Annotated in this window: 38 protein-coding genes (1 of these 38 running past the window's edge); 6 read left to right on the top strand and 32 right to left on the bottom strand. The window is 58.2% G+C overall.

Features of this window, described 5'->3' with window-relative positions:
• On the top strand, nt 1–284 hold a 284-nt coding region (locus AF71_RS16005; protein ID WP_210258282.1), incomplete at its 5' end, for a transposase.
• Here AF71_RS16005 and AF71_RS16000 read toward each other — a convergent pair.
• Nucleotides 281–2188: a beta-mannanase gene (locus AF71_RS16000; RefSeq protein ID WP_169682066.1), complete on the bottom strand. Its 1908-nt coding sequence runs from the start codon at nt 2186–2188 to the stop codon at nt 281–283. The genes AF71_RS16005 and AF71_RS16000 overlap by 4 nt on opposite strands.
• Nucleotides 2189–2417: 229 nt before the next feature.
• Here AF71_RS16000 and AF71_RS15995 point away from each other — a divergent pair, with 229 nt between their 5' ends.
• On the top strand, nt 2418–3446 hold the full coding sequence (locus AF71_RS15995) for a LacI family transcriptional regulator (protein WP_169682065.1): 1029 nt from the start codon (nt 2418–2420) through the stop codon (nt 3444–3446).
• 103 nt (nt 3447–3549) lie between these two features.
• Here AF71_RS15995 and AF71_RS15990 read toward each other — a convergent pair whose 3' ends face one another.
• Genes AF71_RS15990 through AF71_RS15955 form a run of 8 tightly spaced genes read right to left on the bottom strand, consistent with a single transcriptional unit; the run spans nt 3550 to nt 11060 of the window.
• Entirely contained in the window at nt 3550–4698 is a 1149-nt protein-coding gene (locus AF71_RS15990; protein WP_169682064.1) for a fumarylacetoacetate hydrolase family protein, read from the bottom strand.
• Complete coding sequence (locus tag AF71_RS15985) at nt 4689–5585, bottom strand: aldose 1-epimerase (RefSeq protein ID WP_169682063.1); 897 nt, start codon at nt 5583–5585, stop codon at nt 4689–4691. The genes AF71_RS15990 and AF71_RS15985 overlap by 10 nt, the downstream gene beginning before the upstream one ends.
• A complete protein-coding gene (locus AF71_RS15980; RefSeq protein WP_169682062.1) occupies nt 5586–6329 on the bottom strand; it encodes an SDR family oxidoreductase in 744 nt (247 codons plus the stop codon).
• 10 nt (nt 6330–6339) lie between these two features.
• Nucleotides 6340–7071, bottom strand: coding sequence for an ATP-binding cassette domain-containing protein (locus AF71_RS15975; RefSeq protein WP_169682061.1), 732 nt, complete (start codon nt 7069–7071; stop codon nt 6340–6342).
• 3 nt (nt 7072–7074) lie between these two features.
• Nucleotides 7075–8052: an ABC transporter permease gene (locus AF71_RS15970; protein WP_169682060.1), complete on the bottom strand. Its 978-nt coding sequence runs from the start codon at nt 8050–8052 to the stop codon at nt 7075–7077.
• Nucleotides 8053–8107: 55 nt separating this feature from the next.
• Nucleotides 8108–9085, bottom strand: a complete 978-nt coding sequence (locus tag AF71_RS15965) for a sugar ABC transporter substrate-binding protein (RefSeq protein ID WP_169682059.1) — start codon at nt 9083–9085, stop codon at nt 8108–8110.
• A 41-nt stretch (nt 9086–9126) separates the two neighbouring features.
• Complete coding sequence (locus tag AF71_RS15960) at nt 9127–10335, bottom strand: mandelate racemase/muconate lactonizing enzyme family protein (RefSeq protein WP_169682058.1); 1209 nt, start codon at nt 10333–10335, stop codon at nt 9127–9129.
• Nucleotides 10336–10346: 11 nt separating this feature from the next.
• Nucleotides 10347–11060 (bottom strand): FadR/GntR family transcriptional regulator, encoded by a 714-nt coding sequence (locus AF71_RS15955; RefSeq protein ID WP_169682057.1) that lies wholly within the window; start codon nt 11058–11060, stop codon nt 10347–10349.
• 108 nt (nt 11061–11168) lie between these two features.
• On the opposite strand from AF71_RS15955, the gene AF71_RS15950 reads away from it, so the two are divergent.
• Nucleotides 11169–12059, top strand: a complete 891-nt coding sequence (locus AF71_RS15950) for an SMP-30/gluconolactonase/LRE family protein (RefSeq protein WP_312867263.1) — start codon at nt 11169–11171, stop codon at nt 12057–12059.
• Nucleotides 12060–12505: 446 nt separating this feature from the next.
• Here the strand turns inward: AF71_RS15950 and ligD are convergent, their stop codons facing one another.
• The 5 genes from ligD to AF71_RS15925 form a co-directional block, all read right to left on the bottom strand.
• Nucleotides 12506–13555 (bottom strand): non-homologous end-joining DNA ligase, encoded by a 1050-nt coding sequence (ligD, locus tag AF71_RS15945; protein ID WP_169682056.1) that lies wholly within the window; start codon nt 13553–13555, stop codon nt 12506–12508.
• Nucleotides 13555–13842, bottom strand: coding sequence for a DUF982 domain-containing protein (locus AF71_RS15940; protein WP_018856289.1), 288 nt, complete (start codon nt 13840–13842; stop codon nt 13555–13557). Before AF71_RS15940 ends, ligD begins: the two co-directional genes overlap by 1 nt.
• Before the next feature lie 661 nt (nt 13843–14503).
• Nucleotides 14504–15259 carry an ImuA family protein gene (locus tag AF71_RS15935; RefSeq protein WP_169682055.1) on the bottom strand — a complete coding sequence of 252 codons (756 nt, stop codon included), beginning with the start codon at nt 15257–15259 and terminating at the stop codon, nt 14504–14506.
• A gap of 321 nt (nt 15260–15580) precedes the next feature.
• Nucleotides 15581–16078 carry an NUDIX domain-containing protein gene (locus AF71_RS15930; RefSeq protein WP_169682054.1) on the bottom strand — a complete coding sequence of 166 codons (498 nt, stop codon included), beginning with the start codon at nt 16076–16078 and terminating at the stop codon, nt 15581–15583.
• Between the two features lie 72 nt (nt 16079–16150).
• Nucleotides 16151–16837, bottom strand: a complete 687-nt coding sequence (locus AF71_RS15925) for a VOC family protein (RefSeq protein ID WP_169682053.1) — start codon at nt 16835–16837, stop codon at nt 16151–16153.
• 284 nt (nt 16838–17121) lie between these two features.
• Here AF71_RS15925 and AF71_RS15920 point away from each other — a divergent pair, with 284 nt between their 5' ends.
• Nucleotides 17122–17397 carry an AAA family ATPase gene (locus tag AF71_RS15920; RefSeq protein WP_246733677.1) on the top strand — a complete coding sequence of 92 codons (276 nt, stop codon included), beginning with the start codon at nt 17122–17124 and terminating at the stop codon, nt 17395–17397.
• 53 nt (nt 17398–17450) lie between these two features.
• On the opposite strand, the gene AF71_RS15915 is transcribed toward AF71_RS15920, so the two are convergent.
• From AF71_RS15915 to AF71_RS15860, 12 genes are all read right to left on the bottom strand, one after another.
• Nucleotides 17451–20537, bottom strand: coding sequence for an efflux RND transporter permease subunit (locus AF71_RS15915; RefSeq protein WP_169682052.1), 3087 nt, complete (start codon nt 20535–20537; stop codon nt 17451–17453).
• Nucleotides 20534–21634 carry an efflux RND transporter periplasmic adaptor subunit gene (locus AF71_RS15910; protein WP_169682051.1) on the bottom strand — a complete coding sequence of 367 codons (1101 nt, stop codon included), beginning with the start codon at nt 21632–21634 and terminating at the stop codon, nt 20534–20536. Before AF71_RS15910 ends, AF71_RS15915 begins: the two co-directional genes overlap by 4 nt.
• Nucleotides 21635–21729: 95 nt before the next feature.
• On the bottom strand, nt 21730–22974 hold the full coding sequence (gene arcA, locus AF71_RS15905; RefSeq protein ID WP_018856278.1) for an arginine deiminase: 1245 nt from the start codon (nt 22972–22974) through the stop codon (nt 21730–21732).
• A gap of 19 nt (nt 22975–22993) precedes the next feature.
• Nucleotides 22994–24427, bottom strand: coding sequence for a basic amino acid/polyamine antiporter (locus AF71_RS15900; protein ID WP_018856277.1), 1434 nt, complete (start codon nt 24425–24427; stop codon nt 22994–22996).
• A 188-nt stretch (nt 24428–24615) separates the two neighbouring features.
• The gene (locus AF71_RS15895; protein WP_169682050.1) at nt 24616–26046 is read right to left on the bottom strand and encodes a basic amino acid/polyamine antiporter; all 1431 of its coding nucleotides are present in this window, start codon (nt 26044–26046) and stop codon (nt 24616–24618) included.
• Between the two features lie 138 nt (nt 26047–26184).
• Complete coding sequence (locus tag AF71_RS15890) at nt 26185–29271, bottom strand: proton-conducting transporter membrane subunit (RefSeq protein ID WP_169682049.1); 3087 nt, start codon at nt 29269–29271, stop codon at nt 26185–26187.
• Nucleotides 29265–29633 carry a cation:proton antiporter subunit C gene (locus tag AF71_RS15885; protein ID WP_169682048.1) on the bottom strand — a complete coding sequence of 123 codons (369 nt, stop codon included), beginning with the start codon at nt 29631–29633 and terminating at the stop codon, nt 29265–29267. The genes AF71_RS15890 and AF71_RS15885 overlap by 7 nt, the downstream gene beginning before the upstream one ends.
• A gap of 10 nt (nt 29634–29643) precedes the next feature.
• Complete coding sequence (gene mbhE, locus AF71_RS15880; protein ID WP_169682047.1) at nt 29644–30327, bottom strand: hydrogen gas-evolving membrane-bound hydrogenase subunit E; 684 nt, start codon at nt 30325–30327, stop codon at nt 29644–29646.
• Nucleotides 30324–30665, bottom strand: a complete 342-nt coding sequence (gene mnhG / locus AF71_RS15875) for a monovalent cation/H(+) antiporter subunit G (RefSeq protein ID WP_169682046.1) — start codon at nt 30663–30665, stop codon at nt 30324–30326. Before mnhG ends, mbhE begins: the two co-directional genes overlap by 4 nt.
• A 3-nt stretch (nt 30666–30668) precedes the next feature.
• Nucleotides 30669–30926: a hydrogenase subunit MbhD domain-containing protein gene (locus AF71_RS15870; protein WP_169682045.1), complete on the bottom strand. Its 258-nt coding sequence runs from the start codon at nt 30924–30926 to the stop codon at nt 30669–30671.
• Nucleotides 30927–30930: 4 nt separating this feature from the next.
• The gene (locus tag AF71_RS15865) at nt 30931–31191 is read right to left on the bottom strand and encodes a monovalent cation/H+ antiporter complex subunit F (RefSeq protein ID WP_018856270.1); all 261 of its coding nucleotides are present in this window, start codon (nt 31189–31191) and stop codon (nt 30931–30933) included.
• Entirely contained in the window at nt 31184–31750 is a 567-nt protein-coding gene (locus tag AF71_RS15860) for a Na+/H+ antiporter subunit E (protein WP_246733676.1), read from the bottom strand. Before AF71_RS15860 ends, AF71_RS15865 begins: the two co-directional genes overlap by 8 nt.
• A 435-nt stretch (nt 31751–32185) precedes the next feature.
• On the opposite strand from AF71_RS15860, the gene AF71_RS15855 reads away from it, so the two are divergent.
• Nucleotides 32186–32674 carry a YqhA family protein gene (locus AF71_RS15855; protein ID WP_198011807.1) on the top strand — a complete coding sequence of 163 codons (489 nt, stop codon included), beginning with the start codon at nt 32186–32188 and terminating at the stop codon, nt 32672–32674.
• Nucleotides 32675–32794: 120 nt separating this feature from the next.
• On the opposite strand, the gene AF71_RS15850 is transcribed toward AF71_RS15855, so the two are convergent.
• The 4 genes from AF71_RS15850 to AF71_RS15835 all read right to left on the bottom strand — a co-directional run bounded on the left by AF71_RS15850 (nt 32795) and on the right by AF71_RS15835 (nt 39535).
• Nucleotides 32795–34309 (bottom strand): peptide MFS transporter, encoded by a 1515-nt coding sequence (locus AF71_RS15850; RefSeq protein WP_169682044.1) that lies wholly within the window; start codon nt 34307–34309, stop codon nt 32795–32797.
• A gap of 1019 nt (nt 34310–35328) precedes the next feature.
• A complete protein-coding gene (locus AF71_RS15845) occupies nt 35329–37416 on the bottom strand; it encodes a peptidase domain-containing ABC transporter (RefSeq protein WP_169682043.1) in 2088 nt (695 codons plus the stop codon).
• Nucleotides 37413–38753 (bottom strand): efflux RND transporter periplasmic adaptor subunit, encoded by a 1341-nt coding sequence (locus AF71_RS15840; protein ID WP_169682042.1) that lies wholly within the window; start codon nt 38751–38753, stop codon nt 37413–37415. The genes AF71_RS15845 and AF71_RS15840 overlap by 4 nt, the downstream gene beginning before the upstream one ends.
• A gap of 131 nt (nt 38754–38884) precedes the next feature.
• Complete coding sequence (locus tag AF71_RS15835; protein ID WP_281412459.1) at nt 38885–39535, bottom strand: DsbA family protein; 651 nt, start codon at nt 39533–39535, stop codon at nt 38885–38887.
• 450 nt (nt 39536–39985) lie between these two features.
• On the opposite strand from AF71_RS15835, the gene AF71_RS15830 reads away from it, so the two are divergent.
• Nucleotides 39986–40564 (top strand): hypothetical protein, encoded by a 579-nt coding sequence (locus AF71_RS15830; RefSeq protein ID WP_169682040.1) that lies wholly within the window; start codon nt 39986–39988, stop codon nt 40562–40564.
• Nucleotides 40565–40638: 74 nt separating this feature from the next.
• Here AF71_RS15830 and AF71_RS15825 read toward each other — a convergent pair whose 3' ends face one another.
• Complete coding sequence (locus tag AF71_RS15825) at nt 40639–41475, bottom strand: alpha/beta hydrolase (RefSeq protein ID WP_192240516.1); 837 nt, start codon at nt 41473–41475, stop codon at nt 40639–40641.
• A gap of 304 nt (nt 41476–41779) precedes the next feature.
• Nucleotides 41780–42054 carry the 3' end of an MFS transporter gene (locus tag AF71_RS15820; RefSeq protein WP_169682038.1) on the bottom strand. Its footprint extends 1324 nt past the window's final position, so only the last 275 of its 1599 coding nucleotides appear in the window; the start codon falls outside the window, past its right edge — the gene reads right to left on this strand; it ends in the stop codon at nt 41780–41782.

Genomic DNA, 42054 nt, shown 5'->3' with positions numbered 1-42054 from the left:
TATCCAAGGGCGACGTCGTGATTGCCGACAATGTTCGCTTCCACAAAAGCGAAAAGGCCGAAAATCTCATCAGACAAAAAGGTGCCTGGCTGCTCTTTCTACCTGCGTACTCGCCCGATCTGAATCCGATCGAAATGGCCTTCTCGAAACTCAAGACGCTCCTACGAAAGAAAGCCGCAAGGAGTTTCGACGCAATATCAAATGCCCTGAGCGACATCTGTGCACTGTTCCCCGTCGAAGAATGTCGAAACTACTTCAGGGCCGCAGGGTATGAGGCGATTTAGACGCGACAAGCTTTAGGACGTCGAGCTACAGCCCCGCCAACGGTCAAGCAGTGCTTCGGCCGCACTCGAAGCATGACAGCATCCAGACCCGGCACCTCGATCCCCGTCCGACCGTCGACGCGTTCTTCATCCTTGCAGATATCTGTGACTTCCCATTCGTCTGGTACCGAGAACTCAATCGATCGAACTTCGCGGCTATGATTGATCAGGACGACAAACCGAAGTTCGGGCGAGAACGCGTGCTCCGTTACGGCAATTGCCGGATCGGCAACCTCTATCAAGCGCGACTTCCTGTTCGCCTTCGAGAACTGCGCATAGAGCCGCCAATAGGGATTGTCCTCACTAAACAAGGTTCCGGCAAATTCGACCTCAACTGGAAAAGCCAAAGCGTAAACATTACCCTTGCCGAGGCGATTGCTCCAGAAGACGGGATCGCCAGTATCGTCCCTCGTTGCAATGGCTTCGCCTGACGTCAATTTCACCCGTGTCTCGCCAGCTCCGAGTATTTCGATCTGATGGCCACCATCCAGGATCGTTGCGGACGCCGCCATCGGTGATTTAGACCGCGATACTATCTCGGCACCAAACGTTTCCACGAAATGGGGCACGATGCCGTCCTTGAAGGACACGTAAAGCGTCGCCCCTTCCCTGGCCCGCCGCAGCAGTTCGAGCCATACGCGCTTCGGTATGCAGTTGGGACCAGTCATCGAAGGCAGGATGTAGATGCCAGCTTCGGGAATCTCTTGATGAACGTGACAATAGGCGAGCTGCAACTTTGCTTGCTTGGCAAGGACAAACGATCCATAGGCGGCCGCCCAATCGTCCTGATTGTCCGACAGGATGCAGACAGCATCGATCGCTGCAGCAGGTAGCGTGCCATTTGGAACATGCCCCATCACCTTCTGGAATTTTGCGAACTCCTCCAAGACAGGTTTCGCCGTGTGGTCGGTCTTCACCAATCCGAGCTCGGTTTCGACGGCGAACCAATCATAGGGCGCATGACCGAGACCGGTTTGATCGTAGGCACACCACCATCCAAAGGCTCGGCAATCGTTCGCCCACAAGGACCACATGTTGACCCGAGCGAACTTCGCCGAAACTTCATCGCTGGCAATCATCGGACCCATTGTCCCGACTTCCTCGACGATACAGGGCTTGCCGCTGATATCGCGATAGAAGCTGGTTTCTGCGGTCGCGTGGAATGTCGTTCGGAAGTCATCGACGTGGCCGAGTTCGGCGTGGCGAACCCAGTACGGGTACGGATGCGTCGTCAGGATATCGGTCAACTCACCCTGATCTTCGATCAGCCACGGGTTCTTATGGCCTTTCAACCGCGAAGAAAGGGTATGCATGCCGGAGACGACCGACCGCGAAGGATCGGCGCGCTTGATGGCACTCGAAATGGCCGCGGTCCATGTATAGGCGACGTCCGGATTATCTGCGACGCCCATGCAATTGCATTCGTTTCCGAGATCCCATACCGCGATCGAACCCTCGTCCTTCAGGGCACTCACGAATTCTCGGACAAATCGTATCTGCCAGGCAATGCTCCTCGCGTCACTGATAGGATCCATGCCCTCCAGTGCCGGCGGAACAAACAGGCGGCCGCTCATCCATCCGGTAATCACACCGACAACGAGTTTGAGATCGTGCTTTTCGGCGAGAGCGCACATTTCCCGAAACCGGCCGATCATTGTCGAGGACAGTCCGGCCCGGCCAAGGGCATCGGTTCCAAGAGGCTCTTCGCGTAGCCGATATTCATAAGGGGCGGCGGAATGTGTTCGAAGCAGCTTGATCGGCTGAAAGTCGGGCCACAATGGGAAGACCCGCAACCAACGGACCCCATGCTTAACCAGGGCAGCCATGTCGGCATCAACGACGGACGGCTGCCAATCCTGCCACATGTTCGTCCCCGCATGGGATGCCCAGTAGTTGCATCCGAGTGCCAAGCCCCCCTGAGGAAAGAGCTTGATTGAATCATTCGCCAAACCGACCAAAACACATCTCCGAAATCGATTACGTAAGCGAATACACAAAATATCAAGACCCCACAAGTGCTGTAAAATCAGATATGTTTGACACTGTTCGTCGAGAGAATTAGGGGTAATCTCTATATCGTTTTCGGAGAGTTCCATGAGGAGCAATCGTGGTCGCGTTGATCGCCAGCCAAAACCAACGCTCAAAACGATCGCGCAGCTCACTGGGCTGACCCCTGCGACCGTCTCCCGTGCGCTCAACGATGCCGACGACATAAGCTCATCGACGAAAGAGCGCGTGAGGCTCGCGGCACGCCAGATAGGCTATCGCCCGGACCGCGCAGGGTTCAGACTTCGTACGGGCAAGTCACGCGTTATTGCCCTGGTGCTGAACATGGAAGATGAAATCCTTGGCATAGCCGGGCCGCTTGTAAACGGCGTCGCCGAGGTGCTCTCCCGTTCAGGCTATGGCATGGTGGTGGTGCCGGATAGCCCGCATGAGGACCCGTTGAAGGCCGTCGGAGAGGTTCTCGACAGCGGCATGGCCGATGGACTGATCATCACCCGTACCCAACCGATGGATCAGCGCGTTATCTTTTTGACGAACGAAGAGTTTCCGTTCGTCACCTTCGGTCGAACGCAGCTACGGAGTGTTCACGCCTCCGTCGATTTCGACAATGAGACCTTCGCTTATGAGAGCGTTCGACGGCTTGCGGACAACGGGCGGCGAAATATCGCGCTCCTGGCGCCACCGTCGCATCTGATGTTCTGCAAGCACATGTCGGACGGATTCCGCCGAGGCATCCGTGACTTTGGATGCGTGGAAGTACCGTTTGGCAACGTCGATCTCGACAGCCCCCTGGAGGATATTTTCAAGGAGGGGACACGCTGGCCATTCGAGAGCGGCTTGGTTGACGGCTTTGTCGCCGGCAGCGCAAGTACTGGTGTCGCTCTCCTTGCTGGACTCGAAAGCGTCGGAGCCCGGATCAAGGTCGATTTTGACATGGTTGCGAAAGAGCCGACGCGTTTCACCGAGTGGATCAGGCCCGAGATTATCGCCATAAACGAGGATATTCGTGCGGCCGGAAACGAATTGGCCCGCACTATCATTTCCGTAGCCAATGGCGTGGAACTGCCGAACCTGCAGTCACTCATTGCTCCGAAATTTCGTGACGCGTCGGTTTGATCCGACACCTTCGCTCCGGCCAATCCCTCTAGCCGGAGCCTATCTATGTGGGCTATTGCGCGCTCGGCGCCACCATCGGCGTTGGCCGATGAATTGTCATGCCCTAGTTGCCAAGCAGGCCGCGCGTGGCAAGGTTGCGCATGAGCGCGGCCGTCCCGAAGGTCCAGGGCGGGCATTCGGTCGACAAGGCCACCGTGTTGATCAAGCTGCCCAACTCAGCGTTCGAAATTGCTACCCTGTCGCCTATCTTGTGCGTAAAGCCCTGGCCGGGTGTATCGCGATCCTCGACCGGCGCAAAAAGGGTTCCCATGAACAGCATGAGCCCATCAGGATATTGATGGTGGCGACCAATCGTCTGGGCGACGAGATCGAGCGGATCGCGACTGATCTCCTTCATCGAACTGCTGCCATCAAGGACGAAACCGTCCCTGCCCTCGATCCGTAGTTCCAGTTCGGCGTTGCGCACGTCCGCGATCGAGTAAGTCTCGTCAAACAGGCGGATAAACGGCCCGATGGAGCAAGAGGCGTTGTTGTCCTTTGCCTTGCCGAGAAGAAGCGCCGAACGACCCTCGATATCGCGCAGGTTGACATCGTTGCCGAGTGTCGCCCCCTTCACGCGCCCCCGGCTGTCGACGGCCAGCACGATCTCGGGCTCGGGATTGTTCCAGTTCGACACCGGATGAAGTCCAACGGAGGCGCCCCAGCCGACGGAGGACAGCACCTGCGCCTTGGTAAAGACCTCTGCGTCTGGTCCGATACCCACTTCCAGATATTGCGACCAGAGGCCGACCTCGATCAATGCCTCCTTGACCTTTGCTGCTTCCTCCGATCCGGCACGCAGGTCGCGCAAGCTATCCCCGATAACCGCCGTCACGCGTTCGCGTATCGAGCGCGCCATGTCCGGGTTTCCGGCAGCTCTTTCTTCGATCACCCGCTCGAGCATCGATCTCGCGAAGGTGACACCGCACGCCTTCACCGCCTGCAGGTCACAGGGTGCAAGCATCGAAAATGGGGCATGGTCGGGTAGATCCGGGTCCATGATCGCTCCCAGCGACGCGACGATTTCGCCGGGCTGCGCGCGAACGAACGAGACCGGATCGTCTTTCTCCAGCAGGTCGCGCATCGTCGGCGCCTCGGCACAGGTGATATCGAACACCATTCCGTCGCGCACGACGACCACGGACGGACCGCCAAACTCGGAGCGGAATATCCGGCCAGCAAACGTGCCGCATTCGAACGAATTCAGTGCCATGAGGAACTCCAGTCCAAAGTCATCGAACTTGTGAGGGTTTTGCCGGGCTGAAGAACCGTCAGCCCGGGCATACCGGGAAGATTGTGCGCATCCACCGGATGAGAAACAGGCTCGAAACAGAAGAAATCCGCATCCGACCCGGGCGAATAGACGACAGTAACGTCGAGATTGTCAGATGCGCTCAAGCGAAAGGAGACGGCATCAGGGCCTTGTTCGACATCGCAGGAGCCCAGCCAGCCAGTGAACGCATTGTTGATCCACTCGGCCGGCAAAGGGGTCGGCGCCGAGAAATCCCAACAACCGTCCGCATCAATATCGACCAATGTCAGCGGCAGATGTCTTTCATTCTCCAGCCAGACTTTGTTCGCTGAAAACCGAACTGTTGTTCGTGCGCTTCGCGGAAACCAGGGATGAAACCCGATGCCGAAAGGCAAGGCCGTCGGTGATGTCGATGTCACCTCCAAACGCACGACAAGCCGGGTTTGCGACAAGACGAGCGTCTGCTTTGCATCATATCGGAACGGACCAATACTACCGTGAGGACAATGCAGCGTGATCGTCGATGTATCCCGCCCGGCGATCAGCCACTCCCGCATGAACGCATCTCCGTGAATCGGAAGCTCTTGACCGCCCAAATTGGGACTGACGGCGTGGAAGTGCTCGCCGAATACAAACCCTCCCTGCGATATCCGGTTGGAGAAGGGAACCAGAACATTACAGCCCAGAGCGAAAGGACCATCAGTGATCCGCCCGCTCCACGGCCGCAGGAGAGGCCGATACCTCCCCTCGGCGTCGCGAACATCAAGCCGCGCCAGACCGCCACCCAAGCTGGGAACAACGGCGACGCGGGCTTTGTCGTTCTCCAGAACGATCTCCTGCGGATGCAATTACCAGCCTCCGTCGATGGCAAAATTCTGGCCCGAGATCATATCGGACGCCGGCGACACCAGAAAGAGAACGAGGCTCGCGACATGGTCGGGCTCGATGCGCTTCTTCAGGCACTGACGGTCCAGAACCCAGTCGCTATATTGCTGCAGCCGATCCCCGAACACGCGCTCTTCTGCTTCGGAAACCACCGCGCCCGGCGAGACGGCATTGACGTTGATGCCATACGGACCGAGTTCACGGGCGAGCCCCTTGGTCAGACCGAGCATCGCGCCTTTCGACGCCACATAAGGCACATAGCCGTCCCACTGCCCGTTCATGGTGATTGACGTGAAATTGAGGATCTTTCCGCTTCGCTTCGGTTTCATGAACGGCGCGACTGCCCGCACCACCGCAAAAGCGGCGGATGAGTTGACCCGGATTTGATCCTCATATTCCTCCAGGCTAAACGCCTCGAACGGCCTGTTGATGATCAAGGCGGCGTTGTTTATAAGGATGTCGATGCCACCTAGGGCTTTGGCTTCCTCGCTGACAATTTCCTCCGTGACCTGCAGCTGGTTGAGATCGCAACCGAGGAACCGAACGCCGGCTCCAAGTTCTGCCGCTTTCTGCGCGCCGTCTTCGATGTCTGGCCGATCAAGAACGATCACGGAAGCGCCTTCGGCATGAAGCCGTAGCACCTGAGCCCTTCCCAGAGTTCCGAGGCCTCCTGTTATCAGGGCCGTCTTTCCTTCTAGCATTCCCATTGGCTTTTCCTCAGAGCACCGACTGAACTTCTTCGATCGTCGTGTCGCCGATCCGCTTGTCGAGCACGACTTGGCCACGGGCCATGGCGACAACCCGATCACAGCATTCGAAGACATGGTGCATGTTGTGACTGATGAAGATGCCGGTTACGTTCTGCTCTTTCAGGGAACGAACGAAACCGATGACCTTGTTGGTTTCCTTGACCGAAAGGTGATTGGTCGGCTCATCAAGGATCATCACCTTCGATTTGAAGTGCATGGCACGCGCAATGGCGACGCCCTGCCGCTGCCCGCCAGACAGCTCGCCGACAAGGGCATCCGGCGATCTCAGATGCAAATCCACATTGCTGATGGCCTTGACGCTCTCCTCACGCATCCTGCCCATGTCCATGACACCGACGCCTGCAATCGAAAACCGCATGGGCTCCCGACCGATGAAGAGGTTGCGCGCGATCGACATGGTCGGGACCATGGAGTTGTATTGATAGATGGTCTCGATGCCGAGCCGCATCGAGTCGCGAGGGCCAGAAATGGCGACCTTTTGGCCCTCCACGAAGATCTCGCCCTCGTCCTGTCGCTGGACGCCTGACAAGATGTTGATCAGGGTGGACTTTCCAGCACCGTTGTCGCCAATCAGCCCGACAGCTTCGTTCCGCGCGAAATCGATCGAAACACCTTTGACGGCATGAACACCCGAATACCATTTGTGCAGGTTTTTAACCGAAACGATGGGTTCGTTCATGGCTCACACCTCCACCTTGATTGCCTTGGCGCGCTTGCGCAGCCAAGAGTTTGCAATAACCGCGAAGATCGTCAGCGATCCGATAGCGAACTTGAACCAGTTGGCGTCGACCTGGCTAAGGATGAGGCCATTGTCGATGACGCGGATTAGCGCCACACCGATAATCCCTCCGAGAACAGCGCCGATGCCGCCTGTCAATGCAGTTCCGCCAATGACCGCAGCCGCGACAGCCTGCAATTCCATGCCTTCCCCGATGGATGGCAAGGGAGAGCCGAGGCGCAAGACCTGGATCAACCCAGCAAATCCACTCAGAACCGAGCATAGGATGAAGCAGGCAATTTTGACGCGCGCCGTGGGGATGCCCATCGCATTTGCTGCGGGAAGAAAGCCGCCAGTCGCACGCACCCAATTGCCGAAATTCGTGCGGCTCAGCAGCAAGGACACGAGGATTGCGACAGCGACGAACCAGATAAAGGACATACGGAAGAGCTCACCCGGTCCGACGAAACTGACAAATAGCCAGGTCGGTAGATCCGCCGACAGCAACGGCGGAAACCCACCGGAGACCACCACCGTTAGCGAGCGCGCCACAAACATCATTCCGAGCGTCGTGATAAAGCTCGGGATGGCGAACTGGATCGTGAGAAAGCCGTTCAGGAAGCCGATTGCGACGCACACTAGCAATCCCGCCGCCAGCGCCACGGAAAAGGGGACATCATGGGTCATTAGGACCGCGACCGTCATCGGCATCAACGCGAACACCGCGCCAACCGAGAGGTCGAACTCGCCACATATCATCAAGACGGTCACGCCGATGGCGACCAAGGCCATCTCGGGCAAGATTCCGAACACGCCTCGCAGGTTGCCAGCGGTAATGAATAGTCCTCCTGACCGGCTCTGAAACAGGAAGATCAAAACGACCAGCAGAAGGAGAGCGGCAAGCTCTGGCTTCTCCATATAAATCTTCAGAAGTCTTTTCATTAAGCAATCTCCAGAGTGGAAGGGGCTCATGAGTGATCCCCTTCCTGCCTTTGACTTAGCGCAGGCCCTTAGCGGACAGATCCATGATCATGCCTGCATCCGCCGGGCGCACGATGCCTTGGCCCGTATCGATGTTCGACGGCGCAAGACCCAGCTTCTTGGCGAGGTAAACTTCCATCACCGGCATGAAACCTTGCATGTATGGCTGCTGGTCGACCTCGGCCTGCACATAGCCGGCCTGCATCTGCTGGACCACTTCAGGAACGAGGTCGAAACCGCCGAGCAGAACCTTGCCGGGCGCAATGCCGCGATCCTTCAGAACTCGTGCGACCGATGCATGCCAGAAACCCGTGTCGAGATAGGCGGTGGTTTCGGGATGCGCGTTGAGGTAGGCGCCGACACGGTCTGCGGTCACAGCAAGGTCAGTTCCGCTGTCGATGCGGTCCCAAGAAATATCCCGCGCGGGGTTGGCAGCCTTATATTCTTCAAGAAAATCAATGACACCCCGCCCGCGCGCCTCCGACCAGTTCTGCCCAGGCGCGGAGACGCCAACCAGAACCTTGACCGGCCCATCCTTCGGAAAACTCTCGGAGATCGCCTTGCCGAGCGAATGACCGGCCGGCCGGAAGCCCTGGCCGACGAACGCCGCGCGTTTGTTACCGTCGGCCCCCTTACTGTCATCAACGTTGACGCCAATCACAACAACGCCGTCTTTGACCGCGCGATCAATCACGTCGTCGAGCGCCTTGTCGTCAACGATCGAGGTCAAGAGCGCGTCAGGCTTGCGAGCAAGTGCTGCTTCAATGTTCGACAGCTGCTGCTCGACCGATCCTTCGGTTTGCGTGAAGACCATCTGGCAGTTCGCGCCGATCTTCTCGCAGGCGTCGTCGAAGCCCTTCTTGACCGCCTGCCAGAAGGTATTTGATGCCGACGAATGGTGCGCAAAAACGATGTTCAGCGGTTCGGCCTGTGCGATGCTCGTAGTGGCTAAAAGGGCAAGCCCCCATGCACCGCAGATAATGCTCTTTCTCATGCCTTTTCCTCCCAGGTTTGCGTGTTACTTCAGTTACAAAGTCAGATGCTTACGGAGTTCGATATGCGGCGAGACACCGTGAATGCCTTATCGAGATCGGGATGCAGTTCCATGCCCAATCCGGCACCAGGCGGCACGGTGATCATTCCGTTTTTCACCTCGGGCAATGCCGTGACGAGATCGCGATACCAGGTTTTGTAGAAGGCCCGCACACTCTCCTGGACAAGCGCATTGGGCGCGTTGAGCGAAAGATGCGTCGAGGCGCAAAGCACGACGGGCCCGGTACAATCATGAGGCGCGACCGGCAGATGCCAGGCTTCCGCCATCGCAGCTATCTTCCTTGCTTCCGACAGTCCCCCGCACCAGCTGATGTCGAGCATCACAACGCCAGCCGCCCCGGTCTCCAACAGATCGCGGAAGGCCCAGCGCGAACCCAGCGTTTCCGATGCCGAAATCGGTGCGGGCGACACGGCCGCGTAGCGTCCGAGACTGGAGAGACTGTCCATCTTGATCGGATCTTCGTGCCAGAATGTCTGGTAGGGCGTCAGCGCCTTTGCGATCTGCATGGCAGGCAGCAGTTGCCACATCGAATGGAACTCGACCATGATGTCCATCCTGTCGCCCACGGCCGAACGAATTTTCTCGAACGGCTCCAGCGCCCGCCTGAGATCCGGTGAGGAAATGTACTGGCCGCGGGCCTTCTCCGCCGCGATATCGAAGGGCCATATCTTCATGGCCGTTATCCCTTCTTCAAGCAGGGAGTGGGCGAGTTCGTCGGCGTGAAGAAGGAAGCCATTCAGATCGTCGTAAGCGTTGGTCGCAGATGTCGCCAGATCGTAGTTAGCCGTCGTTTGGCCGGTTGCCTTCTTGATGTATTCCGTACCGGCGCAGGTATTGTAAGTGCGGATTTCGCGACGGCTGAATCCGCCCAACAGCTGTGCAATCGGCTGTCCGGTTGCCTTGCCAAAGATGTCCCACAGTGCAATGTCAAATGCCGAGTTGCCCCGCACCTCAGCCCCTGACGACCGAAATCCGAGATAACCGACGAGATCTGCGGCCAGGAGATCGATCTGCAGCGGGTCGCGTCCAATAACGCGTGGCGCTACGTATTCGTGAATGTAGGCTTCCACGGTCTCTGCACCGAAGAAAGTCTCCCCGAGACCGGTAATTCCTTCATCCGTATGGACCAGTACCCAGAGCAGGTTCTGGCGTTCCGCGACACGCACGGTCTCTAGTTTCGTGATTTTCATAAGATGCTTCCCTATGCGACGCCGGCTGCCAGCAACGCCTTCACGCTCTCTTCAAAATGCTGGGCCATCAATTGGCTTGCAGCCTGGGGGTCACCCGCAACAATCGCCTCGGCGATCGCGACATGCAGGTCGTTCATGGCATGCCGCTCATTGTCAGATGATCGACTGCGCCATCCGATTGGCCATGTCTGTCTCGAGACACCCTGAAATGCGCCGACAATCATCGCGAAGATCGGGTTCTTGGAGGCGCGAGCAATCTCAAGATGAAATGCCAGGTCGCTCTCCATGACCCGTTCCGCCGCATCGAAATTTGTACGCATCGCCTCGGCATGCTCAAGAATCGCACGGGCTTCATCATTGGAGCGGCGCAGCGCCGCGAGTGTTGCCGTCCGCACTTCAATGGTCCGGCGCACGTCATAGATTTGCTGGACATTGATTTGTGCGGTGTCAATGCCATGCTCGATCATCAGCGACATCGCACCATGATCCAGTTGCGCGACCATCGCTCGCTTGCCGACACGCAGGTCGATGAGCCTCATTGCTGCAAGCGACCGGAATGCCTCGCGCACCACTGTGCGCGATACGCTGAGCTCTTTAGACAACGCTCCTTCGCTTGGCAGGCGATCGCCCGGGCCCAGTTCGTTCATGCGGATATGAGCGGTGATCGCTCCAATCGCATTGCTGACCAGCCCCGCGTTTCCGACTACCTCCGAAACAGTCGCCATGATAACTCCGTTTAAAAGTTCAAAACCTGTATGACAGCTTTCATTGATTTATGCGTATTTTATGATTACCCTGTCTGTCAACAGTCAATATTCGGACCGGGGGTTTCTGTGGGAATAAATGTTGAGGTGGCTCTGACGGCGGCCAACATCGTGGGGGAGAGCGCAGTATGGGATGACCACAGGCAGCGCCTGCTGTGGGTCGATATTGTTGGACGAGCCATCCATGCCCTGACGCCGGCAACGGGTGAGTACCAAAGCTGGCCGACGCCTGACATGCCAACCTCGATCGGACTGAGGCAAGACGGCGGAGCGATTGTCGGCCTCGCCACCACGATTGCGCTTTGGGATTACGGAGACGTGTTCCGGACGGTTGCGACAGTAGAGCCCGGGACGACCGGCAATCGATTGAATGAAGGCGTCGTCGGTCCGGATGGCGCCTTTTGGGTCGGCACAATGCAGAACAACATCGCCGCTGACGGCACGCCATTGGCAATGAACGGCGAGAAGGGTCGGCTCTACCGTTACACCCCCGATGGCAGGGTGCTACCCTTGACGAACGATCTATTCGGCATCACCAACACCTTGGTCTGGCCGGGTGACGGTACCGTGCTGACGGCGGACACGCTTCAAAACACGATCTACTCTTATGAGATCGCCGGCTCTATGCTCCGCAACCGCGTTCCAGTATTTGCCGGCTTCGAGCGAGGCCTTCCAGATGGCTCGTGCCTAGACGACGAGGGGTTCATCTGGAATTGCCGCGTCGCCCGTGGTGGCTGCATCGTCCGCTTAGATCCAAAGGGACGCGTGGACCGGGTCGTTGACCTGCCGGTTTCCCAGCCAACAAGCTGCACTTTTGGCGGCCATGACCTTTCCACTCTTTTCGTCACTTCCGCCCGGTTTTCGATGACGGACGAAGAGGTAAGGGGAAATCCGCTCGAAGGCGCCCTGCTCGCCATTAACATGGGAAAGCGCGGCCGAAGGGCAAATCGCTTCGGGTAGATCCCATCGCCAGCGGCAAGATAGGTATAGGCTGCACGCACAATCGGGAATGAGGTATTACCCGCGCATCAGAACTTGATTGCCGGCGTACTTTAGTTCCGCCTCTGCAACCGATCGAACATTGGCAAGTTCTCCGGATGCCGCCTATTGTCCGGCAGCCTATGGTTACGCCACCTATGGAGAAGCGGTAGGAGCCCATGCGGCTCGTCTTTCACCTGCAGCCGTAACCTGCCAGCTCCCGGCCGCTCGGACATCGGCGTGCGGAACCACTTCCGGCGCTTTGTCGGCCTCTCTGAAATGCGGTAATCTCATTCGCTTTGCGAGCGATGGGTTCTTCTCCAGGTGTCGTTCTTCGAACGCGGTGCACCCCTCCGCCTTTTGCGCATTGTCGCCCAGCTTACAGCCAATGAGAAAGTCGCATGTGCTGGTCATGTCTACTTTCCAGGTCATGAATCGCAGCCGACTTCGAGCACCGCCGCATTGTCCTGGTGCTCTCGCAGCCCCTTGTAGGAGGCGTGCCGAAGCTTTCCATCATGCGTCCATGCTCGATACTCAACTTCGGCGATGAGGGTCGGCTGCACCCAGACAATGTCCTTCTGGCGGCCGTCGTACACGACTGGCGGCCGCCTTCTGACGATGCGGTCCAGCAGTTTCCGAAGCGCGGCCGCGCTATTTTCATTGAAACCCGTGCCAACGTTGCCAACATAAATCCACGCGTCCCCCTTTCGAGCAGCCAGCAGCAGACTGCCGATCCCTCCTCGCGCCACAGGCGATGGCTCGTATCCGACCACGATAAAGCTGTCGCGCTGGACGCATTTGATCTTGACCCAATCGCCAAGGCGACCTGATCGATAACTGCTGTCCTTGTGCTTGGCGATTATCCCTTCGAGCCCATGCCGGGATGCAGCGGCAAAAATCTCACGGCCATCACCATCAATGGTATCGGACAGGCGGATAGCGCCATCCTCGTTTCGCAAGAGTGACTCCAGAAAGTAGCGCCGCGCCGTCAGTTCCAAGCTGCGGATATCGTGACCGTCGAAATAAAGCAGATCAAAAGCCATCATCATCGCCTGGCCGGACCGAAGCTTGCCTCCTCGTCCCCCGAGCGAGTTCTGCAGCATTCCGAAGTGAGGGCGACCTTCGGGATCGAGGACTACCGCCTCCCCGTCGATGATGGCGCTCCCAACATCCAGTGCCTTAGCCGCCTGGTCAATGTGTGGGAAGCGATGCGTCCAGTCGTGTCCGCCACGCGTCAGGATGCGAACGTTACCCTTGTTGAGGTGGACCGCGATCCGATACCCATCCCACTTTACTTCATAGAACCATTCGTCGCCGACCGGCGGGCGCGGCTTCAAAAGCGCCAGGCACGGCTCGATCCGGTCGGGCATTGGGTCGAATGGCAGCTGAGGCTGCTTGGGGTCGCGCGGCTCTCGTGGACGGGAACGGATTGGCTGGTAGTCGGCCAGCAACGGCCGTTCACGAGGAGCCTTCACCATTAGCCAGCCTTTTTCATCTCGGCGATGTCGTCGGGAAGTACGAGCATGCCTGCCTCGTGGGCAGCATCGACGAACGCGGCCCTGGCTGTATCGGCATCGGTATAAAATTCCAAGGCCTCCACCGATCGCATCAGCGCACTGTGAAATTTCTCGCCGCCGCGATGATGCCATTTGCCGCTGAGCAGCATGGCCGCCAGTTGGTCGACGGTCTCCGCTTTTCGATATCGTCCCATGCCATCGATTTCGACCTGCAGGGGCTTAATAAACACGGGAAGATCGACGGCCATGGCGAAACTCCTTGACATATCTCCGCCCACTAAAATGCCAAGTGATTCGTTTGTCTAGGGGAGTGAAAATATATAAGTCCAGCGGAACAAAAGCGTCGCATGGGAGTTAACCTTTCCCCTGAAGGATAGCCGTTTCCATTTGGAAAACACTTCTCTGGGTCCACTCTGATGTGGCTTTTTGCGGGATTGCTCAACTCTTTATATCAGTCATCACTAAATCAAAGAGCGTTGTGTCGTTGCCCAGCGAGCAATGGTGCATCAATCTGCGCTGGATTCCCGTACCTCCCGGGCGCACCAACTGGCAGGTCCTTTTTGCGCTCAGTTCCCACAGTTGATCATCGCTCAGATCTTGGCTTCCAACCCCGCGTTAGACCGCTGCTCATGCATTTCTGAGCGGTATCGAGCTGGTCTCGAAGGAAGCGGCAGTCGTCGATCAGTGTGGCAATCGTGGCATGCAGATCGCCATCGTGCCACTCTATAGCTTGATCGACTGGACTAATTTCCTCGCGCACTTGCTTCATCGCAGACATGACATTTCCTTTGTCGTCTTCGGTTTCATCGGACAGGATTTGTTAAGGTCACCCGGCGTCACTGCTCGGCGAACATGCGCGTCATGCGGCGTGTACCAGCAAGGTGGATTAGATGAGTGATCCTGGTAAACTCAACTGGCATGGGCGGATCGATTTCCTCCGGTACTCCAAGTTCCAGCCGACGTTGGGATCGCAATGCGACCGGACAAATCACAAGCTTCGACTTCGAACTCGGCACACTCGCCAGCTTTCACTCTCATTAACTCCAGCATCCAGCGAGCCCTCCCCACACCAGGAACAGGAAGCTCTTCCGATGGCATAACGCTTACCCTCCATCGCGTGGCCGAGGCCGTTGGCTGACCGAAGTCCGTTGCCTCGCTCTGTCGGCGCCACCGCCGAATAATCAATCCCAGTGTGCCGGACTTTTCCGCCGCCAGTTGCAGCCGTCGGGACGCCGTCATCGGCAGTCGAACCAATTCAGCAACGACGGCTCCTAGTGCACCGTAGGAAAGGGCTTCCTCCATCGACGCGAGAACATCCTCCTCTCGATCCGCTTCGACGAATATTACCCGGTTCGGGTGAAGGCCGACCTGCGCCAGCGCAGGAAAGAAGAGATCCGGTCGGGTAAGGCACCAAATCACTTTCCCTTTCGTGCGAGCGGCGACCCCGGCTGCAAAAAGGGCTGCGGCTGCCCCATCCACGGCCCCCGCACCACCGCCCGCGAACTCGTGGATCGCTCCCAATGCCAGCCCCCCACCAGGCAGATGGCTATCAATTTCCGGCACACCAAATGGCAGGGCGCATTTCCGTCGCGATAGGGCGCCATCAAGATGAGAAATACGCTCGCGAAGCTCGGAAATAACGGGGTTTGCGCTCGCATGCGCCATCTGTAGCCTTCGTCAATTCATGGGTTCCATCTCGCTTTGGAAGCGATTATGTTCTACATGTGTTCCGGTAAGGCAGTCTAGTCAATAGGGCTATCTGCGGTCACCATGGGCAGCTCGGCTTTTCTAGGGGTGGCATGAAAATGATCCGCGAACGAATCCAATGCCGTAGCCGGTCGAAATTCAAGTTCGTACGATATCTAACGATGAGAAAAAATTCCTGCGACGAGAGAACCTCGCGGAAGTATCGCGGCTCAATCATACCTTGGTGTGCGGCGTCTGCGACCGGAGTATCGAACTCGGCCGCAAAGCTGGCAACACGTATCAGGCCACTGATCTTGCGCTAGCTTTCCACTTCCGACCCAACTTTAGGATCAACCCCTTCAGCTCTGGCTCTTGCACCAAGACGGCTGCTTCTCGCGGATGTCTCCAAATCAAATCGCGCTGGTCTTGCTCTGGAAACTTTAAGCGCTCCCGCCTGACCTCGAGCAGATAAACGCCGACGATCGAAGTTACGTGCTCGTTGTCCTTCAGGTACTTCGTATACGTGTAATGACCGAAGGTCTTCTTCCTGATCTTTCCCCGGACGCCGGCCTCTTCCCACGCTTCCCGCTCTGCGGCCTGGTACGCTTTCAAATTAGCGCACGGCCATCCCTTGGGAATGGTCCACCGCTTTGTTTGGCGGGTCGTGATCAGAAGTATGTCGATACCGCGGAGAGATTTCCGATAGCAAAGCGCCCCGACCTGCTCCGCCAGGTCGCCTGCAAAAACCCTGTGCGTGTAAGGCGTCAGCTTCGAGAAATGTCGATCCGGCTGGTCCATCGCGCGAACATGGAGCGAAGGCCGATACGCGGCAAGGCTTTCGAGTAAGTGGCCTCGCCCCTGCGGCCATGGCTAGGTAGGCAACGGCTCTCCCGTTTGTTCCTTTACCATGTATTCCGCATACCAGATTGGCCAACCTTCATCGTGTTGCCCGGTCAGTTTCTCGTGTTCACCATGGGCCTCTGACGCGCGCCGCAGCGCGGCCTCGAGTTCGGCGGAAGAAACGAAGGCTGCCCCGCCCGTGTCTATGCGACCCGGCAAGCGGCCGGTGACCTCCTGCAACAACCAGCCGTTCCCATCAGGATCATTGAACGAGGCGTAGGTCCTATAGGTGCGGCGCTCAGGGTCGCGGCCGCTTACTCTCCGGCTCCCGAAAAGGTACGGCTCGTCGGTACCAATCTTTTCTTCGCCTGCATGAAACACTTCGCTGATCCGTACACCGCGCGCCAGAAGTTCCTCGCGCGCCGCGCCGATGTCGGAGACGATCAGATATAGGCCCCGCGCAGAACCGGGCGCAGCCGAAGTGACGTTCTTTCCGAAGATGACCGAGCATCCCGAACCGGGCGGCGTGAACTGGATTACGCGCCACTCGCTACCAGCGGTGAAGTCGCCGTCTAGCCGCCAGCCAAGGCTCGCGTAGAAGCTCTTGGCCCGATCGACGTCGGCTACGGGGATTACGACCACTTCCAGCTTCATGTCGACGCCTCGATCGCGCGTGGGCCGGGGTGAATTTTCGCTGCGAACCTCGGTATTACCCATCTCGAGTCTCCTAGATTGTTTAGCTGCGAGATAAACGGCAGGTGGGGAGCGCTCACGGATGACGCGAGTTATCAAACTCTACAAACCTGCACTACGGCCGACATCAACGCGATTGCCCCTATGGTGCCCCCAGACCCGAAGTCGGATTTTAGTCGGCACGCCTCATCGAGACAACAATCCGGCAGTTGCGAGGATTTGCCGCCCATTTTCGCTGGCGTCTAAACGGAGGTTATGGCTCCGATTTCCTTGCAAGCACCAACGCTGCTTCGATGCCCGCCTCTAGTATGTCCTCAGCCAGAGACATATCCGAAACAGCGCGTGCGGTTTGCAGGGTCATCGTCATCGGCGCGACGAACTATCCGCACTTGATCGACGCCGTATTACTGCGCTCTGGCCGTCTCGAGCGCCATTTCGAAATCGGGCTTCCGGACGAGAAACCACGCGCGGATATCTTCCGGTTCTACCTTCGTGGCCGCCTTTCCGACGAGGAGATCCGGACTGTGGCGTCGGATTCCGAGGCGGGTCTGGCACGGCACTACAACACGAAATGCAACATGTGACATGCCTCGGCAATACTATGGCCCGGCAAACAGTTACGACCCTACAATCTATCCTAGGATGCGGGCTGCGCCACGGCCTCGGCAATCGGAGCGGGTCGTCGTTCCAATTCAGGTGGAATCCGGAACCACAGGACATAAAGCGCCGGAAGGAAGATCAACGTCAGCGCCGCGGCAACGACCAGACCCCCCACCACGGTAAAGGCAAGCGGCGACCAGAACGGATCGCGGATGATCGGCAGCATGCCGAGGATCGTCGAACCGGCGGTCAGGAAAACCGGCCGCAGACGCTGCGCGGTGACGTCGATGACGCCCTGCCAACTCCTGCCTTCCTCCTCCATCCGTCTATCGATCTGGTCGATGAGCACCACCGAGTTTCGGGTGATCATGCCGATGAGAGCGATCATCCCGAGGACGGCGATGAAACCGACTGGCACGCGAGTGATAAGCATGATCAGCACGACGCCAATCAGCCCGAGCGGAACAACGCTGACGACCAGGATAAGGCGCTGCACGCTCTGCAGCTGAAACATCAGGACGATGAGGATGATGACAGCCATGACCGGCAGCATCGCTACGACTGCTGCGAGCCCGTCTTCCGCACCCTCAACGGAGCCACCCACCTCGATCAGATAATTGGGATTGTCGCGAATGAGTGCAGCGATCTGCGGCGTGGCGGCGTCGACGATGTCAGTCGCCAGCACGCCTTTTTCCGCGTCGGCCTGGACGGTGATCGTAGTCGAGCGGTCGTGCCGCCAGATCAACGGCTGCGTTGTCTGGTATTCCACTGTCGCGATGCTTGAAAGCGGCACGGTGTGATTGGGACCGACCGGTATCTGCAGCGAACGCAGCGTATTGATGTCGACGCGTTGATCCTCCGTCGCGCGTGCGACAACGTTGACCAGATAGATGGAATCGCGCACCTGCGTGATCGGCAAGCCCGAGGAGGTCGCAAACAGCGTCTGCGCGATAACGGACGAGTTCAACCCGACCAGCCTGGCGCGGTCTTGGTCGACGTTGATGACGACCTTCCGGATAGGTTCGTTCCAGTCGAGGTGCGGTTGAACAGCGCCTGGGACGGTATGGAGAACGTCAGCAACCTTCCAGGCGAGATCGCGCACACCGACGATATCAGGGCCGCTGACGCGATATTGAACGGGCCAGCCGACTGGTGGGCCCATTTCCAGCGGAGAGACACGGGCGATGATATCTGGGAACTGCTCGTCGAGGAGTTTTTGCAGCCTCTGCTGCAGGGCATCCCGCTGGGAAACGCTCTTGCTGATGACAACTGCCTGCGCGCGGAAGGGGGCCGGCGGATTGAGGTCCATCGAGAGATAGAAGCGGATCGGGTCGGAGCCGACGTAGAAGCTCCAGTTGGCAACCCCTTCGTCGGCGGCGAGGATTTCCTCCACCCGCTTTACCTGGGCGGCAGTCGCCTCTTGCGAGGCATCTTGTGGCAGGACGAGCGACAGAAGCAGTTCCGGACGATCTGACGATGGGAAAAATTGCCGGCGCATATACTGTGAGCCGAAAAGCGACGCGGCAAACAGGGCGACGGTCGCCAGAATGACGAGAACGCGCATGCGGACGCAGGCGCCGAGCAGCCTCTTGAAACCGCGGATAAGCTTGCTCTCGGTCTTTTCGCCGGCTTTCTCGCTCGGCTTCAGGACGGCAAGGCCAACGATCGGCGTCAGAAGCACCGCCACCAGCCAGGACACGATCAGGGAAAAGCCGATCACGAAGAACAGCGAGCGCGCGTATTCGCCCGAGGAACTCTGGGCGAAGCCAACCGGAATGAAGCCTGCAATGGTGACAAGCGTTCCCGCAAGCATCGGAAAGGCGGTGGATGTATAGGCGTACGCTGCCGCCTTCACGCGGTCCATTCCTTCCTCGAGCTTCGCCATGGTGATCTCAACCGTCACCATCGTGTCGTCGATCATCAACGTCAGCGCGATGATCAGCGCACCGAGCGAGACACGCTGCAATGCAATGCCGGTGATGTCCATGAAGAGGAAGGTCAGCGCCATCACCAGCGGGATCGAGACTGCGACGGCAAGGCCCGCTCGCACGCCGAGTGCCAGGAAACTGACACCAAGGACGATGACGACAGCCTGCGCCAGCGAAGTCGTGAAGCCGCGAATGGCGGTTTGCACCACTGTCGGCTGGCTCGCGACCCGCGTCAGATCAATGCCGATCGGCAGATCGTGCTCGAAACGATTCATGACGCTATCGATGTTTCGGCCAAGCTGCAGAATGTCGCCGCCGGAGGCCATCGAGACGGCAAGCCCGATCGCCGGCTTGCCATCGACGCGAAAGCGCGGTTGCGGCGGATCGACGGTGCCGCGCACGATATCGGCGATGTCGCCGAGGCGAACGAAGCCGGAGGCGGTCGGAATATTGAGCTCGCGCAGATCCTTTTCGCTGGCGAGACTGCCCGAAACCTCCAAGACCGTGCGATCGCGCTCGGTCGTCAGCTGGCCGGTGGGAAGAACGGCGTTCTGCGCCTGAATCGTCGAGATCACGCTCGGCATGCTGAGGCCGAGGCTGGCGAGCCGATTGGTCGAGAACTCGATGAAGATCGTCTCGTCCTGCGTGCCAATAAGCTGAACCTTGCCGATATCGTCGAGCTTGAGCAGGCGGTTGCGCGCCTCGTAGACCCAGTCACGCACCTCGCGGTCACCGAAGCCATCAGCAGTGAAACCGTAGATGATGCCAAAGGTATCGCCGAAATCGTCGTTGAAGAACGGCCCGCGGACGCCAGCCGGAAGCGTCGAGACGATGTCGCCGACCCTGGTTCGGGCCTGATACCAGGATTCGCCGACCTGGTCGGGCGGCGTTGCGTCGTCGAGCACCACGTAGATCACTGACTGGCCGGCGCTGGTCAGGCTCCTCAGGTGATCGAGATGCGGCACCTCCTCGAGTGTCCGCTCCAGCCGGTCCGTAATCTGGTCTGTAGTCTGCTCGATGGTGCCACCCGGCCACGCGGCAGACACGATCATCGTCTTGAAGGTGAATTCCGGGTCCTCGTCGCGGCCGAGATTGAAATAGGCGAGAATGCCGCCGACAGCGCTCAGAAATGCGAGGAAGACGATCAGGCTTTTGCGCTGAATGGCCCATTCGGAGAGATTGAATCCTCCGTTCATTGGACGCTTCCTTCAAGCAGGCGAACCGCCATGCCGGGACGCAGCTGCTGGACGCCGGCGACGACGACCTGATCGCCGCTCGACAGCCCCTTGCTCACGAGGAAATCCTGCGTATCGAATCGATGGACCTCTACCGGCACGAGCTTGGTGGTGTTGCTTGCCGGGTCAACCACCCAGACGGCCGGCTGGTTGTTCTGGTTGAACAGCGCCGTCATCGGCAGCCGCGCGACGGGCGCGCCTGCGATCTGGATCGTACCACGCACCGAACTGCCGAAACGGAACTCTTCAGGCGCGTTGTCCAGGCCGACGCGGACGGTGAAATTGCGCGTAACCGGATTGGCGGTCGGCGATATTTCCCTGACGGATCCACTCGCCGTCACATTTGGATTGCTTAACAACCGAACTTCGACGTGGGCATTGCTGTTGGCGGTCTGGATCGTCGCCTCCGGCACCTGGAACACCGCATCCCGCGGACCAACCTGCGCCACGCGGACGACCATCTGACCCCCGCCGACCACCTGGCCCACTTCGCCGCCAATGCCAGTGACGACGCCGGCACCATTGGCTTTCAGCGTACGGTTGTCGAGGTTGGTCTGGGCAATCCGCAACGCCGCCTCAGCGGCATCGACACCGGCCTGGGCAACATTGGCCTGCGCTATGGCCGCGTCTAACTGCTGACGGGTCGACGTCCGCGGGAAGAGTTGCTGCTGGCGATTGCGCTCGATCTCGGCGTTCTGGAAGGTCGACTGCGCGGAAAACAGATTGGCTTCCGCCTTGCGGAGCGCATCCTGGGCATCTTCGGAATCGAGCCGGGCGATCACCATTCCGACCTCCACGCGATCACCGACCTCGACGTCGCGCTCCCGGATTTCCCCGCCCTGGCGGAAGCCGAAGCTGGTCTCGACCCTTGGCTGGATCTCGCCAACCAGGGAGCCGAACGTATCCTCGGGATTGAACGAGACAGCCTGCGTCTTGACTGGCCGCGTCGGCAGCTCTTCCTTTTCCTCGCTTCTCTGGCAGCCGGAAAGGACAAGGGCGGTAAGCCCCGCGTAAACGAAAATCGCTTTGTGTCTCGACATCAAGGAACGCAACGGCATGGCGGCCTCTCACTTCTCGAACACACCCACAAGTTGGCGCGGCTTACACCGCGTCAGCGATCGGTAACCCGGGCGACCGGAGCACGCGTAAAAGGTCAGTAATCGACCGCGTCGCGGATGATCGGGCAGGTCATGCAATGCCCGCCGCCGCGCCCGCGTCCAAGTTCAGCACCGGTAATGGTGATGACTTCGATACCTTCCTTGCGAAGCAGCGTGTTCGTGTAGGTATTGCGGTCATAGGCATAGACGACGCCCGGGGAAGCGCAGACAAGGTTGGCGCCGCTATCCCACTGGGTGCGCTCGCGCATGTAGTCATTGCCCCCGGTCTGGACGACGCGCATCTTCTTCAAGCCGAGGGAGTCGCGGACCGTCTCGACGAAGCTGCCCTTGTCCTTGTGCAGCTCGACGCCGCCTTTGCCGTCCGGGCGGTAGGAGAAGGCATCGATCTTGTCGACGATGTCGGGATAGATCAGGACGCAATCACGGTCGGCGAACGTGAAGACCGTGTCGAGATGCATGGCCGCGCGCAGCTTCGGCATGGCCGCGACAATAACGCGTTCGGCTGCACCCTTTTCGAACAGCGCCTGGGCAACCTGGCTGATCGCCTGGCGCGAGGTCCGCTCGCTCATGCCGATTAGCACGTTGCCTTTGCCGATTGGCATGACGTCGCCGCCCTCGAGCGTGGCAAGCCCCCAATCCTTGGTCGGATCGCCCCACCAGACGTTCACCTTTCCGGCGAAATCCGGATGGAACTTGTAAATGGAGCTGGTGAGGATTGTCTCCTCGTGGCGGGCCGGCCAGTAAAGTGCGTTGAGCGTTACCCCGCCGTAGATCCAGCAGGTGGTGTCGCGGGTGTAGAGCGTGTTCGGTAGCGGCGGCAGCAGGTATTCGTTGACACCCGCCGCGTCGCGTATCAGCGCGAGCTGCTCACCACCGATCGATTCCGGAAATTCAAAGGTCGAGAGGCCGCCGATCAGCGTTTCGGCGAGCTCGCGGTTGGAAAGCCCCTCCAGATAGGAGCGAACCTCGTCAAGCAATCCGAGCCCGATCTGGTTCGGCGCGACCTGGTTATCGAGGATCCACTTCTTCGCTTCCGGGATGGCAACTGTTTCGGCGAGCAGATTGTGCATCTCAACGACTTCGACGCCGCGATCGCGCATCTTCGTCATGAAGTCGAAATGGTCGCGTTTGGCATTGTCGACCCAAAGCACGTCGTCAAAGAGAAGATCGTCGCAATTGCTCGGTGTCAGGCGCTGGTGAGCCCGGCCGGGCGCGCAGACCATCACCTTGCGAAGCTGGCCCACTTCCGAATGCACGCCGAAAGGGATGTCTGATGTCATGACGCTCCTGCCTTTCTGTTCAAGGTGTGATGATGCCCGTCAACAGGCCGTAGGCCCCGATCAGGCCGGCAATCAATGTAACGGCGAAGATGATGAGCTCGGTGGAGGTAAACAGCTGCAATTTCTGCTCACGCCGCGCCCAGACATAAAGAATGGTGCCAGGCACCAGGAGGACGGCGACGAGAAGCACATATTTGAGACCGGCGGCAATGAACATGAAGATCGTGTAGATGACGGCGATCCAGGCGAAAATCTGGTCGCGACCGCGCTCATTGGGCGTCGTTTCATAGCCCACGCCGCTGCGGGCAAGCAAAACGCCGTAGCCGGCGACGAGGAGATAGGGCAGAAGCGAGGTGACGCTCGTCATGTCGAGCATGAAATTGAAGGCGTCGCGTGACCAGTAGGTGGAGATGATGAACAGCGACACGACCAAGTTCGTCAACCACAACGCGTTGGCTGGTACGCGATTGGCATTCTGCGCGGCAAAGAGCCTCGGCATGTCGTCGGACTTGGCCGCGGCGAAGAGCACTTCGGCGCAGATCAGCGACCAGGCGAGATAAGCGCCCAACACCGAGACCAGAACGCCAATCGAGATGAATACGGCGCCCCAGTGCCCGACAACGGCTTCGAGAACCGCGGCCATTGAAGGTTGCTGGACCGCGGCAATCGCCGATTGCGGCATCACCGCATAGGGAAGCATGGTCACCGCCACCATCAGACCGGTGACGCCGACAAAGCCCAGTATGGTTGCGGCGCCGACATCGGAGCGTTTTTCGGCAAAGCGTGAATAGACGCTTGCGCCTTCGATGCCGATGAACACGAACACAGTGATCAACATGGTATCGCGGACCTGCGCGACCAGCGGCTTTGCCGGCATGTCCGCACCGCCAAAGAAGTTCTCGGAGAACTGCGTGTAGTTGAAAAAGAAGATCAGCAGCAGGATGAAGACGAGGATCGGCACGATCTTGGCGACGGTGACGACGGTGTTGATGAACGCTGCCTGCTCCACTCCCTTCAGGATCATGAAATGGAAGGCCCAGACGCCCAGCAGCGACACGATGATCGCAATCGCGCTGCTTCCGTCGCCGAAGATGCCCGGGAAAAAGCGCCCTAGCGTCGACCCGATGAGCACCCAGTAGAAGACGTTGCCGAGGCAACTTCCGAGCCAGTAACCGAAGGCCGAAAGGAAGCCCATGTAGTTGCCGAAACCAGCCTTGGCATAGGCGAACACGCCCGCGTCGATGTCCGGCCGTTTCTCGGCGAGAGCCTGAAACACGCGCGCGAGCATGTACATGCCGGTACCCGCGATTGCCCAGGCGATGATGGCTCCGAAAGGTCCTGTGGCGGCGCCGAAGCGACCCGGCAGGTTGAAAATGCCGGCCCCGACCATGGATCCGACAACCATGCCAGTGAGTGCCAAACGGGAAAATTTCTGCGTGGATTGAGATGCCATGTCGCCCTCTCATGCCAACTGATGTTGCTTTTTAAAGCTTATGCACGTCGTGTAATTATTTGCTCTGGAACGATAATTCGTTTCCCTGCGACTGTGATCCGTATGAAGTACCACGAATATGCGATGCTTGCAATTTTCTGCGACCACTGGCTGTAAATGAGCGACCACTCATCGCGTTGCGCGATCGACTAAATGCTAATACGTCCTGTCGCGATGCCGAGAATCGCGGCAACTGCGCCAACCGCCGCAACCATAAATATGGCGGTCTCTGCCGGAGTAAAGGTGCGCTTATCCTGCTCGCGTCTGGCCATGAAGTAGAGGATGGTTCCAGGTCCATAGATGGCGGCCGACAATAGCAGGTGCTTGGCGCCCGCGGCATAGATCAGCCCGGCGGTATAGAGAAGCGCGATACCGGCCCGCACGAAGTCGCCACGATGACCGGACGAATCCCGCTCGTATGTCTCGCCGGTCCAGGCGAGCTTGAAGCCGTAAGCCGCAACTAAGAGGTACGGGATCAGGATCATCGAGCTCGTCAGCTCCAGCGCCAGGGTGAAGGCGTATTGCGCAAAGAGAGTGAGGATCAGGAACACCTGGACCACAATGTTGGTGAGCCAGAGCGCGTTCGAAGGAACACCGCTTTCGTTCTCTTTGGAAAGAAAGCGCGGCATCGTGTCGAACTTCGATGCCGAATAGAGAATTTCGGCGGCGAGCAGCACCCAAGAAAGGTAGGCGCCGGCGACCGAGATTATCAGAGCGGCGCTGACGAACAGCCGACCCCATGGTCCGACCACCGCTTCGAGCACGCCGGCCATCGAAGGATTCCTGAGCGTTGCGAGATCCGCGCGCGGCATTATCCCGTAGGACAGGAGCGTAATCAGAACCATCAGCGAAAGCACGCCGAGAAAGCCGGTCAGCGTCGCGATACCGACATCGGCACGATTGCGTGCGTAACGCGAATAAACGCTCGCGCCCTCGATACCGACAAAGACGAAGACCGTGACCAGCATCGTCGCGCGCACCTGGCTGGCAATATCGGCGAAGGTCGGGTCACCGCCGCCCCAGAAATTGGCGGCGAACAGGTCGTATCTGAAACCCGCAATCACGAAGACGATGAAGAGCAAGATGGGAACAATCTTCGCAAACGTAACGATCGTGTTGATTACCGCGGCTTCGCGAATGCCGCGCAGGATGACGAAATGCATGCACCAGAGGAGGATCGAAGACGTTGCGACTGCGAGTATCGTGTTGCCATCGCCGAAGATCGGGAAGAACAGCCCAAGTGTCGATTTGATGAGCACAAAATAAGAAACATTGCCCAGGAGCGCCGCCGACCAGTAGCCAAGAGCCGAGAGGAAGCCGAGATAATTGCCGAAGCCGGCCTTGGCATAGGCATAGATGCCTGCGTCGAGATCGGGGCGGCGCCGCGACAGCGATTGGAAGACGAAGGCGAGCATCAGCATGCCGACGCCGGCGATCGTCCAGGCGATGATGGCACCGAACGGTCCGGTTGCGCGGCCGAAGGCCTGTGGCAAGGAAAATATCCCCGCGCCGACCATTGAGCCCACACACATCGCCATCAGGGTCCAAATCGAAAACTTTCCTTCAGAAGGGGAGGTCATGACACAAACCGAGTTGTTGGATGGGTGAAGTTTAGCGCGTCCTTTGACGCAAAGTGCTCAGCAAGAAATCCAGAAACTGCGCCTCCGGTCCCGTTTGCAGGATCACGCACGGGCCGCGCCTGTATTGGATGCCGATAATCAACCACGTACATAGGTCCCGAAAAGGTAAAGGACGATGATGTAACAGAGTATCTGCAGTGAGTAGGTCTGGCCATTGCCGGTATAGGCCTGGCGAACCCACTGCGCCGCTCCAATGACCGCCGCGCTAGTCCCGTTCCAGACGGCCCTGGCTAGGGGTTCGGTGACCGCTGCCAACGCCGGTTTATAAAAGCGATAGAAGGCGTCGATGCCCGTTCTCGAAAAGCGGCCGAGATTGCCCCGGTAAATAAGCCAGGCGACGAGAAAGATCGCAGCCGACAGCATAAGTGCGACCGTCATCGCTGGCAGTGGATTCCAGTGCGCATAAACCTCTTCGAGCGACATTCCCTGCCAGACGAGCCTTGAGGAAAATTGCGGGTCGATTGCTGCCGAAATCGGACCCATCACGAGTTTCGGGAAGAATGAGAGTGCCAGAATGGCGACCGCAAGCAGCGCTTGCGGCGCAAGCAGGCTGATCGGGGCTTCACGCAGATATAGCCGGTCTCCTTTCGGTTGGCTTAGGAAGATCGCGTAGGCGAAGCGGAACATGTAAAGCAGACCGAGCAAGGTCGCAGCCACCCCAAGCGCGGCCAGCCCGTACCACCCACGATCGATCATGGCACTGAGGAGCAGCCATTTGGCGCCGAAGCCGACGAGTGGCGGCAGTCCCGACATTGACAGCAGCGCGACGACGGCAAGCACGAACGTGAGCGGCATTGCCGTCATAAGTCCGCTGATCTCGTCGAAGCGGCGCGTGCCGGTTCGCAAAATGACGGCAGCTGCCACGAGAAAGAGAATGCCCTTGACCATCAGATGGTTGGCGATGAGATACATCGCCGTCACCCAGCCAAGATGGCTCATCATGGCGATGGCCGTCATGATATAGCCGAGCTGGCTCATGCTCGAATAAGCGAGCATGAGCTTTACGTCATCCTGCTTGAGCGCCATCGCTGCACCGCCAAGCGTGGTCAGAAGGCCGATCCAGGCCATCACATGTGCAAGCTCCAACCCCGTGTTTGCCCTTATCGCCAGATAGGTGACAAGAAACAGGCCGACGATCGCGACCTTGCTGACCACGGCCGACAGCATCGCCGACATGTCATCATCGGCTTCCGCATAGGTGCCGGGAAGCCAAACATGCAGGCCGATCGCGCCGGCCTTGATGAGAAAGCCAATCCCCAAGAGGGTGAATGCCATCGACGCCATGCTGGATGAAACGAGCGCGTCCAGGGAGATGGTGCCGCTCTCTGCAGCCGCAAGCCCGAAACCGGAAAGAATGCAGAAGGCCGAAATCAGGGAAAACATCAGGAAGGGCAAGGCATGCGGGTGCGCACTTCGCCCTTGCATGATGAGGAAATAGGTCGACAGTGTGATCAGTTCCCAGTTGAAGAAGAACTCGAGACTGGTGGGCGCCCAAAGCAGTCCGACTATCGCAAGCAGCAGGACCGTCATGAATGGATAGTAGCCGGGACGCTGATCGGTGCGATAAAGCCCCGCCATGGCAACGACGAGCCCGCCCCCAAGCAGAAGGGCGGCGAACAGCTGATTGAGCCCGGACATCAAAGAGACTTGTGCCATGCCGAGAAAGAACACGAGCGCGAGCATCAGCACGCATTTGATCCGGCCGGGAAGCCCGTCCACGCAGAAGACGACAAGACCAGCCAGGAGCGGCAGGAAAAGCTGGAGCGAGGCAACCCCGGCAAGGCGTGATGCGATCCAACCTCCCGCAGTCAGTAACATCACGCAGACAAGCGACGGCGCGAGTGCAGCGATCCTGGGCCAGGCTTCGGCAATCTCGGCCGACGCCCGTGTCGACTGCTTGAACCAGCGAAACATATAGGCAGCTTCGAGAAGCGACCCAGCCAGAATGAGGATCACCCAACCGTAGCGCTCGCCCGCGGCAAGCCGCACCACGAGTTCCCACTTTGCCCAGAAGCCGGGGAAAGGTGGCAGACCGGAGATTGCAACGAGCAACATGGCAAAGACGAGGAGCGTCAGCGGTCGGTTGGCAATGGCAGGCCATGCCGCGGTGCGTGGGAGCCCAACCGCACCGACCAGCCAGAACAGGCCGGCCTTCGCGAAAAGATGGTTGAAGAACAGCCCGCCGACCACAAGCGGCATCGCTGCGTCGGCGTCGAGTTCTCGCAGCAAGGCAAGCGACAGCATCAGCAGGCCCATCTGGGCAATCGACGAATAGCCGAGCAGGCGCTGCACCTTCGTCTGCGGCAGACCGGCGAGATTGGAGAAGAGAAAGGTCAGGCCACCCGCCCAGGCGATGAGGTCGTAATGGGTCGCAAACAGCGGCAACAGCTTGAACAGCGCAAAGAAGACGCCCGCCGACACGCCGCCGGAGATGAGGGCCGCAATCCCGGCGGGCGCGGTTTCGTAAACGTCAAGACCCCAGCCATTGGCGGGGAAGGGTTTCAGTTCGAGTATCAGCGCCGACAGGACAAAGAGAAGCGCCGTCGTGCCGATCGGGCCTGATATCAGCGCCCTGTGTTCGATCATGTCGTCGATGTTGAGGGTTCCGGTGACGTGGTAGAGCAGCACCGCGCCCAACAGGAAGCATGACGAGGCAAGCACCGTCGCCATGATATACTTGAAGCTTGCCGAAAGTGCCGCAGGGCTGCCCTCCATCCCAAGCAGGCCGTAGGTCGCGATCGACATGATTTCCAAAAAGACGAACTGGTTGAACAGATCGCGGGTCATCACCATGCCGTTGATGCCCATGACCAGTATGAGATAGAGCAGCAGTGCCGCATAGGAGTTACGCAGCCGGCCCCACAGCTGCCAGACGCCGAGCATTGCGGCGAGATTTACGCTGACGGCGAAAAACCCCTCCCAAAGCCCGAAGCGCAGATTAATGGAAAAGGGTGGGATCGCTCCGGCGGTATAGATCTCGTTTGTCGAGCCGCCACGGAGTAGCCACCACAATTGGACTACAGAGACCAGCGTCATACCGGCAAGGGCAGCGAAGAAGACGATGGCCGGGAGCGGCTTGGCAATGCGATAGACAAGCGGGATCAGAAAGCCGCCGCCAAGGCCGAGCAGGAAGATCGTCAGCGGTTGCAGCACGCCTCCTACCATTTCGATTCCGTCAGCGCATCGATGGAGAGAGTTTTCCTGGCATCATGGATACGGATCGCAAAGGCGAGCATCACGGCGGTCACGGAAAAGCCGATGACGATCGCCGTGACCACCAGCGCGGCGGGGATGGGATCAACCGAACGCACCGTTGCTTCGGAGATTGAAAGCGCCTTGTCGATGATCGGCGCCGTCCCCCCGGTTACATAGCCTGTCGCGACCATCACCAGATGCAGGCCGGTATTGATCAACGAAAAGCCGATGATGATGCGCAGTATGTTGCGATGGCCAAGCATCCCCCAGAAGCCGATGAGGACGAGCGCGAAGCCCGTGACCATGAGAATGTGCGACACCGGCAGCCCCATGTTTCCTCCTTCAGCTTCTGAAGCGATCGATGACGACGCTGAGCTCCGCCCCTACCTTGATACCCAACAGCGCCGAAATCACCGGGATCGCCCCGGCGCTGGCGAGCGAGCCAAACTCACCCTTGGGCAGGATGTGGCTGTCGAGAAACCCGCCTGCGAACCAGAGCCCGCAAATCCCGAGCAGGACGTAAATGACGCCCGCCAGCGATTCCGTTACGCTTAGAAAGCCTTGATGGAGGCCCGTGCCGGGGCGGGCGAGCACTAGCAGCATCACGCCCGACGCCACCACGGCCCCTCCCTGGAAGCCGCCGCCGGCCGAAAGGTGACCGTTCATGATAACATAGGCGCCGAACAGGAAGATCAGCGGCAGGATGATCTTCGCGCCGTTTTCCACGAGCTCGCTTGGTCGCGGGGCTTCGTTCGTGCGGTCTTGCGCCGGCGATCCGCCAAGCAGGATGCCAACGCTCGCAGCCACCATGAAAAGGACGGCCACTTCGCCGAGTGTATCGAAGCCGCGAAAGGTGATCAGGATGCCGGTGACGACGTTCGCTCCGCCGAGATCCTGTGGCACCGCGGTGAGATAGTGCCGGGCAAGCGGCGAGAGCGTCTGGCGTTCGCTATATCCGCCTGCGACGCCGGCGAAGATTAACGCGAAGACGAGGATGGCAAGAAGGCTGAAGACGCGTTTTGTCATGCCTTGCCCTCCTTGGCCGCCTCATCTGCATCGCGAAGCGCGTCCACAACCGTCGTCTCCGCCATCGGCGTGCGTACTGCATGGGCCGCGCGCGACAGCGCGTGCGACGACAGGGGGTTGGTTATCAGAACGAAAACGGCGACAATCAAGAGCTTGAGCGACCAATCGGGATGGTAGATGCCAAGCCCGGCGACGACAAGAATGTTGCCGAGCGTCGAGGCCTTGGTCCCCGCCTGGATGCGGGTGAAGACATCGGGCATGCGCAAAAGCCCGAGGCCGGCGGAAAAGAGAAAGAACGCGCCGACGAGGATGACGATGCTGCCGACTAGCTCCTGCACATCTCACTCCTTCTCACTACCGGCGTCTCCGCCGCCGGTTCTGCGAATGGCATAGAGAAAGATCAGCGTCGCGAGCCCGGAACCGATTGCTGCTTCTGCCATGGCGACATCGGGCGCGGCAAGCAGCACGTAGGAGACGGCCGCAAGCAGGCTCGCGAGCCCCGAACTCACCATCGCCGTCATGAGATTGGGAAGGCGCACAGCAAGAACCCCGCTGATCAGGATGCACCCGCACACCAGCATAACGAGAAGCTCCAGCATCGTGTCACGGCCCCTTTTCCAGGAAACGAGCGATAGCAAGCACGGCAAGGAAGCTGAGCAGCCCGTAGACGAGCGCCACATCGATATACACGAACCGGCCGGAAAGATGCGCATAAAGCGTCACCAGCGCGATCGAGACCACGGTCAGCATGTCGATTGCCACGACGCGGTCCATGAGGGTTTTGCCGATGATCAGACGCAGCGCCCCAAAAACGATGCTGAAGAAGATGAGAACGGCGGCAATGCGAACGATGAAATCAGCCAAACGCCGCCCCCAGGTGCTTTTCGAAGGGTCCGGCGATCATCGCGGCGGCTTGCTCCGGGTCTGTCGTCTTCACATCGAGCCAATGAACGAAAAGGGCGTCGTCCCTGATGTCCATGACCAGCGATCCGGGGGTCAGCGCGATCGCATTGGCAAGGGCAAGGCGACCGATCGGCGATTTCAGCCGCATCGGGATCCTCACGATGCCGGGGTGAATGTCGATGCGCGGCGAATAAACGTAGCGCAGCATGTTGACGTTCGCCTTCACCAGTTCGATGAAGAATACCGATGCAAAGGCAAGGAAATGGTATGCCGCGCCCGGTGTCAGCGCGGTCTGCTGCCATAGTCCATAGCGACGAGAAACGATCGCTGCGATGGAAAGGGAGATGACGGCGCCTGTCATCACGACCGGCAGAGCGAGTGAAGCGTTCACGATCAGCCAGAGCGCGAACAGCAAAACCCAAAGGCCGATCAACCCCTTGAGGGCTTCAGGCAAGCCGTGTTCGGTAGTTTCGCTCTCCGCCGGCATAGCATCGACCTTCGTCGCCACTGCTAGTAGCAATCAAGCAGGGTTACCCCTCGAAATCAAGGGGGGCCGCCCTCCCGTAGGCCGACACCGATCGAACGAAACCTGACATCGCCGACGAAGGTTGTGGCATTGCTTGCTCAAAATCTCGAAACCCGGGAAGCCCCAAGATGATCAGAGCCTCAACCAAATGTCATCGAAATCAAGCTTGAAATTTGCAGCAGAGCCGTTCGGACTTTCAAAGCTTTTCAAAGAAATCGTTCAAAGGCCGGATTGCGTAGAAGACAATTCGAAGACATTCGATCCTCGAAATTATCTTAATGCTCCGCTAACATTTCATAAGTTTAATCAGAGTTAGAAGCCGGGAAGTAACTTGGCGGCAAGACGCTCTCTGGCGAATTGCTGCCTGTCTTGCCGTTAGCAGCCACTTTTCTCCCCGACAGCTTCATTGAAGCAATCAATGATCGACGAGTGGTGATCAAGATGTTTGCCAGGCTATTGGTACTAAGCCGTTATATCATGATCCTGCCAGTGGTCGTGACGTTGATTGGAGCCATATCGCTGATAGTTTACGAGACTGCGGTCATGGCTCTAAGTATCCGCGATACAGTGGAGAACATTGCTATCTCGACGCAAGCAGTCAAAATGTTTGCGATCGGAGTGGTCGAGGGCATTGATGTCTTCCTAATCGCCGTAGCCGCCTACATTATCAGTCTCGGCCTTTATACGCTTTTCATTGACGAGAATTTGGAGCGCCCCCGATGGCTCATGCTGAAAGATCTCGAAGACCTGAAAGCAAATTTGGTCAGCGTGGTGATTGCCGTGCTTGCGGTACTGTTTCTTCGAGAGGCTGTTGCGTGGGATGGGTCGCAAAGAATTGTCTATTTGGGCGTGGCGACAGCCCTTATCATCTTTGCGCTAGCTTTCTACCTTTCTAAGCACAAAGGCTCCCCGCCATGATGCGTGGTCGTTCGTCGGCAGGCCGCTTCTTCGTCAAGCCGGCCGGCGGCTGAGGACGGAAAGTTCTGGCCTGCGCACCATTGCCGGCCCGGCAAATTGCCTGGACAGCACGAATAGCATCTATTGCGCCGGAGCCGTTTCCTCTATCCGCTCGCTTCCGCCGAGCGCCCACCGGGTGACTGGGCGAGCGAGAAGGACGAGGACGATCCCGAAGCCGGCGCTGATCAGGAAGATGCGGGTGAACGCGTCCGGAAGTCCGGCGGCATGTTCGGTGTCCATACCTGCGGCCAGCAATCCCGCCATCAGGTTGCCGAGCGACGCGGCGACAAACCAGAACCCCATGATCTGGCTGGTGAAGCGCTCTGGCGCAAGGCGGGAGAAGGTTGAAAGCCCGACCGGACTGAGCATCAGTTCGCCGACTGTGTGCAGCAGGTAGGTACAGACGAGGAAGAGCCCGGTAACCTTTACGCCCGTTGCCGCTGTGTGCGCCGCCGGCACTAGGATCAGGTAGCCCAGGCCCATCGCGACGAGCGCCAGTCCAAACTTCACGAAAACGGGAATGGTCCAGCGTTTCTCGGCATAGATCCAGAACGCCGCAAAAGCCGGGGTCAGCAGGATGATGAAGAGGGAGTTCAAGTTCTGGAACCATGAGGCAGGCACCGTGAAACCGCCAAGTTGGCGCTGTGTGAGGTCGTTTGCGAAGAGGTTGAGCGAGGAGCCGGCCTGTTCAAAACCGGACCAGAAGAGCGCGGCGGCCACGAAAAGGAGCGCAAGGACGATCATGCGCCGTTTCTCCGAGCCACTCAGGTCCCCTGCCAAATAGATGTTGAGGAAGAAGCCGATGGCCACAGTCACGATGATCAGGCCCATGGCCTGTGCCAGCCCTTGCGCGCTGGTCAGATTGATCTGACCGGTTAGCGCTGCTGCGGCGACCAGGACGACGACGAGGCCACCGATAGCACCCGTGAAGAGGTGGTCACGACGGCCGGTCGCCGCGTCGGGGTGATGGTGCACGGCGGGCGCCCCACCTTTGTCGCGAAGCGAGGTGCGGCTCGCCCGCAGGAAGTTGATCAACCCCAAGAACATGGCAACGGCAGCCGCGCCGAAACCCCAATGCCAGCCCCAGTTCTCGCCGAGATAGCCGGCAATAAGTCCTCCGAGGATCGCGCCGATGTTGATGCCCATGTAGAAGAACGAGAACCCTGCGTCGCGGCCGCCGATATCGTTCTTGTCATAGAGTTGGCCGACCATGGTCGAGATGTTTGGCTTGAGAAGCCCGGTGCCGATCGCGATGCAGAGGAGGCCGAGGAAGAACACGATTGCAGCGGAGCCGGAGACCGCGAGCAGGACATGCCCGATCATGATGACGACACCGCCAACGACGATCGCGCGCTTGCAACCCCAGAAGCGGTCGGCGATCCAACCGCCTGGCAGCGCCAATATGTAGGCCGACGCGGTATACAGGCCATAGATCGCTGCGGCGTCGGCCGTGGCGAGACCCAGGCCGCTGTTTTCGACCCGATCCACGAGGTAAAGGATGAGGATCGCCCGCATGCCGTAGTAGCTGAAGCGCTCCCACATCTCGACGAGAAAAAGCGCAACCAGTCCTGGTGGATACTTGACAGACGTCGTCATCGGCTCCCCCCGACTTTTTCATCTGCGCTAGTATAGCGCGAATCACCGCGGAAAGCGCGCGCTACCTACCTCGCGCTATGGCGAGGAGAGCGTCCAATACCCGCGAATGCTCGTAAGTCCTTTGCCGCAACATTGGAGTCGGCAGCATATTGGATGAATTTGATTTCAGCTTTGAGCGATCACAAAGGCGATATCAGGTTGGGACAAGGCGTGGCAAAACCGGACTTAGGGCGGCGCAGTAACGGAGTGTGCAACCTCGCTAAGGCGATGGGGTGGATTGCAAGGGCGGTGCATTGAGCCGGCCGCGTGCCTGCTGCGAGGAGGTTTTTTGTATCAATGCTGCTTGGCGCGAGCACGCCCACACTCTGGAAACGAATTTGCTTCATGCTTCTTCCCTAATATTTGCTATATAGATACGCGATTGATACTCGTGGTTGGCGCACCATTATCCTCCGTAGGAAATCTTGCTCGAGCAAACATAGTTGGTGGAAGAAACGCGATCATGTTACGCTCATTGCTCCTAGTCATCTGCGTGACCATTGCAGGAGGCTCCCTTTCAGCGTGCGCTCCTCATACCGAGCCCATCGATGTTAACAGCAATGCCGCGCTCAGCACGAAGTCAGCAAATAGGAGCCCAGGCCCTAGGCGCGTCAAAGGCACGACTGACTGCAAGGCAAAGCCCAATTACGCAGGGATGCTCCGTACACTCTGCTATTGACCGCTTAGAGCCTCTTTCAACGGACTTGGGCGGCCGAGCCAGCGGGGACACTGGCATGGCCATCTAACGTCGAACACGAGAAGTTGCTGCTCGTCGTGACGCGTGCGGCTTGAGACGAAGCGGACCTCGCAATCAAGGGTTATCGAGCACGCGTCACAGTTCCTCGGCTTCGAGCGATGACCAATCCGCGAAGATTTCGACGCGAGCACGTTGCGGCCTTGAAATCGATTCGTCAAAGGCCGGCATTGGTGACAGAAAGAAGAAGGCAACTGCAGTACCGACAAGGCCACTACCGCAAAAATCAAGCAAGGGAAATCTGTCGATCCGCCATATCGATTGTTGATTGCCGGTGCGCGACGATGACTCGAGTAATCCTCAAGGCCCCGACTGCGTTGTTTATCGTCGCTTCATTCTTGGAATCTAGATGACTGGTTGCTTCATCGAGAAAGAGGATCGAAGGCCGCCGGTACAAAGCCCGCGCCAGAAACAATCGTTGTATTTGGCCGCGCGACAGAGCACTCCCCATATCCCCCACGAGTGTCTCGAAGCCCATGGGCATCTTAAGGATGTCTTCGTCAATGGCTGCGATTCTGGCACACTCCTCAACCCATTTGTCATCGAACTGCGGATCAAACACAGCAATGTTCTCTGCAATTGACCCCGCAAACAACCGGTCCTCCTGCAACACGCAGGCTATCTGACTCCGGTAGTAACTTAGACCCATCTGCCGGATATCTTGCCCGCCGAGGCTGACGGTTCCGCTCGTCGGCGTGATCAACCCTGCCATGATTCTCAGGACGGTTGTCTTTCCGGAACCGGACGCACCGGTTATCGCCAAACTCTCTCCCGGTGAAACAGAGAGGCTCAACCCGTTTAAGACGAAGGGTTCGCTGTCGCCGTAGCGGAAACATATGTCTGTCGCGCACAATGCTCCAAGCCTCACTGGATTCACGAGAGTGGCAAAGTCACGGCGGGTCATTTCTTCTGGTTCAGCCAGGGCAATGTCGGCTACACGCTCCGTGTGGAGGTTCAACATTCGCAGTTTGATCACAAACCCAATTAAGCTTTGAGATCGCACGATGAACATCCCTTTGTATGAAATGAACGCGATTAGCATGCCGGTCGTCATATTGCCGCCGATCACCGCTCTGGCACCCATCCAGAGCGTCACGATGCCTTCCACACCTGCCACAAAGGTCGCAACTGTTCCAAAAAGTAGATCCAACTTCTTGATCCGGAGTCCAGCATTGATGGTGTCAACAAGCAGGTTGAGCCAGGCGTTTTGGCGGCGCTCGCAAATACCCAACGCCTTGATGCTTGCAATGCCGCGTATCGTCTCCATGAAGTGTGTGTCTTCTTTGGCGTTATGGACGATTGCCGCCTCATTCGCCTCCCTGTAGGGGACGTATGCGAGAAGTCGAAGGATCAGATCGAGACCGAGGCTAACGAGCGCGACAGCTGCAAGCTGACCGCCGAAGAGTACCATCATCGCCGCTGAAGCGAAGATGACGATGACGTCAAGCATGGTGACAACGAGTTCGGCGGTTAGTGTCGTTTGAATTGGGGTGAGCGACCCAAACCGCGAAACGATATCCCCTATGTGCCGCTTTTCGAAGAAATCCAACGGCAGTCGCAACAAATGATCGAAAAGGCCAATTTGCCAATGAACACTCAGCGATGTACCTAGCATCAAGCTGGCCCATGACTGGGCAACGCTGACCATCGTTTGGACGAAGAGGAACAATCCGAGCCCAATGGCAATAAGGCTGAGGAGGTCGAGGTCGCCCGCTACGATGGCCTGATCCACAATGATCTGCGTCCCTATTGGTATTATCAGCCCTAAGATTTCCAGAGCGAGGGACAGGGTCACAATTTGAACAAGTGCTCGCTTCAGTCCGACTATACGACGAAACAGACAAATAAGAGGGAGCCGCTGACGCTTGCTTTGCCTTTCAAAATCGCTCCCGGGCCAGGCTTCTAGGGCAACTCCAGTGAAGCTGCTTGAAAATTCGCTTAGCGGCACACGTCTGCGGCCTCGGGCGGGATCGACGATCGTAGCGTGGTTTGTTGCAACACGCTCGAGCACCACGAAATGCCGGAGATCCCAATGCAATACGCAAGGCAGTCGCAGATTGCGCAATTCATGTAGGTCGAGCCGAAGCGCCCGAGTTGTCAATCCTAACGAAGAAGCAATTCGAACCATACTGTCCAGCGTGATGCCCTTCAAGGAAGCGCTGAATCGCCGGCGAAGGCTTGCAAGATCAACCTCGTATCCGTGATGTCTGGCCACCATTGCCAGGCATGCCAGACCACATTCCGCGACCTCCGTTTGCAGGATGACAGGGATCGTCCGTCCGAAACCGAAGGACAAGCGACGCAATACGCTCATTTCGTTCGGTCTTCGAAAACGTCGGCGGCACGGCCGCGCAAGCTGTACAAGGGCTCTAAAACCCATTTCCACAATGGCCGACGGTCAAGAAGAATATCGGTTTCAACCTGCATCCCCGCCTGAAGGGGTCGGGCTTGGCCGTAAGCCGTAACGAATTGGGTCTTCGGTACGACGGTCACACGATATGAACCGGCCATGGACGGATCTCCGGCAAGCGCCAACTCCGCATCGCCCGGCTGAATGGTCACCCGCGATACCTTTGTCACCGATCCCGTATACTGGCCGAACCTCTCATAGGGAAAGGCGGCGTAGCGAAGCAACACTTGGGCCCCCACTTTCACAAAGCCGATCGCACTGCTGGGAACGGAAAAATAGATCTCCTGCTTTGATCCCGACGGCAAGAGGAACAGAAGCGGTGCACCCGCGAGCACAAACTGTCCTCGTTGGGCGAGTATAGCTGTGACTACACCTTCGCGTGGCGCGTACACGAAAACGCGTCGCCTCGCCTCGCCCTGCGCGATTTGAATTTCGATGTCGGACAATCGACATTTCAGATCGCTAATGAGTGACGCGGTGCGCGCTGGCCTGCTTGCCAGTCTAGCGTGGACTTCAATCAGTCGCTGATCCAACTGCGTACGCTGCCGTTGCAACGTGGCCAGGCTGGCTCTGGTTTGCATGAAATCCTGTTGGCGAGTTTCGAATTCCCTTTGAACTGTGATGCCCTGCCCCGCCAAAAGACGATGCTTCTTCATCAGGGTTCGCAGGACATCCACGTAATCGGAGGTGCCATTAATCTGGTTTCCGATCACCTCCACTTCGCGAACCAGAGCTTGTTCTTGATCTTCGAGCTCTCTTTTTTCGATCTCATCGAGATCGTTGCGACGGTGTATCTCTGCAAGAATTTCCTGGCGCTGAATCTCCAGTTGTGACAGCACTATCGCCCCTGTTTCCCCCAAACTGGTCCAGCTATCAAACCCGAGCGTAGAAAGCGTCGCACCCTGACGCACGGCGACACCTTCCGCGACGCCGATGTTTATCACGCTACCGGCCTGCGGAGCGACGACTCGCACAACGCCGGCGCTCGGCGTCACAATGCCCACAACACGGACTCTGCGCGTGTATTCGCCGAAGATTATGAGGAGCGCCACCAGGCAGATGGCTATCGTTGCCATGCTCGCCACCATCAAGATCGGAAGGGGCTGCAATAATTTCGGCCTACCCAACCAGTTGACGCGCTGTGCGGCGATGACTTCGGGGCGAAGAAAAGAGGACGCAGTTATTTGCGATAAAGGATGACCCGAGTTTTCTGGCGGCGAGTTGACCATCATCGACGTCATTTTAGAATAGCGACGCGCAACCTGTCGCACATGAACTCAACAGAATAGCCCGTTGGCGAAGCACTCCAAAAGGGCAATGACAATGCAATGACCGCTCTCGTCGTACCTCGCACTAGGAGCGTAGTTTGAATTTACGGACGCACGAGTACGCCTTCCAGGTATTTCGACATCTCATCGACGGAAAAGGCACCGGAATAGCGCTTTGCGTTGATAAAGAACGTGGGCGTCCCATGCACGTCAAAAAGTTGCTCAGCTTTCTTTCGCCCGTCAATGATTTGATCCAACAAGGTCTGGTTTGATAGGCATTTGAGAAACGCAACTTCAGACAATCCTGCAAGTCTTGAAATGCGCAAAAGAGCTGCCTTAGCATTTGCGCCCCGAGCCCATTCATTCTGCTGCTCGAAAAGCGCATCAAGCAACGGCTGCCGAGCTTTCGCCGGAACGCATCGCCCCAACATGGCGGCGCCAGCTGATGCCGTATCGAGCGGAAAGTCCCGCATAACGAAATTTGCCTTACCGGTGTCGATAAATCTCTCCCGCAGCGCTGGAAAAACCTGCGTGGCGAACGCTGCACAGTGTGGACATCCCATCGACGCATACTCAACTATGGACACGGGCGCATTCGCGTTGCCGATGATTACATCGTCAAGGGGCTCGTTGCTTACTAGAACCGCCTGTCGCGTGAATTCGCTGGATTGTGGCGCTCGCGAAAGCAACCAAAGCCAAGCGCCACCTGCCAAGAGTATAACGAATGACAAGAGAATTAGGCGCCGAACGCTCATGATTGATTGTTTATACAACTAATACCTCGTTTTCGGCACCTAAGTCTCGTGCTGCAATGCGGTCTGCTACGAGGTCGGCGCCCCCCCTGGCGCGCAACGATCCTTTCCGTTAGAGCCTGTGGAAGGACGCCCATTCAGGCCCTTGCCATCAGATCCAAATACTCCGCCGGTCGGGGACCTGCTGGAACTCTTCGAAGTCGACTTCCCAGGGTTGCCACTTCCACCACCCCTGCCCCCGCTGATGAGACTTAGTTCGTGACTGTTCAGTTCGCGCATTCGATCTACCTCCTAGCGTTAAGCTTTTCAGACAGGCAACACTACTTATAAGGGCCTATCTTGAGGATGCTATCCGTAGATGTACCTAGGAAATATCATCGGCTTTGGCTTTTACTTATCGATTTCAAACGGACAAATGTCATATGCCCATTAGGGTTAGCCACCAGATTCCGGATGCCCCACCCGCTCGACGTCTCCCAGATCGACAATGCCTCCACGGACATTCATTTCCTGGAGGTGGTCGACGGAGCGGTTGTGGTCGTCGGCCGTTCGTATTTGGCCGTCGTCACCCGATATGGCGACACTGGCCATCGACTTCTGCCTCACCTGGAAAAGCCATCGGTCTTGTCGGTCGCGCTTTGTCTTACCCAGGCCATCCGCGAAAAATGGCTTGCGGCGCGAAATCTCAGTCACCCCTGGCCAATGTTCGGCCGGCCGCGTCTGTTCGCGGATCTGGAGCGCTGCGTGCCGTTGGCCATTGTCAATCACAACCTTCAGGAAAACCCCAAGATGCTGAAGTGCCGTTCATCGAATGGCAATACAACACTGCGGCTCCGACTACTTGCGGCGACGAACCCAGCGGGTGCTGTTGTCGTTTCTGCCGGGTACGGCAATTGTCGCCATAAGGGATCAGCATGTTTGCCTTGCACTATTATTCACCGTGGCTCGGCCCCGTCGTTTCACAGCCCTACCGGCTTCGCAAAGCTGGAGGTCAGATACAATCCCCGCGACACTAGTCGTAGGTGGATTTAACAGATCGCCCAAAATGCCAAGCCACAGGCGTCCCGGGATGCGGCGATTTCTCGCCGCACCCAACGCATCTGGCTTTAAGCTTTGATGAAGGCCAGCAGATCGGCGTTCAGGACATCGGCGTTAACCGTCAGCATCCCGTGCGAAAAGCCTGGATAGGTTTTGAGCGAACCGTTTTTCAAAAGCTTGGTCGACTTGAGTGCCGAATCCGCGATCGGCACAATCTGATCGTCCTCACCGTGTAGGACAAGCGTCGGCACGGTGATTTCCTTCAGGTCTTCCGTTTGATCGGTTTCGGAGAACGCTTTGATGCCATCATAGTGGGCCTTGGCGCCGCCCATCATGCCCTGACGCCACCAATTCTGTATCACGCCTTCCTGGATCTTCGCACCGTCGCGGTTGAAGCCGTAGAATGGGCCGGCCGGAACATCGCGGAAGAACTGCGCGCGGTTGGCGGCAAGTGCCGAACGGAAGCCGTCAAAAACCTCGATCGGCAGGCCCTCGGGGTTCGAGGCCGTCTTGACCATGAGCGGTGGAACGGCGGAGACGAGAACCGCCTTGGCGACCCTGCCGGCCTTTTGACCATGCTTGGCGACATAGCGAGCGACTTCACCGCCGCCTGTCGAGTGACCGATATGCACGACATTCCTTAGGTTCAGGTGCTCGACGACGGCAAACGCATCGGAGGCGTAATGGTCCATGTCGTGACCTTCGGAGACCTGGGCCGAACGGCCGTGACCGCGGCGGTCATGGGCGACGACGCGATAACCATTGGCGAGGAAGTACAACATCTGTGCGTCCCAATCGTCGGACGACAGCGGCCAGCCGTGGTGGAACATGATCGGCTGTGCGTCCTTCGGACCCCAGTCTTTGTAGAAGATCTCAACGCCGTCCTTGGTGGTTACAGTGCTCATGCTTTTGCTTCCTTCGGTGGAGTGCTTCGTGGATGCAGCGTTGGCTGCAACGCTAAAAGAGGTTGGAATTGCAAGGGACGCAGCGGCGGCAGCTCCAGTGACGAGGGCAGCGCGGCGTGTAAGAGGGAAGAGGTTATCGGTCATTTCGGCTCCGGTTTCCGTCGGGTGTGGTGCGCGCGACGGGTGTCTGATGGACAAATATTGTCGAAGAACATAGCCATCAACAATTGCATCAATAATTCCGATTTAATTGCGCATATTGAAATTATCGACGGGCAACTACTCCCGCCACCAATGACGAGAATCAGGCAGCCCCCGGACGGTTGATCGTCAGGAAATGTCGGACGACTGGTCTTTCCGAGCCTGAATGATACGTCAGAACCTTGCTCTGCAGGTCCGCATCCGCTTGCGACACACGCTTGTGCTGGCGCAGATGCTCGGCCCAGGACTCCACCATGAACCATTCGACAATCTTTTGAGGATCGGCCGAATCCTCGGTGATGCCCCAGCCGTAGGCGCCATCGCGGCGACGTTCCTCGGAGAGTTCGTCGATTGCACGAAGGAAGGCAGTGCGGTGAT

Origin of the sequence: Rhizobium sp. 57MFTsu3.2 (assembly GCF_012932765.1) — a bacterium.
Classification (GTDB): domain Bacteria; phylum Pseudomonadota; class Alphaproteobacteria; order Rhizobiales; family Rhizobiaceae; genus Rhizobium; species Rhizobium altiplani.
Note: the sequence above shows the minus strand (reverse complement) of the source record. Positions and strands in the feature narration are given on the sequence as shown.

What these genes read in the sequence shown, in the direction of transcription:
- AF71_RS16000 (WP_169682066.1), bottom strand. Translation starts at nt 2,188, where the DNA reads ATGTGGCAGGATTGGCAGCCGTCCGTCGTTGATGCCGACATGGCTGCC.
- AF71_RS15995 (WP_169682065.1), top strand. Translation starts at nt 2,418, where the DNA reads ATGAGGAGCAATCGTGGTCGCGTTGATCGCCAGCCAAAACCAACGCTC.
- AF71_RS15990 (WP_169682064.1), bottom strand. Translation starts at nt 4,698, where the DNA reads ATGGCACTGAATTCGTTCGAATGCGGCACGTTTGCTGGCCGGATATTC.
- AF71_RS15980 (WP_169682062.1), bottom strand. Translation starts at nt 6,329, where the DNA reads ATGGGAATGCTAGAAGGAAAGACGGCCCTGATAACAGGAGGCCTCGGA.
- AF71_RS15975 (WP_169682061.1), bottom strand. Translation starts at nt 7,071, where the DNA reads ATGAACGAACCCATCGTTTCGGTTAAAAACCTGCACAAATGGTATTCG.
- AF71_RS15970 (WP_169682060.1), bottom strand. Translation starts at nt 8,052, where the DNA reads ATGAAAAGACTTCTGAAGATTTATATGGAGAAGCCAGAGCTTGCCGCT.
- AF71_RS15965 (WP_169682059.1), bottom strand. Translation starts at nt 9,085, where the DNA reads ATGAGAAAGAGCATTATCTGCGGTGCATGGGGGCTTGCCCTTTTAGCC.
- AF71_RS15960 (WP_169682058.1), bottom strand. Translation starts at nt 10,335, where the DNA reads ATGAAAATCACGAAACTAGAGACCGTGCGTGTCGCGGAACGCCAGAAC.
- AF71_RS15955 (WP_169682057.1), bottom strand. Translation starts at nt 11,060, where the DNA reads ATGGCGACTGTTTCGGAGGTAGTCGGAAACGCGGGGCTGGTCAGCAAT.
- ligD (WP_169682056.1), bottom strand. Translation starts at nt 13,555, where the DNA reads ATGGTGAAGGCTCCTCGTGAACGGCCGTTGCTGGCCGACTACCAGCCA.
- AF71_RS15940 (WP_018856289.1), bottom strand. Translation starts at nt 13,842, where the DNA reads ATGGCCGTCGATCTTCCCGTGTTTATTAAGCCCCTGCAGGTCGAAATC.
- AF71_RS15935 (WP_169682055.1), bottom strand. Translation starts at nt 15,259, where the DNA reads ATGGCGCATGCGAGCGCAAACCCCGTTATTTCCGAGCTTCGCGAGCGT.
- AF71_RS15930 (WP_169682054.1), bottom strand. Translation starts at nt 16,078, where the DNA reads ATGGACCAGCCGGATCGACATTTCTCGAAGCTGACGCCTTACACGCAC.
- AF71_RS15925 (WP_169682053.1), bottom strand. Translation starts at nt 16,837, where the DNA reads ATGGGTAATACCGAGGTTCGCAGCGAAAATTCACCCCGGCCCACGCGC.
- AF71_RS15920 (WP_246733677.1), top strand. Translation starts at nt 17,122, where the DNA reads ATGTCCTCAGCCAGAGACATATCCGAAACAGCGCGTGCGGTTTGCAGG.
- AF71_RS15915 (WP_169682052.1), bottom strand. Translation starts at nt 20,537, where the DNA reads ATGAACGGAGGATTCAATCTCTCCGAATGGGCCATTCAGCGCAAAAGC.
- AF71_RS15910 (WP_169682051.1), bottom strand. Translation starts at nt 21,634, where the DNA reads ATGCCGTTGCGTTCCTTGATGTCGAGACACAAAGCGATTTTCGTTTAC.
- arcA (WP_018856278.1), bottom strand. Translation starts at nt 22,974, where the DNA reads ATGACATCAGACATCCCTTTCGGCGTGCATTCGGAAGTGGGCCAGCTT.
- AF71_RS15900 (WP_018856277.1), bottom strand. Translation starts at nt 24,427, where the DNA reads ATGGCATCTCAATCCACGCAGAAATTTTCCCGTTTGGCACTCACTGGC.
- AF71_RS15895 (WP_169682050.1), bottom strand. Translation starts at nt 26,046, where the DNA reads ATGACCTCCCCTTCTGAAGGAAAGTTTTCGATTTGGACCCTGATGGCG.
- AF71_RS15890 (WP_169682049.1), bottom strand. Translation starts at nt 29,271, where the DNA reads ATGGTAGGAGGCGTGCTGCAACCGCTGACGATCTTCCTGCTCGGCCTT.
- AF71_RS15885 (WP_169682048.1), bottom strand. Translation starts at nt 29,633, where the DNA reads ATGGGGCTGCCGGTGTCGCACATTCTCATGGTCACGGGCTTCGCGCTC.
- mbhE (WP_169682047.1), bottom strand. Translation starts at nt 30,327, where the DNA reads ATGACAAAACGCGTCTTCAGCCTTCTTGCCATCCTCGTCTTCGCGTTA.
- AF71_RS15870 (WP_169682045.1), bottom strand. Translation starts at nt 30,926, where the DNA reads ATGCTGGAGCTTCTCGTTATGCTGGTGTGCGGGTGCATCCTGATCAGC.
- AF71_RS15850 (WP_169682044.1), bottom strand. Translation starts at nt 34,309, where the DNA reads ATGACGACGTCTGTCAAGTATCCACCAGGACTGGTTGCGCTTTTTCTC.
- AF71_RS15845 (WP_169682043.1), bottom strand. Translation starts at nt 37,416, where the DNA reads ATGAGCGTATTGCGTCGCTTGTCCTTCGGTTTCGGACGGACGATCCCT.
- AF71_RS15840 (WP_169682042.1), bottom strand. Translation starts at nt 38,753, where the DNA reads ATGACGTCGATGATGGTCAACTCGCCGCCAGAAAACTCGGGTCATCCT.
- AF71_RS15835 (WP_281412459.1), bottom strand. Translation starts at nt 39,535, where the DNA reads ATGAGCGTTCGGCGCCTAATTCTCTTGTCATTCGTTATACTCTTGGCA.
- AF71_RS15830 (WP_169682040.1), top strand. Translation starts at nt 39,986, where the DNA reads ATGCCCCACCCGCTCGACGTCTCCCAGATCGACAATGCCTCCACGGAC.
- AF71_RS15825 (WP_192240516.1), bottom strand. Translation starts at nt 41,475, where the DNA reads ATGAGCACTGTAACCACCAAGGACGGCGTTGAGATCTTCTACAAAGAC.